This is a genomic window from Mycobacterium hackensackense, assembly GCF_025822555.1.
Classification (GTDB): Bacteria; Actinomycetota; Actinomycetes; order Mycobacteriales; family Mycobacteriaceae; genus Mycobacterium; species Mycobacterium fluoranthenivorans.
The window spans coordinates 224083-280344 of the sequence record NZ_JACKUC010000038.1 but is presented as its reverse complement, the minus strand read 5'-3'; the positions used below and the strand labels follow the sequence as shown (position 1 = coordinate 280344).

57 protein-coding genes and 2 pseudogenes (1 of these 59 only partly in view) are annotated in these 56262 nt (G+C 68.7%); 31 read left to right on the top strand and 28 right to left on the bottom strand.

What is annotated here, in order from left to right; genetic code table 11:
- Nucleotides 1–9 precede the first annotated feature (9 nt).
- Nucleotides 10–1389 carry an FAD-containing oxidoreductase gene (locus tag H7J86_RS30080; RefSeq protein WP_267295452.1) on the top strand — a complete coding sequence of 460 codons (1380 nt, stop codon included), beginning with the start codon at nt 10–12 and terminating at the stop codon, nt 1387–1389.
- Here H7J86_RS30080 and H7J86_RS30075 read toward each other — a convergent pair.
- Genes H7J86_RS30075 through H7J86_RS30050 form a run of 6 tightly spaced genes read right to left on the bottom strand, consistent with a single transcriptional unit; the run spans nt 1373 to nt 4938 of the window.
- Nucleotides 1373–1975 (bottom strand): flavodoxin family protein, encoded by a 603-nt coding sequence (locus H7J86_RS30075; protein ID WP_267295450.1) that lies wholly within the window; start codon nt 1973–1975, stop codon nt 1373–1375. The two genes, H7J86_RS30080 and H7J86_RS30075, sit on opposite strands and share 17 nt — an antisense overlap.
- 8 nt (nt 1976–1983) lie before the next feature.
- A complete protein-coding gene (locus tag H7J86_RS30070) occupies nt 1984–2475 on the bottom strand; it encodes an SRPBCC family protein (protein WP_267295448.1) in 492 nt (163 codons plus the stop codon).
- Nucleotides 2472–2783 carry an ArsR/SmtB family transcription factor gene (locus tag H7J86_RS30065; RefSeq protein WP_267295446.1) on the bottom strand — a complete coding sequence of 104 codons (312 nt, stop codon included), beginning with the start codon at nt 2781–2783 and terminating at the stop codon, nt 2472–2474. The genes H7J86_RS30070 and H7J86_RS30065 overlap by 4 nt, the downstream gene beginning before the upstream one ends.
- A 44-nt stretch (nt 2784–2827) precedes the next feature.
- Nucleotides 2828–3313 carry a hypothetical protein gene (locus H7J86_RS30060; protein ID WP_267295444.1) on the bottom strand — a complete coding sequence of 162 codons (486 nt, stop codon included), beginning with the start codon at nt 3311–3313 and terminating at the stop codon, nt 2828–2830.
- A gap of 3 nt (nt 3314–3316) precedes the next feature.
- The gene (locus tag H7J86_RS30055) at nt 3317–4114 is read right to left on the bottom strand and encodes a thioesterase family protein (RefSeq protein ID WP_090357779.1); all 798 of its coding nucleotides are present in this window, start codon (nt 4112–4114) and stop codon (nt 3317–3319) included.
- On the bottom strand, nt 4111–4938 hold the full coding sequence (locus H7J86_RS30050) for a RecB family exonuclease (protein WP_267295442.1): 828 nt from the start codon (nt 4936–4938) through the stop codon (nt 4111–4113). The genes H7J86_RS30055 and H7J86_RS30050 overlap by 4 nt, the downstream gene beginning before the upstream one ends.
- Before the next feature lie 71 nt (nt 4939–5009).
- Between H7J86_RS30050 and H7J86_RS30045 the strand changes: the two genes are divergently transcribed.
- Nucleotides 5010–5894 carry a tRNA (adenine-N1)-methyltransferase gene (locus tag H7J86_RS30045; protein WP_267295440.1) on the top strand — a complete coding sequence of 295 codons (885 nt, stop codon included), beginning with the start codon at nt 5010–5012 and terminating at the stop codon, nt 5892–5894.
- A 10-nt stretch (nt 5895–5904) separates the two neighbouring features.
- Here H7J86_RS30045 and lppK read toward each other — a convergent pair whose 3' ends face one another.
- Entirely contained in the window at nt 5905–6450 is a 546-nt protein-coding gene (gene lppK / locus H7J86_RS30040) for a lipoprotein LppK (RefSeq protein WP_504928629.1), read from the bottom strand.
- Nucleotides 6451–6463: 13 nt separating this feature from the next.
- A complete protein-coding gene (locus tag H7J86_RS30035) occupies nt 6464–6946 on the bottom strand; it encodes an MTB12 family secreted protein (protein WP_090357750.1) in 483 nt (160 codons plus the stop codon).
- 146 nt (nt 6947–7092) lie between these two features.
- On the opposite strand from H7J86_RS30035, the gene arc reads away from it, so the two are divergent.
- Together arc and H7J86_RS30025 are read left to right on the top strand one after the other, a co-directional pair.
- Nucleotides 7093–8925 carry a proteasome ATPase gene (gene arc / locus H7J86_RS30030; RefSeq protein ID WP_090357748.1) on the top strand — a complete coding sequence of 611 codons (1833 nt, stop codon included), beginning with the start codon at nt 7093–7095 and terminating at the stop codon, nt 8923–8925.
- A gap of 27 nt (nt 8926–8952) precedes the next feature.
- A pseudogene (locus H7J86_RS30025) lies at nt 8953–9541 on the top strand (hypothetical protein).
- Here the strand turns inward: H7J86_RS30025 and H7J86_RS30020 are convergent.
- The gene (locus tag H7J86_RS30020) at nt 9523–10431 is read right to left on the bottom strand and encodes a LysR family transcriptional regulator (RefSeq protein WP_267295436.1); all 909 of its coding nucleotides are present in this window, start codon (nt 10429–10431) and stop codon (nt 9523–9525) included. The pseudogene H7J86_RS30025 and the gene H7J86_RS30020 sit on opposite strands and share 19 nt — an antisense overlap.
- A 71-nt stretch (nt 10432–10502) precedes the next feature.
- Here H7J86_RS30020 and H7J86_RS33670 point away from each other — a divergent pair.
- Nucleotides 10503–11261: pseudogene (locus H7J86_RS33670) on the top strand (DMT family transporter); the annotation flags it as partial.
- On the opposite strand, the gene H7J86_RS30010 reads toward H7J86_RS33670, so the two are convergent.
- A complete protein-coding gene (locus tag H7J86_RS30010) occupies nt 11193–12503 on the bottom strand; it encodes a hypothetical protein (RefSeq protein WP_267295432.1) in 1311 nt (436 codons plus the stop codon). The pseudogene H7J86_RS33670 and the gene H7J86_RS30010 sit on opposite strands and share 69 nt — an antisense overlap.
- Nucleotides 12504–12540: 37 nt before the next feature.
- On the opposite strand from H7J86_RS30010, the gene H7J86_RS30005 reads away from it, so the two are divergent.
- Nucleotides 12541–13914, top strand: a complete 1374-nt coding sequence (locus tag H7J86_RS30005) for a sensor histidine kinase (RefSeq protein WP_267295430.1) — start codon at nt 12541–12543, stop codon at nt 13912–13914.
- Here H7J86_RS30005 and H7J86_RS30000 read toward each other — a convergent pair.
- The 6 genes from H7J86_RS30000 to H7J86_RS29975 all read right to left on the bottom strand — a co-directional run bounded on the left by H7J86_RS30000 (nt 13890) and on the right by H7J86_RS29975 (nt 18300).
- Nucleotides 13890–14564, bottom strand: coding sequence for a response regulator transcription factor (locus H7J86_RS30000; protein ID WP_267295428.1), 675 nt, complete (start codon nt 14562–14564; stop codon nt 13890–13892). The two genes, H7J86_RS30005 and H7J86_RS30000, sit on opposite strands and share 25 nt — an antisense overlap.
- 12 nt (nt 14565–14576) lie before the next feature.
- Nucleotides 14577–15731, bottom strand: coding sequence for a hypothetical protein (locus H7J86_RS29995; RefSeq protein ID WP_267295426.1), 1155 nt, complete (start codon nt 15729–15731; stop codon nt 14577–14579).
- Nucleotides 15728–16348 carry a TetR family transcriptional regulator gene (locus tag H7J86_RS29990; RefSeq protein ID WP_267295424.1) on the bottom strand — a complete coding sequence of 207 codons (621 nt, stop codon included), beginning with the start codon at nt 16346–16348 and terminating at the stop codon, nt 15728–15730. Before H7J86_RS29990 ends, H7J86_RS29995 begins: the two co-directional genes overlap by 4 nt.
- A 3-nt stretch (nt 16349–16351) precedes the next feature.
- A complete protein-coding gene (locus H7J86_RS29985; protein WP_235632874.1) occupies nt 16352–16633 on the bottom strand; it encodes a thiocyanate hydrolase in 282 nt (93 codons plus the stop codon).
- An 85-nt stretch (nt 16634–16718) separates the two neighbouring features.
- Nucleotides 16719–17429: a thiocyanate hydrolase subunit gamma gene (gene scnC, locus H7J86_RS29980; protein ID WP_267295422.1), complete on the bottom strand. Its 711-nt coding sequence runs from the start codon at nt 17427–17429 to the stop codon at nt 16719–16721.
- Between the two features lie 31 nt (nt 17430–17460).
- Nucleotides 17461–18300: an SH3-like domain-containing protein gene (locus H7J86_RS29975; RefSeq protein ID WP_090357732.1), complete on the bottom strand. Its 840-nt coding sequence runs from the start codon at nt 18298–18300 to the stop codon at nt 17461–17463.
- A gap of 180 nt (nt 18301–18480) precedes the next feature.
- Between H7J86_RS29975 and dop the strand changes: the two genes are divergently transcribed.
- The 18 genes from dop (at nt 18481) to H7J86_RS29885 (ending at nt 38764) form a co-directional block, all read left to right on the top strand.
- The gene (gene dop, locus H7J86_RS29970; protein WP_090357731.1) at nt 18481–19977 is read left to right on the top strand and encodes a depupylase/deamidase Dop; all 1497 of its coding nucleotides are present in this window, start codon (nt 18481–18483) and stop codon (nt 19975–19977) included.
- 74 nt (nt 19978–20051) lie between these two features.
- On the top strand, nt 20052–20246 hold the full coding sequence (locus H7J86_RS29965; RefSeq protein ID WP_090357729.1) for a ubiquitin-like protein Pup: 195 nt from the start codon (nt 20052–20054) through the stop codon (nt 20244–20246).
- Nucleotides 20243–21094 (top strand): proteasome subunit beta, encoded by an 852-nt coding sequence (gene prcB, locus H7J86_RS29960; protein ID WP_170847250.1) that lies wholly within the window; start codon nt 20243–20245, stop codon nt 21092–21094. Before H7J86_RS29965 ends, prcB begins: the two co-directional genes overlap by 4 nt.
- Nucleotides 21094–21804: a proteasome subunit alpha gene (gene prcA / locus H7J86_RS29955; RefSeq protein WP_090357727.1), complete on the top strand. Its 711-nt coding sequence runs from the start codon at nt 21094–21096 to the stop codon at nt 21802–21804. Before prcB ends, prcA begins: the two co-directional genes overlap by 1 nt.
- A gap of 106 nt (nt 21805–21910) precedes the next feature.
- The gene (locus H7J86_RS29950) at nt 21911–23164 is read left to right on the top strand and encodes a GlnX family signal transduction membrane protein (RefSeq protein WP_267295420.1); all 1254 of its coding nucleotides are present in this window, start codon (nt 21911–21913) and stop codon (nt 23162–23164) included.
- Between the two features lie 14 nt (nt 23165–23178).
- A complete protein-coding gene (locus H7J86_RS29945; RefSeq protein ID WP_187099375.1) occupies nt 23179–24120 on the top strand; it encodes a glutamate ABC transporter substrate-binding protein in 942 nt (313 codons plus the stop codon).
- 1 nt (nt 24121) lies between these two features.
- A complete protein-coding gene (locus tag H7J86_RS29940) occupies nt 24122–25267 on the top strand; it encodes a hypothetical protein (protein ID WP_267295418.1) in 1146 nt (381 codons plus the stop codon).
- A complete protein-coding gene (locus H7J86_RS29935) occupies nt 25264–27480 on the top strand; it encodes a serine/threonine-protein kinase (RefSeq protein ID WP_267295416.1) in 2217 nt (738 codons plus the stop codon). The genes H7J86_RS29940 and H7J86_RS29935 overlap by 4 nt, the downstream gene beginning before the upstream one ends.
- A 104-nt stretch (nt 27481–27584) precedes the next feature.
- Nucleotides 27585–28517 carry a PP2C family protein-serine/threonine phosphatase gene (locus tag H7J86_RS29930; RefSeq protein ID WP_267295413.1) on the top strand — a complete coding sequence of 311 codons (933 nt, stop codon included), beginning with the start codon at nt 27585–27587 and terminating at the stop codon, nt 28515–28517.
- A gap of 26 nt (nt 28518–28543) precedes the next feature.
- Nucleotides 28544–29809, top strand: a complete 1266-nt coding sequence (locus H7J86_RS29925; protein ID WP_267295411.1) for a vWA domain-containing protein — start codon at nt 28544–28546, stop codon at nt 29807–29809.
- Nucleotides 29809–30423 carry an FHA domain-containing protein gene (locus H7J86_RS29920; protein WP_267295409.1) on the top strand — a complete coding sequence of 205 codons (615 nt, stop codon included), beginning with the start codon at nt 29809–29811 and terminating at the stop codon, nt 30421–30423. Before H7J86_RS29925 ends, H7J86_RS29920 begins: the two co-directional genes overlap by 1 nt.
- A 101-nt stretch (nt 30424–30524) precedes the next feature.
- Entirely contained in the window at nt 30525–31883 is a 1359-nt protein-coding gene (gene pafA / locus H7J86_RS29915) for a Pup--protein ligase (RefSeq protein WP_187095477.1), read from the top strand.
- 67 nt (nt 31884–31950) lie between these two features.
- Nucleotides 31951–32937: a helix-turn-helix transcriptional regulator gene (locus tag H7J86_RS29910; protein WP_090357712.1), complete on the top strand. Its 987-nt coding sequence runs from the start codon at nt 31951–31953 to the stop codon at nt 32935–32937.
- Nucleotides 32934–33875 carry a helix-turn-helix transcriptional regulator gene (locus H7J86_RS29905; protein ID WP_090357711.1) on the top strand — a complete coding sequence of 314 codons (942 nt, stop codon included), beginning with the start codon at nt 32934–32936 and terminating at the stop codon, nt 33873–33875. The genes H7J86_RS29910 and H7J86_RS29905 overlap by 4 nt, the downstream gene beginning before the upstream one ends.
- 30 nt (nt 33876–33905) lie before the next feature.
- Complete coding sequence (gene tatA / locus H7J86_RS29900) at nt 33906–34148, top strand: Sec-independent protein translocase subunit TatA (RefSeq protein ID WP_090357709.1); 243 nt, start codon at nt 33906–33908, stop codon at nt 34146–34148.
- Nucleotides 34149–34206: 58 nt separating this feature from the next.
- On the top strand, nt 34207–35175 hold the full coding sequence (tatC, locus tag H7J86_RS29895) for a twin-arginine translocase subunit TatC (RefSeq protein ID WP_187095478.1): 969 nt from the start codon (nt 34207–34209) through the stop codon (nt 35173–35175).
- The gene (locus H7J86_RS29890; protein WP_267295407.1) at nt 35159–37897 is read left to right on the top strand and encodes a DEAD/DEAH box helicase; all 2739 of its coding nucleotides are present in this window, start codon (nt 35159–35161) and stop codon (nt 37895–37897) included. Before tatC ends, H7J86_RS29890 begins: the two co-directional genes overlap by 17 nt.
- 111 nt (nt 37898–38008) lie before the next feature.
- Entirely contained in the window at nt 38009–38764 is a 756-nt protein-coding gene (locus H7J86_RS29885) for a DUF4333 domain-containing protein (RefSeq protein WP_090357703.1), read from the top strand.
- Between the two features lie 55 nt (nt 38765–38819).
- Here the strand turns inward: H7J86_RS29885 and H7J86_RS29880 are convergent, their stop codons facing one another.
- Nucleotides 38820–39770, bottom strand: a complete 951-nt coding sequence (locus tag H7J86_RS29880; RefSeq protein WP_267295404.1) for a 5'-3' exonuclease — start codon at nt 39768–39770, stop codon at nt 38820–38822.
- Between the two features lie 80 nt (nt 39771–39850).
- Here H7J86_RS29880 and H7J86_RS29875 point away from each other — a divergent pair, with 80 nt between their 5' ends.
- A complete protein-coding gene (locus H7J86_RS29875) occupies nt 39851–40246 on the top strand; it encodes a VOC family protein (RefSeq protein ID WP_187095482.1) in 396 nt (131 codons plus the stop codon).
- Nucleotides 40247–40256: 10 nt separating this feature from the next.
- Nucleotides 40257–41375 carry a M24 family metallopeptidase gene (locus H7J86_RS29870; RefSeq protein WP_187095483.1) on the top strand — a complete coding sequence of 373 codons (1119 nt, stop codon included), beginning with the start codon at nt 40257–40259 and terminating at the stop codon, nt 41373–41375.
- A gap of 48 nt (nt 41376–41423) precedes the next feature.
- On the opposite strand, the gene H7J86_RS29865 is transcribed toward H7J86_RS29870, so the two are convergent.
- On the bottom strand, nt 41424–41852 hold the full coding sequence (locus tag H7J86_RS29865; RefSeq protein WP_267295402.1) for a F420-dependent biliverdin reductase: 429 nt from the start codon (nt 41850–41852) through the stop codon (nt 41424–41426).
- A gap of 116 nt (nt 41853–41968) precedes the next feature.
- On the opposite strand from H7J86_RS29865, the gene dprE2 reads away from it, so the two are divergent.
- From dprE2 to H7J86_RS29845, 4 genes are read left to right on the top strand one after another with little or no spacing between them, the layout of a single operon-like run.
- Nucleotides 41969–42724 carry a decaprenylphospho-beta-D-erythro-pentofuranosid-2-ulose 2-reductase gene (gene dprE2, locus H7J86_RS29860; RefSeq protein ID WP_267295778.1) on the top strand — a complete coding sequence of 252 codons (756 nt, stop codon included), beginning with the start codon at nt 41969–41971 and terminating at the stop codon, nt 42722–42724.
- On the top strand, nt 42721–43884 hold the full coding sequence (gene cbiE, locus H7J86_RS29855) for a precorrin-6y C5,15-methyltransferase (decarboxylating) subunit CbiE (protein ID WP_267295400.1): 1164 nt from the start codon (nt 42721–42723) through the stop codon (nt 43882–43884). Before dprE2 ends, cbiE begins: the two co-directional genes overlap by 4 nt.
- On the top strand, nt 43881–44636 hold the full coding sequence (cobM, locus tag H7J86_RS29850) for a precorrin-4 C(11)-methyltransferase (RefSeq protein ID WP_267295398.1): 756 nt from the start codon (nt 43881–43883) through the stop codon (nt 44634–44636). Before cbiE ends, cobM begins: the two co-directional genes overlap by 4 nt.
- Nucleotides 44636–45388 carry a cobalt-precorrin-6A reductase gene (locus H7J86_RS29845; RefSeq protein ID WP_267295396.1) on the top strand — a complete coding sequence of 251 codons (753 nt, stop codon included), beginning with the start codon at nt 44636–44638 and terminating at the stop codon, nt 45386–45388. Before cobM ends, H7J86_RS29845 begins: the two co-directional genes overlap by 1 nt.
- Here H7J86_RS29845 and H7J86_RS29840 read toward each other — a convergent pair.
- The 8 genes from H7J86_RS29840 to H7J86_RS29805 all read right to left on the bottom strand — a co-directional run bounded on the left by H7J86_RS29840 (nt 45359) and on the right by H7J86_RS29805 (nt 53109).
- Nucleotides 45359–46288 carry an ACP S-malonyltransferase gene (locus H7J86_RS29840; protein ID WP_267295394.1) on the bottom strand — a complete coding sequence of 310 codons (930 nt, stop codon included), beginning with the start codon at nt 46286–46288 and terminating at the stop codon, nt 45359–45361. The genes H7J86_RS29845 and H7J86_RS29840 overlap by 30 nt on opposite strands.
- Nucleotides 46285–46905, bottom strand: a complete 621-nt coding sequence (locus H7J86_RS29835; RefSeq protein WP_267295391.1) for a malonate decarboxylase holo-ACP synthase — start codon at nt 46903–46905, stop codon at nt 46285–46287. Before H7J86_RS29835 ends, H7J86_RS29840 begins: the two co-directional genes overlap by 4 nt.
- Entirely contained in the window at nt 46893–48611 is a 1719-nt protein-coding gene (locus H7J86_RS29830) for a biotin-independent malonate decarboxylase subunit beta (RefSeq protein ID WP_267295389.1), read from the bottom strand. The genes H7J86_RS29835 and H7J86_RS29830 overlap by 13 nt, the downstream gene beginning before the upstream one ends.
- Entirely contained in the window at nt 48608–48919 is a 312-nt protein-coding gene (gene mdcC, locus H7J86_RS29825; protein ID WP_267295387.1) for a malonate decarboxylase acyl carrier protein, read from the bottom strand. The genes H7J86_RS29830 and mdcC overlap by 4 nt, the downstream gene beginning before the upstream one ends.
- Nucleotides 48907–49770, bottom strand: coding sequence for a triphosphoribosyl-dephospho-CoA synthase (locus H7J86_RS29820; RefSeq protein WP_267295385.1), 864 nt, complete (start codon nt 49768–49770; stop codon nt 48907–48909). The genes mdcC and H7J86_RS29820 overlap by 13 nt, the downstream gene beginning before the upstream one ends.
- Complete coding sequence (gene mdcA, locus H7J86_RS29815) at nt 49767–51422, bottom strand: malonate decarboxylase subunit alpha (RefSeq protein WP_267295383.1); 1656 nt, start codon at nt 51420–51422, stop codon at nt 49767–49769. The genes H7J86_RS29820 and mdcA overlap by 4 nt, the downstream gene beginning before the upstream one ends.
- On the bottom strand, nt 51419–52249 hold the full coding sequence (locus tag H7J86_RS29810) for an alpha/beta hydrolase (protein ID WP_267295380.1): 831 nt from the start codon (nt 52247–52249) through the stop codon (nt 51419–51421). Before H7J86_RS29810 ends, mdcA begins: the two co-directional genes overlap by 4 nt.
- A gap of 152 nt (nt 52250–52401) precedes the next feature.
- A complete protein-coding gene (locus H7J86_RS29805; protein ID WP_090357681.1) occupies nt 52402–53109 on the bottom strand; it encodes an SDR family NAD(P)-dependent oxidoreductase in 708 nt (235 codons plus the stop codon).
- 134 nt (nt 53110–53243) lie between these two features.
- Between H7J86_RS29805 and H7J86_RS29800 the strand changes: the two genes are divergently transcribed.
- Nucleotides 53244–54056 (top strand): helix-turn-helix domain-containing protein, encoded by an 813-nt coding sequence (locus H7J86_RS29800; protein WP_267295378.1) that lies wholly within the window; start codon nt 53244–53246, stop codon nt 54054–54056.
- Here H7J86_RS29800 and H7J86_RS29795 read toward each other — a convergent pair.
- Entirely contained in the window at nt 54053–55093 is a 1041-nt protein-coding gene (locus tag H7J86_RS29795) for a phosphotransferase family protein (protein WP_267295375.1), read from the bottom strand. The two genes, H7J86_RS29800 and H7J86_RS29795, sit on opposite strands and share 4 nt — an antisense overlap.
- A gap of 51 nt (nt 55094–55144) precedes the next feature.
- Nucleotides 55145–56262 carry the 3' portion of a precorrin-2 C(20)-methyltransferase gene (locus tag H7J86_RS29790; protein WP_267295373.1) on the bottom strand. 376 nt of this gene lie beyond the right edge of the window, so the window shows 1118 of its 1494 coding nt (coding positions 377–1494); its start codon lies off the right edge, out of view; the stop codon is at nt 55145–55147.

Below are 56262 nucleotides of genomic sequence, written 5' to 3'. Positions count from 1 at the left end.
GACAACGAGATGCCAAGCAACACAGAGTCTTTCGATGCCATCATCATCGGCGCAGGTCAGGCCGGCCCGCCCCTGGCGGCCAGGCTGACCGACGCCGGACAGCGGGTCGCGGTGATCGAACGGAAACTGGTCGGCGGCACCTGCGTCAACAACGGGTGCATCCCCACCAAGACGCTGGTGGCCAGCGCGCACGCCGCGCACTCGGCCCGCCGTGCCGCCGAGTACGGGATCGGCACCGGTGACGTCAGCCTCGACATGGCGAAAGTGAAGGCCCGCAAGGACAAGATCATGCTCGACGACCGGGCGGGCGTCGAGAGCTGGCTGGAGGGGATGGACGGCGCCAGCCTGATCCGGGGGCACGCCCGATTCGTCGATCCGCACACCATCGACGTCGACGGACGATTGTTGCGCGCCGACCGGTTCTACCTCAACGTCGGTGGCCGCGCGTCGGTGCCAGACCTGCCCGGCCTCGACAGCATCGACTACCTGACCAATGTCTCCATCCTGGCGCTCGACACCGTGCCCGCGCACCTGGTCGTCATCGGGGGCAGCTATATCGGGCTGGAGTTCGCGCAGATGTACCGCCGCTTCGGCGCGGAGGTGACGGTCGTCGAACGCGGGCCGCGACTGGCCTCCCGGGAAGACGAGGACGTCTCGGCGGCGATCCGCGGGATCCTGGAGGCCGAGGGGATCGCGGTGCACACCGATGCCACCGATATCCGATTCGAGAAGCGGGACAACAGGATTGCGGTGAGCCCGAACGCCGGTGCCGAACCCGTCATCGGCAGCCACGTGCTGGTCGCGGTCGGGCGCCGGCCCAACACCGACGACCTCGGCCTCGAGCACGCCGGCGTCGAGACCGACTCCCGGGGCTATGTCGTCGTGGACGATCAGCTGCGCACCACCGCCGAGCACATCTGGGCGATGGGGGATTGCAACGGCAAGGGCGCGTTCACCCACACCTCGTGGAACGACTACGAGATCGTCGCCGCCAACCTGCTCGACGACGATCCGCGCCGGGTCAGCGATCGCATCACCACCTACGGCCTGTTCATCGATCCACCGCTGGGACGTGCCGGGCTGACCGTCGAGCAGGTGCGTCGTTCCGGGCGCAAGGCGCTGGTGGGTAAGCGCCCGATGACCCGGGTGGGTCGTGCCGTCGAGAAGGGCGAGACCCAGGGCTTCATGAAGGTCGTCGTCGACGCCGACACCAAGGAGATCCTGGGGGTCGCCATCCTGGGCGTGGGCGGGGACGAGGTGGTGCACCTGGTTCTCGACGTGATGACCGCGAAGCTGCCCTACACCGCGATCTCGCGCACCATGCACATCCACCCCACGGTGAGCGAACTGGTGCCGACGATGCTGCAGGAACTCACGCCGCTGCAGTAGCCGCCCGGCCGGCGAGCAGCTGCGCGGTGACCACCGTGACCCGGTGTCCGAGGTGTTCGCAGGTGCGCACATCGGCCGGGTGCACCTGATCGGCATTCGCGTCGACATCGGTCTGCGCGCCCGCGCCGAGCCAGAAACCGAGCCGGTTCAGGTCGTGTTCGCTACCACCGGCACCGTTCCATCCCGGGCTCAAACCCAAACTGACCCAATGCATATGGTGTTGGGCTGCGAACACCGACAACGAGATGAGGGCGGCAACCTTGTCACCGCTCTTGGCGCCGGAATTGGTGAACCCCGCCGCGACCTTGTCGCGCCACGTGCCTTCCATGCAGCGCCGGCCGGTCTGCTCGGCGAAGGCCTGGAATCCGGCCGAGACGTTACCCATGTAGGTGGGCGTGCCGAAGATGAGGGCGTCGGCGCCGTCGAGGGTGTCCCAGTCGGCCGGCGTCAACGCGTCGACGGGCAGGAGACTGACCCGGCCGCCGCCCCGCCGGACCCCGTCGGCAACGGCGTGGGCCAGGGTGGCGGTGTGCCCGAAGCCGGAATGGCAGGCGATCGCCACCTGCGGGACGACGTTGGCGGACATGACCTCTCCTAACTGTTGATGGTGTCGGCGACTTCGCGGTAGCGCTGCTGCCAGTCGGGCAGTGGTTGTCCGGCCAGATGAGCGGACAACCGGTCGAGAAAGGCGTGGGTGCCGGGGTGAAAACCCCTGGCGCCGGGCACCGACAGCCCGCGATGACTGAACCGCAGCAACGTGCCGGTTCCGTCGGGGCTCAACTCGTAGCGGACCACTCCGCCATGGGCACCCAGGATCGGCTGCTGCCACACGTGTTCGAAGACATGCGGCGGGTCCCAGACCAGAATCCGACCCGACACCCTGGTGCGCTCGGGTGGATACGGCGGGCCGTTGGGGGTCATCTCGATGAACCCGTCGGCGATGGTGGTGGCGCCCAGCCATTGGCCGCGCTGCACCGGATCGGTGATCGCGGCCCACACGGCCGCGACGGGGTGGGCCAGTCGGCGTTCGAAGCGCAGGGTGGCCAGCTCGCCCTGCACGGTGAGTTCGCCTTCGTGGCAGGTCATTTCGCGCGCCCTTGATCCAGGTGACGCTCAAGGGCGTCCAGATGAGCGGACCAGAACTGGCGGTACTGCTCGATCCATCGGTCCATCTCGACCAATCCGTCGGCCCGCAGCGCATAGACCCGGCGCTGGGCGTCGGCGCGGACCTCGACCAGGCCCACCTCACGCAGGACGCGCAGGTGACGCGACACCGTGGGCTGGGTCAGGTTCGGCAGGGTCGCGACGAGCTCACCCGCGGTGCGCTCACCGGCGCGCAGTGCGTCGAGCAGGGTGCGCCGACTGGGTTCGGCGACGGCTTCGAACACATCCATGATTCGAGTATTGCATTGCGTCTATATAGATGCAATGCAATACTTCATGCCGGTGGCGCGATGATCAGGCCGGCCGCCACCTGCGCCGACAGATCCTCGCGCAAGCTCTCTGCGGCACCGAACCCGTCGGCGTAGTCGGTGCGGATGTGCTTGTACTCACGTTCGATCTGGACTGGCCAGCGCGCCAGACCGGCCACGCGGGCGATCAGCATGATCGGTAACACCACCAGCTGCAGCCCGGTGTCGAGCAGCCAGATCACCAGCACCAGCACCACCGCGAGCGTGTACAAAATGAGCTTGCCCGCGCCGATCGCCAACCAGAGCACCACACCGACGGTGAGTTGCAGTACCTGCAGCACCGGGCCCGGTTCGCTCGCTTCGTCGTCCGGCGGGACATCGCCGGCGCCACCCGATGGGGCTGACGGGCTGTGCAGCATCTCCCGAAGCGAGATCGGGCGCCGCCACGGCAGCCAGCGTCGGCGCACGGTCCATGTGGCACCGTCCGGGCCCTGGATGCGATGCCGCGCCATGCCTTACCGCCGCTGCACCAGCAGCGTCTGGGCCGAAGTACCGATGAAACCGTGCCGGTCGAAGATCTCGGCGTTGGTCACCCCGATGCCGTCGGGACCGATCGATCCACGCGAGCGCAACGCGAAATCCGAACCCACCGGGGCGCGGTGCAGATGGACGGCGGTGTCGGTGTTCATGAACACGAACTCGGTCGGGTCCAGCGCGGCGCCCACCCCGTTGGCCGAGTCGACCACCATCGCCAGCCGCTGCAGATCGGTCAACGGCTCGGTATCGACGAGCGGCACGAGGGGGCTCATCCAGGACACCGCCGCCTCGCCGGGGGCGGTGCGCTGGGCGCGCCAACTGACCGTCTCCAGGTACCCCGGTGCACCGGCCCAGCCGTGCGGGCTGTCCATCGCCTCGCCCTCCACCAGCGGCGGATACCGGTCGGTCACCGCGTCTCGGGTGTCGCTGGTGGACAGCAGCCAGGCGCTGACGGTGGCCACCGCCCGATCCGTCCCGTCCGGCCGGGTGGCGAGCATCTCGGCGTCGACCTTGGCGATGCGCGCGCCCGGGCGCACCACGCGGGCGCGCACCTTGACCGGCGCCACCGGGATGGCGCCCAGGATGTCCAGCACCAGCCTGCCGACCCGCAGTTCGGGGCGATCGGCGCACAGGTCCTCGATGGCCTTGGTCATCAGCGCCAGCGGTGGTGACCCGTGCTGAATCGCCGAATCCCAGTTGCTCGCCGTACCGAGGGTGGATTCGAACACCGCGAGGTCGCCGTCCGAACCCGTCCGGCGGTAGTGGCAGTCGATCATGCAGGGGTCTCCACCGGTCCGGTGGAGGTGGGCCAACCCGGATACGGCGGGGGCGTGCCACCGAATTCCGGGCACCGCGCCTGATGGCTGCACCAGTCGCACAGCCGCGACGGCTGCGCGCGGAAATCGCCTGTCGCCCCCGCGGATTGGATGGCCCGCCAGATCGCCATCAGCGTCCGTTCGAAACCCGTCAGCTCGTCCATTTCGGGGGTGTAGTCGAGGATCTGACCGTCGGCAAGGTAGATCAGTCGTAGCCGGGCGGGCAGCACGCCACGCGAGCGCAGCAGCGCCAGCGCGTAGAACTTCATCTGGAACAGCGCCTTGGCCTCGGCGAAGGGCACCCGGCCGGTCTTGTAGTCGACCACTCGCAGCTCGCCGGTGGACGCGACGTCGATGCGATCGACGAAACCGCGCAGCAGCGTGCCGTCGCTCAGTTCCACCTCGACCCGCTGTTCGCAGCTCTGCGGGTCGAACCGAGTCGGATCCTCCAGCCGGTAGTAACCCGAGAGCAGCTTGCGGGCGTCGGCCAGCAGACCGTCGCGTAGTGCCGGATCCAGCTCGGCGAGTTCCGGCGACTCGGACAGCATCCGATCCCAGGCGGGCCCCACCAGTGCCAGCGCGGTGTCGGGGACCCGGTCGGCGGCGGGCAGTCCGTAGAGCTGTTCCAGCGCGGCGTGCACCACCGACCCCCGAACCTGGGCGACCGACATCGGCTCGGGCAGGCGGTCGATGGCGCGGAAGCGGTACAGCAACGGGCACTGCTTGAAATCCCCGGCACGCGACGGTGACAGCGCCGGGCGCCGCAACGTCAGTGGCACGCTCATGGTCTCAGCCTAGGGTCGCCCACCGACAACGGTTGGCAGCCGGGACGGCGCGTCTGGCAGTCTGATACTCCGTGTCTATTACCGGTCCGTTCGTCGTCGGCGATCGTGTTCAGCTCACCGACCCCAAGGGGCGGCATTACACGATGGTGCTCGCGCCCGGCGCGGAGTTCCACACCCACCGGGGCGCCCTCGCCCACGACGACGTGATCGGGCAGCCCGAGGGCAGCGTGGTGAAGTCCGCCAACGGTGACGCCTTCCTGGCGCTGCGTCCGCTGCTCATCGACTACGTGCTGTCGATGCCGCGCGGTGCGCAGGTGATCTATCCCAAGGACGCCGCCCAGATCGTGCACGAGGGCGATATCTTTCCCGGCGCGCGGGTGCTGGAGGCCGGCGCCGGTTCGGGCGCCCTGACCTGCTCACTGCTGCGCGCCGTCGGCCCGCAGGGCCAGGTCATCTCCTATGAGGTGCGCGACGACCACGCCGTGCACGCGATTCGCAATGTCGAGACGTTCTTCGGCGAGCGCCCCGCGAACTGGGACCTGCGGATCGCGGATCTCAACGACCACAGCCGGGTACCGGGGGCGAGCGAGGTGGATCGGGTGGTGCTGGACATGCTGGCGCCGTGGGAGGTGCTCGGCACGGTATCCGAGGCCCTGATCGCCGGTGGGGTGCTCATCGTCTATGTCGCCACGGTGACGCAGCTCTCCCGCACCGTGGAGGCGCTGCGCGAACAGCAGTGCTGGACCGAGCCCCGGTCCTGGGAGTCGCTACAGCGGGGCTGGGACGTGGTGGGCCTGGCGGTCCGACCGCAACACAACATGCGCGGGCACACCGCGTTCCTGATCAGCGCCCGAAAGCTGGCACCGGGCACCGTGACACCGACGCCGCTGCGCCGCAAACGGCAGGCGCAGGTGGCCGCGGAGGTGGAGAAGCGAGCTCAGGAAGCCGACGAATAGTCCGCGCACCTCAGCGCGGCGGGGGCGCCGGTGGGGGTGTCGGCGTCGGCAGCGGGGTTTTCGTGCCCATCTCCAGGAGCTGATTGGCCGTGTCGCGGCTCATCTGCCAGCCGTTGGGTGTCGGGGTGAACCGCATCGGGTAGACGAACGGCCGCGGCTGCGGGTTGGGTGACGCCGCCGAGCTGACGGTCATGGTGGCCACCACGTCACCCGGTGCGTCGGGCGCCCAGGCCAGATCGGTGGCGGTGAAGGTCAGCGGCAACAGCCGGTTGTCGGACAGTGCCCGACCGAAGTTGTCCAGTGCGGCAGCATCATCGGGCGTGGCGTACTGCACCAGGGCGACCTTCTGCTCGCCGGGAACCGAAGTGTCGGCGAGCCGGGAGAGGACGTCGGTGAGCGCTTCGGGGGCGGGCAGCGCCGCTTCGCCGGGTGGGGCGGCGACGGAACTGACCGTGGCCGTCGGGGCCGGTGGCACGGGATCGGCACTGCACCCGGACAGCCCGAGTGCCGCCATCGAGATGGCGGCACTCAGCACTGCTACCGGGTGGCGGTACACCGATGACTGGGGGTCAGACGGCCGACAGCAGCGCCAGGGCGGAGTCCTTGGAGATCTGCCAGCCGGTGGGGCTCGGGCCTGCGACGAACGTCACCGGCTGCGAAGCGGACGAGCCGGTCGCCGCGGTGGCGGTGACGTTCGCGGTCGCGAAGCCCTCACCCTCGTCGATGTCGGTCAGGGCGAAGGTCAGCGGGAACTGCCCCTTGGCCGCGGCGTTGCGATAGGCGCGATCGGCGGCGATCGTCTCGAAACGACCCAGGCCGCCCTGGATGTAGGCGGCTTTGCCGGAGAACGAACCGGGGCCGGCCAGACCGTTCAGCGTCTGCACCAGAGGCGCCTCCAGCTGCGGTGCCGGCGTCTGCGGCATCGGGATGTCCCACACCACCGGGGTGATGGCGGGCGCCGCTCCGGATGCAAGGGTCGTCACACCGCCCGCGGCCGCACCGGCAACGACAGCAGCGGCGGCAAGACCGGTCACGAGGGGTTTCAGGAACACAGTGGTCCTTTCGATTGGGCCAACTCGATAATGAGGTTAACAAGGGTTGCTGGTGTGTCGAATTCCTAGACCGCACACAAAGGCTGAATCGCCGGTAGCTTTGAAGTTGTTACTGCACCAACATTCGGTGCGGGAGGGAGCGCAACATGAGTGAGTCAGAGCGTTCAGAGGATTTCAGCGACGATCTGAGCACATCCATCTCCAGCGACGATGCTGCCGAACTAGAGCGCCTGCGCCGCGAAGCGGCCGCGCTGCGCGAACAGTTGGAAGACGCCGTCGGAGCGTCCAGCGGCCTGCGAACCGCCCGCGACGTGCACCAGCTGGAAGCGCGCATCGATTCCCTGGCGACCCGCAACGCCAAGCTGATGGACACCCTCAAGGAGGCCCGGCAGCAGCTGCTGGCCCTGCGTGAGGAGGTTGACCGGCTCGGACAGCCGCCCAGCGGCTACGGCGTGTTGTTGGCCACCCATGACGACGACACCGTCGACGTGTTCACCTCCGGTCGCAAGATGCGGCTCACCTGCTCGCCCAATATCGAGACCAGCACGCTCAAGCAGGGGCAGACCGTGCGCCTCAACGAGGCGCTCACCGTGGTCGAGGCCGGCGCCTTCGAGGCCGTCGGTGAGATCAGCACCCTGCGCGAGATCCTGTCCGACGGCCACCGGGCCCTTGTCGTCGGCCACGCCGACGAGGAACGCATCGTCTGGCTGGCCGAGCCGCTGGTCGCCGCGGAGTTCCTGCCCGAGGGCGTCGAGGTGCAACTCGACGAGGACGACAAGCCCCGCAAGCTGCGGCCCGGCGACTCGCTGCTGGTCGACACCAAAGCCGGCTATGCCTTCGAACGCATCCCCAAGGCCGAGGTCGAGGACCTGGTCCTGGAAGAGGTGCCCGATGTGGCCTACAGCGATATCGGCGGCCTGACCAGGCAGATCGAGCAGATCCGCGACGCCGTGGAGCTGCCCTTCCTGCACAAGGACCTCTACCGCGAGTACTCGCTGCGTCCGCCCAAGGGTGTGCTGCTGTACGGCCCGCCCGGGTGCGGCAAGACCCTCATCGCCAAGGCGGTCGCCAACTCGCTGGCCAAGAAGATGGCCGAACTGCGCGGGGAGGATTCCCGCGAGGCGAAGTCCTACTTCCTCAACATCAAGGGCCCCGAGCTGCTGAACAAGTTCGTCGGCGAGACCGAGCGGCACATCCGGCTGATCTTCCAGCGGGCCCGCGAGAAGGCCTCCGAAGGTACGCCGGTGATCGTGTTCTTCGACGAGATGGACTCCATCTTCCGCACCCGCGGCACCGGCGTGAGCTCCGATGTGGAGACCACCGTCGTCCCGCAGCTGCTCAGCGAGATCGACGGTGTCGAAGGCCTGGAAAACGTCATCGTGATCGGTGCCTCCAACCGGGAGGACATGATCGATCCGGCCATCCTGCGGCCGGGACGCCTGGATGTGAAGATCAAGATCGAGCGCCCGGATGCCGAAGCGGCACAGGACATCTTCAGCAAGTACCTGACCGAGAATCTGCCGGTGCACGCCGACGACCTCGCCGAGTTCTCCGGTGATCGTGGGCTCACCATCAAGACGATGATCGAGAAGATCGTCGACCGGATGTACGCCGAGATCGACGACAACCGGTTCCTGGAAGTCACCTATGCCAACGGTGACAAAGAAGTCATGTACTTCAAGGACTTCAACTCCGGGGCGATGATCCAGAACGTCGTGGACCGGGCGAAGAAGTACGCGATCAAGTCGGTGCTCGAGACGGGTTCTCGCGGGCTGCGGATCCAGCACCTGCTGGACTCGATCGTCGACGAGTTCGCCGAGAACGAGGACCTGCCCAACACCACCAATCCCGATGACTGGGCCAGGATCTCGGGCAAGAAGGGGGAGCGGATCGTCTACATCCGCACCCTGGTCACCGGCAAGAGCAGTAGCGCCAGCCGTGCTATTGATACCGAGTCGAACCTTGGGCAGTACCTCTAGGGGCGCGACGTGTCCGACGACGTCTCGGTGAGCGACGGGGTGTTCGGCCTGCGCTACGGCGAGGTGCTGTTGGTCCACCTGACGGAGTCCGGTCCGCAGGCGACGGTCTACAACACCTTCCCGCTCAACGACTGTCCCGGTGAGCTGTGGGATCGGCTCGACGCCACGGCGATTGCCGCGGAGGCCGGGGCGGTCGCGGCGATCCTGAACGGGCCTCGGTACTGGCTGATGAGCGGTATCGGAAAAGCCGACAGGGAATCGATGCAGCGCAAGACATTCGGTGGCCTTGAGATGAACCGTCAGGCCACGGTGCAACTCGCGTCGATGAACCCGGCGGCCTACACCGAGAACAAGGTGGACCGCAAGGCCGTCTTCACCTTCGATGCGGGCCGCCCGGTGTACCAGCTGGTCGATCCGGACGGCAGGCGGTGGATCATGCAGACCTACAGCCAGACCGTCGACCCGGCACTCGGCCTCGACGATCTCGCCGGCCTCGCCGCCCGGTTGGCGCTACGAGACACACGTGCCGGCGTCGTCGATCGCCGTGGACACCACCACGCATCCTGCGAGTGTGCTCCAGGACGACCTCGCGAACAGTTACTCGCTCATCGACTGACCGGCCACCCCGGCGGCGATCGCACGAAGCTCCTCGAGCACCAGCGCGATGGCCGGCCGGGCGTCGGCGCCCACGCGGGTCACCGCTTCGACGCGCCGGGCCAGGCGGATGTCACCGATCGGCCGGCGCACCAGGTCACGGGCCAGCGTGACGTACCGCGGCATCAGCGCGATGCCCAACCCTGCCGCCACCAATTCCTCGACCACGCGGAAGTCATTGACCCGCTGGGTGATCCGCACCGGCACGCCGGTGAGCGTGGCGATCGATTTGAACACGTCATCGACCATCAGCCCGCCCTCGACGCCGATCCAGTCGGCCGCGGCCAGATCGGACAGTTGGATCCGGTGCTGCGTGGCCAACCGATGCCCCGGGGGCAGTAGCACATCGAGCGGTTCGCGCAGCAGTGGAACGACACTGAGCCGGGGCCCCCACTCGGCGATATCGCGATCATCGCGGTGCACCACCACCACGTCGAACTCGGCGAGTTGTTGCGGCGCCCGTGCGGCCGGGGTGTCGATATCGCGACCGATCACTTCCACGCCTCGTGCCCGGGCTGCAATGATCAACGGCGCCAACAGCATCGCCGCCCCGGACGGGAAGAACGACACGCTGACCTCACCGCGCGCGGTGGTGCGGTAGGCGTCCATATCGGCCGCGGCGCGGTCCAGTGCGGCCAGTACCGTCTCGGCGTGGCCGACGAGCACGCGCCCGGCATCGGTGAGTCGCACTCGTCGCCCCGAGGGTTCGATGAGTGTCACGCCGGCTTCCCGCGCCAAGATCTTGAGCTGCTGGGATACCGCCGACGGGGTCATCGACAGCACGTCCGCGACGGCCGCCACAGTGCCGTGATCGGCCAGTTCGCGCAGCATCCGTAGCCGATGGGCATCCATGTAGGAATTCTACATGGATAGATAAGAATCATTAGATTGACTGATGTCTTGCTCGAAGCCAAGCTGGGCCCATGCGCCGCGTCGATCTCGCCCTGCTCGCGGTGGCCGTGGTGTGGGGTTCCAGCTACCTCGCCGCCAAGGAAACGGTCACCGCGGACTCCGTATTCGCCTTTCTGGCGGTGCGTTTCGGCATCGCCGTGGTGGTGCTGGCAATGCTGATCCATCGCCGGCTGCGGCGGATCGGCCCGGCCGAGGTGCGTTCTGGCGTGCTGTTCGGCGCCATCCTCACCGCTGTCCTGCTCTGCGAGACCTACGGAGTCACCATGACCTCGGCGTCCAATGCGGGACTGATCGTGGCGCTGACCATCGTCCTCACTCCGCTGTGCCAACGCGCCGCTGTGCCACCCGCCTTCTATGCGGCGGCCGGGTGCGCGGTGCTCGGTTGCGCGCTGCTGACCCAGTCGGGGGGATGGGCCGCCCCGGGCGCCGGTGATCTGCTGGTGGGGGTGGCCGCGGTGCTGCGAGCGGTCCACGTCACCGTCATCGACCGGACCACCGCGCGGCGCGAGAGTGATCCGGCGGCAACGACGTTCGTCCAGCTGGCGACGGTCACGGTGCTGTGTGCCCTGTTCGCCGCGGCGGGCGGCCAGCTCGGGTCCCTCACCCGGGTGTCCGCGAGTGGATGGATCCTTACGGTGTACCTGGCGGTCGCGTGCACGGTGTTCGCGTTCTGGGTGCAGATGTGGGCCCTGGGCCGGACCTCACCGGCTCGGGTGAGCCTGCTGCTCGGCACCGAGCCGTTGTGGGCCGTCCTCGTCGGGATCGGGCTCGCCGGTGACCGCCTGTCCGTCGTGGGGGTGCTCGGAGCTCTCCTGCTGCTCGGCGGAACCGGTTGGGGCCGTGCGGTTCTCACCCGATTCCAGCTCCAGGTAGGCGTCCCGGCCGGCGAGGCTGACCGCGACATCGGCGATCAGCGGGTCGAAGAACCGTTGCCGGTAGAGGGGGTCGACGCTGGTGCTGACGGTGAAATAGAGCCCGGACAGCACCGCGACGAACAGCGACGTGTGCACGACGGTCTGGGGTATCGGGATGTGCACGCCGAACCAGGTGCCGGCGCAGGGTGGGGTTCCGACCGGGCAGCTCTGTTCGGCCGACCACAACACGGTCACGTCATCGGGGATCGCGATGATGCCCAGCGCCAGGAAGAAGGCGAACAGTCCGGCCGTGAACAACACCACCTGAATCGCCTGTGACACCACCATGATCGCGACCACGTTGATGTTCTCGGCGCGCGACAGCGCGGTGCGTGCCGGTTGGTGCCCCGGGGCCGGTTGTAGTGGGGTCCCGGCGAGCAACCGGGCCGGATCGGTCTGCTCGGCGCGGTCGTCGCGCAGCGCCTGGACCTCGTCGCGGATCGTGGTGACGACGAAGACCAGGGCCACCAGGGCCAGGAAACCGATTGTCTGCCAAAGCCGTTGCCGGGTCATCCGGGCCGCCAGCTGCCACAGTTCGCCGGTGAAATAGACGACCACCGTCAACATCAGCAGCGGGAGCGCACGACTCATCAGCGTGCCCAGCGCGCCCAGCTGAATCCAGGCGAACCGAAACGCCCAGGACGCGATGGATCCGAACCCCAGATAGGTGAGCCAGATCGCCAGCAGCGAGATCAGCACGAAAACCGGCGCCTCGGCGGCCGCCTCGCCGGTCCACCCGCTGACCGTCAACGGCATGACGGCCACGAAGATCGCCATCACCACCCAGGCCGCCGAGCGGCGGCCGGTCTCGCCGAGTCGACTGTCCAGCCGGTGCAGGCCCGTCAGCGCGAACGGCGCGGCCAGCAGCACGGCGGCGATCACCCCGAGGCGCACCGCGTAACCGTGGTCGGGGGTCCCGTCGGTGACCTCGGCCAGCAGCATCGTCACCGCGGTCAGGGCGCCGACCGCGGAGATCATCGGGGCGGACCGCTCGACGAGCGCGCGGGACCGGACCCGCCGGGTCAGCACCAGCGGCAGGCCCCGGCGCAGAAACCAGTCGTGCACCTGTGCGTTGTCGGTTGCCACGGCGGAGGACACCGCAACATTGTCGGTGATCTGGTGCAATCTGGGGGAGATGCGACGAGAACTTGTGCGCCCCGCCACCTGGGGGATATCGGCGCGGTCCGCGTTCGTCGCGGCCAGCGTGGTGTTTGTCGCACTGGGAATCGCGGGCCTGATGCTCTCCGCGGTGCTGTACCGCTCCATGCTCAGCAGCGCGGACAACGCCGCGGCCGCACGCGTGGCGCAACTGGTGGCACAGATCGCCGCGGGCGGTCCGCAGGCGGTCGGTGACCACCTGCTGATCACCGACGGGCGTATCAACGCGGTGCAGGTCATCGACGACGCCGGAGCGGTGGTCCTGCGGTCTGCCGCGACACCCGCCACCCCGCTGATCCCGCTCGCCGACATCAGCTCCGGCGCGTCTCAACACGTGTCGCAGTACGGGCAGAGCAGATTCAGCACGCAGACCGTCGCCGATGTGCACGGCCAGCGGTACATCGTGCTCGTGGGCGAGGACAGCGCGACGGTGACGGACACGCTGGGCACGGTGGCCATCGCGTTGGCGGTCGCGGCGCCTGTCGTCATCGCGGTCTCGGCGAGCGCCACCTACCTGCTGGTGCGACGTTCACTGCGCTCGGTCGACGACATCCGCTCCCGGGTCGCCGCCATCACCACCTCCGATCTGTCCGGCCGGGTCCCGGTGCCCGACAGCAGAGACGAGATCGCCGCGCTGGCGCTCACGATGAACGAGATGCTGGCCCGGATCGAGGCCGGGCACGCGGCCCAGCAGCGGTTCGTCGGCGACGCCTCACACGAACTGCGCAGCCCCCTGGCCACCATCATCTCGGCGCTCGAGGTCGCCCAGGCGCACCCCGACCTGCTGAATTCGGAACTCGCCGACCACACGCTGCTGCCCGAGGCGCACCGGATGGCCGGCCTCATCGACGACCTGCTGCTGCTGGCGCGGGCGGACGAGCGCGGGCCGGCCGCGAGGTTCGGCGATGTCGACCTCGACGATCTGGCCATCGAGGCCGCCCGGACCCTGCGCCGCACCGCCTCGTTCGAGGTCCGTTGTGAGGTGGCGCCGACCAGGGTGACCGGCGATGCCGAGGCGCTGGCCCGGGTGCTGCGCAATCTGATCGACAATGCCGCCCGGCACGCGGCGTCGATTGTCGAGATCACCGTCGGTGCCCCGGCGAACGGCGACGGCGGTGCGGTGCTCACGGTCGGCGACGACGGTCCCGGGGTGCCCGAGCCGGATCGGCTACGCGTGTTCGACCGCTTCGTCCGGCTGGACGGGGACCGCTCGCGCAGTGCCGGCGGTTCCGGGCTCGGTCTGGCGATCGTGGCCGAAATCGTTGCCGCGCACCGCGGGCGGGTCTGGATCGAGGAACGCCCCGGCGGTGGTGCCCGGGTGAAGGTTCAGTTGCCGCCGACGACGCGGTAGCCGACACCGCGGACCGTCTCGATGGTGTTCGTGCCGAACGGTGTGTCGATCTTGCGACGCAGGTAGCCGACATACACCTCGACCACGTTGTCCGGTCCGTCGTAATGGGTGTCCCACACGTTGTGCAGCAACTCGGCCTTGGCCACGGCGACGTCCTTGTGGCGCATCAGATATTCGAGCAGGCCGTACTCCCTGGGGGTGAGCGCGATGGGCGTCTGTCCCCGTGACACCGACCGATGGATCGGGTCCAGTGTCAGATCTGCCGCGGTGATCAACGCCGGTCGCTGTGTCGCGCTGCGGCGCATCAGCGCCCGCAATCGCGCGACCAGCACGATGAACGAGAACGGCTTGGTCAGATAGTCGTCGGCACCGAGTTCGAAGGCGTCCGTCTGGTCGTAGTCACCGTCCTTGGCGGTGAGCATCAGGACGGGTGTCCACACCTCCCGGGTCCGCAGCCGGCGCAGCACCTCGTAACCACTGAGACCGGGCAGCATGATGTCCAGCACGATGACGTCGAACTGCTGTTCCGAGGCCAGCCGCAGGCCCTGTACTCCGTCGGCGGCTTCGGTCACCGTGCAGCCCTCGGCGCGCAATCCGGCACTCAGGGTGGACCGCAACCGGGCTTCGTCCTCGACGATCAGAAGTTTCATGGCACTTCATGTCTACCTGTCCTCGGGCGGACGGGTTCGCAGGCGATAGCGGTCGCGCGCATCCAGCGTGAGGGTGAGGTCGTCGATCAGGGGATCCAGGAACTGGGTGCGGTAATCGGAGTCACCGGCGGCGCGGGCCGCGATGTACATGAACGTCAGGGCGCCAAGGAACATGCTCGTCTGGATCAGCGCCTGCGGGATGGGCAGCGTCATCCCGAGGATCACGCCGTCGGCGGCGCCGTTGCGCGTCCACTCCGACAGCAGTTTCGGGGTCAGCAGGATCAGCCCGAGCACCCCGAAGACGATCACGGTGACCACCGACACCGCCAGCACCTGCAGCACCTGGGACAACACCAGGACGAACACCACATTGACCCGCTCCAGCCGCGACAGGCGGACCCGCTGATCCGGGGCGGGCAGGCCGTGGAACGGCGTGCCCAGCAGCGCGCCGTCGACCTTCGGCGGGCGGGCCGGGGACAACAGGATGGGCCGCACCCGCTCGATGGTCGCCGTGGTGATGAACGCGACCGCGATCGCGCCGAGGAACCCCAGCGCCAGCCACATCCGAGGACGCGGCACATAGGCCGCCATCAGCCACACGTAGGTGTTGAAGAACACCAGCACCGTCAACAGGATCACCGGGAGCGCCCGGGCCAGCAGACCGCCGATCTGCGCGAGGTTGCGCATCATCGCGCTCAGCGCCAGCCCGAGGATGGACCCGATCCCGGTGGCGGTCAGCGCCAGGATCACCGCGATGACGGCCGCGGTCACCAGCAGGTTGGGCACCATGTAGGGCGAGGGCCCGCCGACGATACTGCCGACCAGACATACCAGCAGCGACACCACCGCCGCGATGGTGCGCCCGCGCAGGGTGGCGATCCGCGACACCCGCCACCCGACCGTCGCGGCCACCGGCAGCACCAGGACCAGCAGCACCAGGATGAACCACTCGTTGCGGCTGGGCCGGCCGTCGATGGTGATGGTGTGCTTGTGCGTGAGCGCGACGACGGCCATCGAGTTGGCCAGGAACACCGCCAGCACCGCGACCGCCGGGGCGCTGCGCTGCCACAGGTGACGGGCCAGCACACCGGGCCGCAGCACGGTGGGCAGGCCACGTCGCAGAAACCAGGTGTGCGCCTCGACCAGGTCCAAACCCGCCTCCGTCATTCCGTCGCCCGCGCGATGCCGGCCAGATAGGTACGTACGTAGCCCTCGAACATCTCATCACCGCTGTGACCTTCCGCGGCGGCCAGCGCCGCCCGCAGGGCCGGGTAGCCGACGCCGGGGGACGGGCCGGGCCCGCTGTCGGCGTAGTCGGCGGCGTTCTCGTTGAGGATCGCCGCGCCGATGGTCAACGCGGTCACCCCGTCGACGATCCGGACGTGCAGGTGCGCGGGCACGCCCGAGTCGGCGAGGAACCGGCAGACGTGCTCGTACTCGTCGAACATGTGCTCGCGCGGCATGAATCGGGCCAGTAGCGGGGCGCAGTGCGGGTGCGTGACGATGCGGTGCCGCAACGCGACCGCCTGGGCCACCAGGTAATCCGTCCAGTCCGCGTCCGGCGGCAAGACGCCGGGGGGTTCGGGCGTGGCGACCGCCCTGGCGACGGCGGCCAGCAGGGCGTCCCGGTCGGCGAAATAGTGATAGAGCGACGGCGCGCTGACGTGGAGGGCAGCGGCCACCTTGGGCATGCTGAACGCTTCCAGGCCGCCACCGCCGATCAGCTCGATCGCCGCGTCGACGACCATCTCCTTGTTCAGCCGCGCGGATTTGGGGCGCGCCATCGCTCAGGCTTCAAGCCGGGCCCGGACAGTCGAGAGTCGTTGGCGTAGTTCGGACTCGGTGATGATTCCGCGGGCGAGCAGCGAATGCGCCAGCGCGACGAGCTGATTCTCCGGGTAGGGCAGGTCGGCGTACACCGTGGCCGACAGCGCGTCCTCCTCGTCGCGGCGTTCGCGGAAACTCGGGACCGCGGTGTCGCACGACGCCTGGTCCAAGGCGTCGCACAGGCCGTCGAGGCTGGTCTTCCACGGCGGTACCGGGTTCTCGACGCCGTATTTGGCCGCCATGGCGGGCCACACCTGATGGCCTTCGACGATGGCGTTGAGGGTGTCGCTGTGCAGGGGATCAGACGGGGTGTGCACGGTGCTCCGATCAGTTTCCGGTCGGATGCATGGCCGAGCGGGTCGCCGTGACGACGTTGGTCGTCACCCCGGGCTTGGGCAGCGCCACACCGATCAGGCAGTCGCGGGTGATGATCTCGGTCAGCTGGTCCTCGGTCCAGCCGTCGGTGCCGGCCGGGCGCATCGGCATCACCATGAAGCGATGTTTCTGGTTGGAATCCTGGACCCGCACCTCGATGTCGTCGCCCAAATAGAGGCCGAACTCGGAGAGCACCTGGCGCGGCCAGCGCACCAATCGCCGCCGGTAATTGGGGGTGCGGTACCACTCCGGTGAATTGCCGAGGATCGGCCGCGGGTAGCAGGAGCACAGGGCGCACACGATCACGTGGTGCACCGTCGGGGTGTCCTCGAGGATCTGGAACGCCGTGAAATCGCTGGGTGTACCGAAACCGGTGGGTTCCAGCCAGTCGACGCCGACCTCCTTGCTCGCCGTCATCGGCTCGCGTAGTGCCAACGCCTTGAAATCCGGGTCGAGCCAGGCCCTGGCCACCAGTCGGGCGGCCGGGGTGGGGCCGATCTGTTCGGCGAACTCGGTGAACCGGCGGTGTTCCTCGGCGGTGAAGATGCCCTTCTCGATGCACAGTTCGCGCAGGGCTATCTCGAGCACCTCGAAGTCGGTGATCTCGTCGACCATCGGCTTCACCGTGCGGTCGTGATCGTGATCATGATCGTGGTCTGTCATGTTCATCCGTTCGGTGCGAGGGGACGGGCGATCAGCCGGCGGCCTGCAGCCAGCGCTCGGGAATCTCGGTCCGCAGGCTGTCGGCGGCCGGCCCGTTGAAGTCGTCCCACAGCTCGGACATGGCGAACTTGACCACGTAGAACCATTCCGGCTTGGCATCCGGGATGTCCCAGGTCTCGTCCTCGGCGGCGGGACTCTCGTAGGCGACCGCATCGATGACACCGCGGGCGCCCCGGACGTACTCCGGCGTGCGGGTGTAGAAGAGCACCGGAAGTTCCCGCACGACGACGGGATCGCCCACCGCGAACTTCGCTTCGCCGGCCTTGCCCGCGTAGACCTGCGGATCGCCTTTGCCCTGGGCGTGCACGATATGGCTGTTGCGTGCGACGTGCGATCCGTCGCCCTCGAACCTGGGGCGGGCTTCGAGCGTCTTGCCGTCCAGCCCGCCGGCATAGCGCTGCGCCACCTCGGCCATCCGTTCGGTCAGCTCGGTCAGGCCGATGTGGTGCTTCTCGACGAGCACCCGGGCCACCGACAGCAGCCAGCGGCCGTAATAGGGGAACCCGAGATACACTGCGCGCTGCACGTCGACATTGCCGATCCGGCGGCGTTCCTCGGACAACCAGATACCCCGCCAGGCAAGCACTTCGCACATGACATACGTCATGTGCTCCCAGTACTCGTAGTCCTTGTTCTCGTATTTCATCGGGGCGTCCGGTTCGCCGCCGACATCGTGGACCGGTTTCATGTACGCCACGAAGCGGGCGTGGTCGAGCAGGTCCGGGGTCGGTGCGTCGGGCAATTCGGGATACGCCGATTTGAGGCGGGCGACAAGGGCGAGTTGGTCGGCACGTTGCGCGGCAGTGCTCATCGGTGCACCCTTCGATGGGAACGAACCCGAACTCCTTATGACCTTTAAATTATCACCGCGGCCAACCGCTCACAATGGTCGATTCGCCGGAGCGCGGGGCGCCCGCCGGTGCTGGATTCGCCGGAGCGCGGGGGCACCCCTCGGCGCGCCGCCGCGGCGGTGAGCCTAGGGTTGCACCTTATGCAACGGATCATCGGAACCGAGGTGGAATACGGCATCTCGTCGCCGTCGGACCCCACCGCGAATCCGATCCTCACGTCCACACAGGCGGTGCTCGCCTACGCCGCCGCCGCCGGTTTACAGCGGGCCAAGCGCACCCGATGGGACTACGAGGTGGAGTCCCCGCTGCGCGACGCGCGCGGCTTCGATCTGTCCCGGGCCTCGGGCCCGCCACCGATCATCGACGCCGACGAGGTGGGGGCGGCGAACATGATCCTCACCAACGGCGCCCGGCTCTACGTCGACCATGCGCATCCGGAGTACTCGGCGCCCGAGTGCACCGACCCGATGGACGCCGTGATCTGGGACAAGGCCGGCGAACGGGTGATGGAAGCCGCGGCCCGGCACGTCGCCAGCGTGCCCGGGGCCGTGAAATTGCAGCTCTACAAGAACAACATCGACAACAAGGGTGCGTCCTACGGGTCGCACGAGAACTACCTGATGAGCCGGCAGACCCCGTTCTCCGCGGTGATTACCGGACTCACACCGTTTTTCGTGTCCCGGCAGGTCGTCACCGGGTCGGGGCGCGTCGGGATCGGCCCCTCGGGTGACGAGCCGGGCTTCCAGCTGTCCCAGCGCGCCGACTACATCGAGGTCGAGGTCGGCCTGGAGACCACCCTCAAGCGCGGCATCATCAACACCCGCGACGAGCCGCACGCCGACGCCGACAAGTACCGGCGCCTGCACGTCATCATCGGCGACGCCAACCTCGCCGAGACGTCCACCTACCTGAAGGTGGGCACCACCTCGCTGGTGCTCGACCTCATCGAATCCGGTGCCGACCTCTCCGATCTGGCGCTGGCCCGCCCGGTGCACGCCGTGCACGTCGTCAGCCGGGACCCGTCGTTGCGCGCCACCATCGCGCTGGCCGACGGCCGTGAGCTGACCGCTCTTGCGCTGCAACGCATCTACCTGGACCGGGTGGCCAAGCTGCTGGAGCGCCGCGATCCCGATCCGCGCGCCGACCACGTCGTGCAGACCTGGGCCGAGGTGCTGGATCTGCTGGAACGCGATCCGATGGAATGCGCGGAGATCCTGGACTGGCCGGCCAAGCTGCGCCTGCTGGAGGGTTTCCGGCACCGGGAGAACCTGACCTGGTCGGCCCCGCGGCTGCACCTGGTCGATCTGCAGTATTCGGATGTGCGCCTGGACAAGGGTCTGTACAACCGGCTGGTGGCTCGCGGATCGATGAAACGCCTGGTCAGCGAGCAGCAGGTGCTCGATGCGGTGGACAATCCACCGACCGACACCCGGGCCTACTTCCGCGGTGAATGCCTACGCCGGTTCGGTGCCGACATCGCCGCCGCCAGCTGGGACTCGGTGATCTTCGATCTGGGTGGCGATTCGCTCGTGCGGATTCCCACCCTGGAGCCGCTGCGGGGCAGCAAGGCCCACGTGGGCGCACTGCTGGATTCGGTGGACAGTGCCGCCGAATTGGTGGAACAGCTCACGACGTAAGTACTTGCTATACCGGGCGGGACGCGTGCCGACCGGTAGTGTGAAAGAACCGATCGTGCAATCAGGAGGCGGCGATGGCTCAGGAACAGACCAAGCGTGGCGGTGGTGGTGGTGACGACGACGAAGTCACCGGTACGACGGCCGCCGGCCAGGAGCGTCGCGAGAAGCTGACCGAAGAGACTGACGACCTGCTCGACGAGATCGACGACGTGCTGGAAGAGAACGCTGAGGACTTCGTGCGTGCGTATGTCCAAAAGGGCGGCCAGTGACGGCCCGGTTCGACAGATCGTTCTCCACCGACCGTCTCGACCTCTCGTCCGCCCACCTCAACCTGTCATCGTTCAGCGAGTTCCTGAGCCGGCAGGCTCCGCAGCTGCTGCCGATGGCCGGTGACCGGGTGACGGGGCACGGCGGGGACCTGCCGCACGGCACCACGATCGTGGCGCTCAAGTACCCCGGCGGGGTGCTCATTGCGGGCGACCGGCGGGCCACCCAGGGCAACATGATCGCCAGCCGCGATGTGGAGAAGGTGCATATCGCCGACGATTACACCGCCACCGGGATCGCCGGCACCGCGGCCATCGCCGTCGAGTTCGCGCGCCTGTACGCCGTGGAGCTGGAGCACTACGAGAAACTCGAAGGCGTGCCGCTGACGTTCCGCGGCAAGGTCAACCGCCTGGCCATCATGGTGCGCGGCAATCTCGGTGCGGCACTTCAGGGTTTCGTCGCACTGCCGTTGCTGGTCGGTTTCGACGTCGACGATCCCGATCCCGTCAACGCCGGCCGGATCGTGTCCTTCGACGCGGCCGGCGGCTGGAACCTCGAGGAGGAGGGCTACCAGTCCGTGGGGTCGGGATCGCTGTTCGCCAAATCCTCGGTGAAGAAGCTGTATTCGCAAGTGACCGATGCTGATTCGGCGTTGAAGGTGGCCATCGAGGCGCTCTACGACGCCGCCGACGACGACTCCGCCACCGGCGGACCGGATCTGGTGCGCGGGATCTATCCGACCGCGGTGCTCATCGGTGCCGAGGGCGCCGAGGAGGTCACCGAGGACCGGATCGCCGCGCTGGCCCGCGAGGTCATCGCGCAGCGGACCCGCGCGGGAGGCGACGCCTGATGAGCTTTCCCTATTTCATCTCGCCCGAGCAGGCGATGCGCGAGCGTTCCGAGCTTGCGCGCAAAGGTATTTCGCGGGGCCGCAGTGTCGTGACGCTGGCCTATGACGGTGGTGTGCTCTTCGTGGCCGAGAACCCGTCGCGCTCACTGCAGAAGGTCAGCGAACTGTACGACCGCGTCGGCTTCGCCGCGGTGGGCCGATTCAACGAGTTCGACAATCTGCGCCGTGGCGGTATCCAGTTCGCCGACACCCGCGGTTATGCCTACGACCGGCGCGATGTGACCGGTCGGCAGCTGGCCAACGTGTACGCCCAAACGCTGGGCACCATCTTCACCGAGCAGGCCAAACCCTATGAGGTGGAGCTCTGCGTCGCCGAGGTCGCGCATTTCGGGGAGAACAAGGCGCCCGAGCTGTACCGCATCACCTACGACGGATCCATCGCCGACGAACCGCATTTCGTGGTGATGGGCGGGACCACCGAGCCGATCTCGGCCGCACTCAACGAGTCCTTCACGGAGAACGCCACTCTGGCCGACGCCGTGAAGATCGCCGTCGATGCACTGCACGCCGGCGGCGACGAGAAGCGGATACTCGGACCGTCGTCCCTGGAGGTGGCGATCCTGGACGCCAAACGTCCGCGCCGCGCTTTCCGGCGGATCACCGGCTCGGCGCTGGAGGCTCTGCTTCCGTCGGCAAGCACTCCCGAGTAGCTGGGGCCATATCGCCAGCAGGCAGCCGGTTTCGAGGTGATAATCACTTCACCGGCAGCGATGTGCTGACGGCCACAGTGACCTCCAAAAGGGGCCCGGCACCCAGATGACCACCTCGCGCACACAGGCTTCGGTGTCGTGGTTGCGGCGATTCGCCCGCACCACCCCGGGCGCCGTGAGCGTGATCGTCATCGTGGTGGTGGCCGGTGCCCTGATCGCCGCCGCCATCTCGGCCGCTCAGCTCAACGGGCGGATCGCCGAGCGCAACGCCATCCTGGAACGGTCGGAGCCGCTGGCGTACGCCGCGCACAATCTGTATGCGGCCCTCTCGGCCGCCGACGCCGCGGCGGTATCGGCGTTCCTGTCCAACGAGATCGGCACCGGCCCGATGCGCAAGCGCTACCAGCAGGCGCTGGCCGATGCCTCGTCGGCGCTGGCCGACGCCACCGCCGGTGCCACCGATGTGCAGGCGCGCACCGCGATGGCCGAGATATCGGCCCAGTTGTCGGCCTACACCGGGTTGGTCGAAGCCGCCCGCGCCAACGACCGGCAGGGATTTCCCGTCGGCTCCGGCTACCTGCGTGAGGCGTCGGCCATGATGCAGACCGAGCTGCTGCCCGCCGCCGAACGCATCTACAGCCGCGATGCCGCGACCGTGGACGGGGACCAGCGCGCCGTCGGGTCGCTGCCGGTGCTGGGATTGGTGCTGATGGCCCTGGGTCTGATCGCGATCGTGGTCGGGTCGGTCGTCGTGTACCGCAGGACGAACCGGATGTTCAACATCGGACTGGTCGTCGCGGCGGTCGCGGTGCTGGTGGCCGCGGGATGGTTGGTGATCGCCACCCAGCTGGCCGCGGTGGATATCGGGCAGAGCCGGTCGGCGGGCACCGAACGGTTCGCCGCACTGGCGAAGGCGCGGATCCTGGCGTTGCAGACCAGGACCGTGGAGACCCTGCAACTGGTCGCCCGCGGTGATATCGGCACCAGCAACGCCACCTTCGACAAGAACGTCGCCGACCTGAACGGCCTGCTCGACGACGGGCCTGCTGCGGCGGTCGACGGCGTCTCGAAATGGACTGCCAGCCATCGCAAACACACCGATCGCTATTCCTCGGGCGACTACGCCGGCGCGGTGGTCCAGGCCATCGGTGGCGCCCCCGATGCCTCGGCGGCGCAGTTCGAGATCGTGGACAACAGCCTGCGCACCGAATTGGCGGCCACCCGGGCCACGCTGCGCGGTGAGGTCGCCAGCGCCGGCCACCGGTTGGCCTGGAGTCCGACGGCGGTGTTGGTGCTGCTGGTGATCGCCGCCGCGGCCGCCGTCGCCGGTCTGTGGCCACGCCTCAAGGAGTTCCTGTGAGAGCGCGAATCATCATGGCGCTGGCGGTGATCGGGCTCGCCGCGGGATGTGGATCGGTCAGCGAACCGGTGTCGGTCAGCGTCGCGCCGGTCGAGGCCCGGCCGGCGGGGGTGACCGAGGTCAGTACCGCACCCGCGGCGGCCGGTGCGGACTGTGACAAGGAGGCCAGTCTGCGACCCGGGCGTGAGCCCGGTCCGGGCGCCATGCCCCCGGGTTCGACGATGGCGGCCATCGCCGCCCGCGGCCGGCTGATCGCCGGTGTGGACCAGAACCAGTACCTGTTCGGGTTCCGCAACCCGGCCACCGGAGCGCTCGAGGGTTTCGATGTCGACATCGCCCGGCAGATCGCCGGCGCCATCTTCGGTGACCCGAACCGCGTCGAGTTCCGGGTCGTCGAGGCCGGCCAACGGGAGGCCGTCTTGCAATCCGGCGAGGTCGATGTGGTGGTGCGCACCTTCTCGATCAACTGCGCGCGTAAGCAGAAGGTGGCGTTCTCCACGGTGTACTTCAACGCCGACCAGCGCATCCTGGTACGCAAGGACTCCGGTATCGACTCCGCGGCCGGGCTCGCCGGTAAGCGGGCCTGCGCGGTGTCGGGGACGACGTCGCTGGCCAAGCTCTACGGCCTGGATCCGCGCCCGGCCGTGATCGGGGCGCCCACCTGGACCGACTGTCTGGTCATGCTGCAGCAGGGACAGGTCGACGCCATCGGCACCGATGGCGTGGTACTCGCCGGCCTGGCCGCCCAAGATCCCAATGTCGAGGTGGTCGGCGCCAGCCTCGGCGTCGAGCCGTACGGCGTCGGCATCAAGAAGGAGAACGAGGATCTGGTCCGGTTCGTCAACGGCATGCTCGAGCGGATCCGGACGGACGGCACCTGGCAGCGCCTGTACGACGAGCGGCTGCAACCGCTGGGTCCGTCACCGGGCCCGCCTCCGGCGCGGTATCAGGACTGAGATGACGGCACTGACCACAGAGGCCATCGACCGCGAACTGGCCACCCGCGCAGACGAGATCGCTGCCATCTCGGCGACGATGGTCGAACTCGACAGCCATCCGGGGTTGTCACATGTGCGGCTGTACCCACCCACCGGGGTGACCGCGCTGCGCTGGGCGGCGGTGGAGAACTCGGTCGCACTGCTCTGGGAGGAGCTGGGCCGGATGACCTCCATCCTCGACTATGCGCGGCAGGTTCGGGCACGCCGGTCCAAGCCGTCCGATGCCGACCGGGCCGAACTCACCCACTGGCTGTGCGCACGGCCGCTCGAGGTGTCCCGGCACCGGATTCCCTTGGCGAAGCGGTCCCTGACCGGGGCCGGCGAGGCCGTCGAACACGCCGGCCTGGCCGACACCGCCGACCGGATGCGCGCGGCCTACCCGGCGGTGGCCGAATTCCTCGACGAGGTGGACCGGGTCAATTCGCTTGTCATGCAGCGCCTTGCCCAGGTACGGGACCGAGTCGAGGCGGTAGGAGCGCCCGAGCCCGTCGGTATCGCCGATCTGCTGGCCGTCGCGGCCACCGATCCACTGTCGCTGACGACGGACGTCATCGACGCCCGGGTGCGGGCCATCACCGCCGAGGTCGACAGCCAGCTTGCGGAATGGGCCGCTCTGGCCGAGCTGCGCACCAACTGGGCTGCCGCGGTGGACAAGACGTCTGCGGCACTGGACGGTCTGCGTGACGCGGCCGTCCGGGTCGAGCAGGTGCGCCAGCGCGCCATTGCGCATGTGTTGTCCGGCCCATTGCCCGTGCAGCCGAACCCGGAACCCGGCCTGCGCGCGGAACTGGCCGCGCTGACGGCGGCAGACCCGGCCGCGCTGCGTGCGCTGCAGCGCCGGATCACGTTGGCGCAACATGCCGTCGGGGAGCACGAGCAACTTGCGCAGGGCCTGCTGGATCGCCGTGCCGAACTGGCCGGCCGGCTCGAGGTGTACCAGACCAAAGCCGCCCGGCTCGGTCTGGGGGAGGACCGGGACCTGTTGGCGGCTGGCCGGATCGCCTCTGGTCTGCTCTCCCGGCGCCCGTGCGATCTGCGCGAGGTGACCCGGGCGATCGCCGAGTATCAACAGATGCTCGTCCAGAAGCGGGAGGCGACCAGATGAAGTGCGCCGAGCCAGGGTGCGACGGAACGATCGTCGACGGGTACTGCGATCTGTGCGGCACCGCACCCGCGGTCGCACCGGCACCGCAGGAACCGGCCGCCACCGCCGCGGCACCGCGCGGCGGTACGTCATCCGCAACCCGGGGTAGCGCGTCGGTCCGGTCGGCACGCACCGCCCGCACCGGTTCATCGCGCTCGGGCAGTTCGCGTGGCCGTCTCGGAGCTGGTGTCGTCGCCATGCCGAGGATTCCCAAAGGGGATCCGGCAGCCGCGATCATGGTCGATCCCACGGTGCCCGAGGGCAGCAGGTTCTGCGGAAACCCGGGCTGCCACAAGCCTGTCGGGCGTGGGCGGGACGGTAGCCCGGGGCGGCCGGAGGGCTTCTGCACCGCGTGTGGCTCCCGATATTCGTTCGTGCCGATGCTGTCGGCCGGCGATATCGTGGGCGGGCAGTACGAGGTCCAGGGCTGCCTGGCGCACGGCGGGCTGGGCTGGATCTACCTGGCGATCGACCGCAATGTGCACAACCGCTGGGTCGTCCTCAAGGGGCTGCTGAACTCCGGCGACAAGGACGCGATGGCCGCCGCGGCCGCCGAGGTATTGGCGCTGGCCGAGGTGGAACATCCGAGCATCGTCCGCATCTACAACTTCGTGCAGCATCCCGACCCCTCCGGGGTGCCCGTCGGATTCATCGTGATGGAGTACGTCGGCGGGACGTCACTGAAACAGATCCGCAAGGCGCGTGGGGGGCCCTTGCCGCCGGACCAGGCGGTGGCCTACATCGTCGAGATCGCACCCGCCCTGGACTTCCTGCACGGCCAGGGGCTGGCCTACTGCGATTTCAAGCCCGACAACGTGATGCAGACCGACGAGCAGCTCAAGCTCATCGACCTGGGCGCGGTCATCGCGATGGACGACCAGGAGAGTGCCATCTACGGCACGGTCGGCTACCAGGCACCCGAGATCGCGCGCACCGGGCCGACGGTGGCCAGCGACGTGTACACGGTGGGCCGGACGCTGGCTGTGCTGGTGATGGACGTGCCACAGGAGAAGGGACACTTCGTCGCCGAGCTACCTGGCCCGGACACCGTGCCGGTGCTGGCCAGGCACGAGTCCCTGCACCTGGCACTGCTGCGCGCCACCGATCCCGACCCGACCCGCCGGTTCCCGTCGATGGCCGAGCTGACCGACCAGCTCACCGGCGTACTGCACGAGATCGTCGCCGCCGACGGACTCGCCGCCCCCAGGGTCTCGCTGAACTTCAGCCAGCAGGGCGGGGCGTACGGAATCGGCAGGGCCACCCCGTCCGACCGCTCCGAAGTGATCGCGGCACTTCCGGTGCCTGCTGTCGATCCCGCCGATCCGGGTGCCGCGCTACTGGCCACCACCAGCGGCACCCCAACGGCGCAGTTGGAGCAGGCGCTGCAGCTGGCCGGTGACCGGGCCGACTCGGTGGAGATCCCGCTGCGGCTGGCCCGCGCCGAACTGGAGATGCGCTCGCCGGCGGCGGCACGAAAACGCCTGGGCAAGCTGGACGCCCTGGTCCCCGGCGACTGGCGGCTGTCCTGGTATCGCGGCCAGATCGCCGTACTGGAAGGCAACTTCGACAGCGCCGCCGCCGAGTTCGAGACGGTGTTGGCCACCCTGCCCGGTGAGTTGGCACCCAAGCTGGCGCTGGCGGCGGTCGCCGAACTGAGCGGGGCACTCGACGGCACGGCGGCCCGCTACTACGACATCGTCTGGAGTACCGATCACGGCTACGTGAGTGCGGCCTTCGGCCTGGCGCGGCGGCGGGCACGCGCCGGAGACCGGGCGGGCGCCATCGCGGTCCTCGACGAAGTCCCGCCCGCCTCAGCGTATTTCACCGCGGCGGGAGCCACGGCCATCGAGGTCCTGCTGGACGGTCGCACCGCCGCGGATCTCGACGAGCAGACTTTGGTCGACGCCGGCAGCCGGGCCTCGACCTGTGCGGTGGAATCCTCGTCCCGACGGGCACTGATCGACCTGCAGGTGCTGGGCGCGGCACTGGGCTGGCTGGAGGCCGGCCACACCCCGACCGCCGGGAGGTTGCTCGGGCATTCCTTCGACATCCCCGGAATCCGGTCGGCGATGGAGCGCTGCTACCGCGATCTGGCCCAGGGCACCCGCAGCATGTGGGAGCGCATCGACTGGGTGGAGAAGGCCAATACGATCCGGCCGAGGACGCGGGTATGAACGGACCCGGGAGCGAGCGATGGGACGGGGGACCAACTCGGTGCCCGCGGTGTGGCCAGCCCGCTCATGCCGCCGACCGGTTCTGTGAAAGCTGCGGCGCCGCCATGGCCACGCTGGCCACCGTCGCGATTCCGCGGGCCGGCCGCACCGGCGGTCCCTGTGCGGATTGCGGCGGCCCGGTGGCCGATGACGGGTACTGCACGGTATGCGGTCAGTTGCGAGCCGAACCCGACCGCGACGAGGCCACCCTCGGCGGTATCGCGGTGGTCACCGATCGCGGCATCAGTCACGCCCGCAACGAGGATGCCGCGGCTGCAGGCATTCTCACGCCCGTCCCGGACAGTCTCGACCGGCCGCCGCACGCGCTCGCCGTCGTGGTGTGCGACGGGGTGTCCAGTTCGATCAATCCGCAGGTCGCGTCCGCCGCCGCCGCGCAGGCCGGGGTGGCGTCGATCCTGGATTCGCTGTCGGGCTCCCGTGACGCCACAGCGGCCATGTTCGCCGGGCTGGCCGACGCGGCCCGGGCGGCCGCGCAGCCCGAACCGCGCACCGGTATCGCGGGATCGTGCACGTTCACCGCCGTCATCGTGATCCCTGCCGCCGGCGGCACCGCAACGGTCACCATCGGCAACGTGGGGGACAGCCGGTCGTATTGGCTGCCCGATCCGCCGGCGGTTCCGCAGCAGTTGACCGTCGACGATTCCCTGGCACAGGAACTGATCAGCGCGGGCGCGGCGGCCCAGTCCGAGGCCGTGCTGCGCGGCGCGCACACGCTGACCCGCTGGCTGGGGGCGGACTCGGAACCGACGCCGTGGGCCGAGACGAGCGTGCGGACTCTCACCGTGACCGGTCCGGGGGTGCTCGTGGTGTGCAGCGACGGATTGTGGAACTACCTACCCGAGGCCGGGGCCATCCGCGAGTTCTGCACCGATGCCGACCTGCTGGCGGTGGCCCGCGCCCTCACCGATTTCGCCTTGCAGTCCGGTGGCCAGGACAACATCACCGTCGCCGCGATCCCGATCGGAGGAACCTCATGAGTTCGGTTGAACCCCAGCCTGTTTCCGTGGAGGTCGATCACAATCACTACATCGCTGAGGGGTCGGGCAACGTGGACGCGATCGTCAGCGTCACGGTGCCCGAGGGGGTGACGGTCGGCGCCGACGCCGATCGGGTCGAGGCGATCATCATCGACTGCTCGACGTCGATGCGTTCCCCGGCCGCCAAGTTCGACGAGGCCAAACGCGCCACCGCGGCGGCGATCGGCGAACTGGTGGACGGCACCTACTTCACCATCATCGCCGGCACCGAGCGCGCCATCTACGTGTACCCGGCGGACGGCTGGCCGGTTCCGGCCTCCACCGCGACCAGAGCGGAGGCGCTGCGGGCCGTCGATGCGTTGCGGCCCAAGGGCGGCACCGCCATGGGCACCTGGCTGGCGCACGTGCGCGGTGTCGTCGCCGCGCATCCCGGCGCGATCATTCATGCGATCCTGCTCACCGACGGGAAGAACGAGCACGAGACGCCCGAGGCGCTGGGGGAGCAGATCGGACTCGCCGAAGGCGAATTCACGTGTGACTGCCGTGGTGTCGGCACCGACTGGCAGGTCGAGGAATTGCGGGCCATCTCGTCGGCGCTGTTGGGCACCGTCGACATCGTGGCCGAACCGGCGGATCTCGCCGAAGACTTCGCGTCGATGATGCGGACCTCGATGAACAAGTCCATTGCCGGCCTGACGCTGCGGTTGTGGACGCCCGCGGGTGCCAGGGTCGTCTTCGTCAAACAGGTGGCGCCCACCGTCGAGGACCTCACCCACCGCCGGGTGGAGGCCGGCGCCCAGATCGGTAAGTACCCGTTGGGATCCTGGGGCGCCGAGGAGCGCGATTACCACATCCAGGTGGAGGTCGAACCCGCCGACATCGGCCGGGAGAAGCTGGCGGCCCGGGTGAGTGTCGTTGCGGGCGAACAGATCCTGGGACAAGGACTGGTCAAGGCGGTGTGGACCGCCGATACCTCGTTGTCGGCGGTGATCAGCCGCCGGGTGGCGCACTACACCGGGCAGGCCGAACTGGCCCAGGCCGTCCAGGAGGGCTTGAGTGCCCGCAAGGACGGTGACGTCAAGACGGCCACCGCGCGGTTGCAGCGGGCGATGGATCTCGCGGTGGAGTCGGGCAACACGGGGACGGCGAAGCTGCTGCGCGGGGTGGTCGAGGTGGACCAGCGCACCGGCACCGTGGCCCTTCGCCGCGAGGTGGCAGCAGCCGATGAGATGGCGCTGGACGCACGGTCCACCAAGACCGCCCGGGTCCGTAAAGAACAGGGGAAGAGCTGATGCCGACCTGTGTGGACGGGCACACCTCCGTCGCCGAGGACTTCTGCGATGTGTGTGGGTCGCCCATCGGAGAGTCGCCGCCGTCCGCCGCAGGCGCGACGGTTCAGGCTCCCCAGCACTGTCCGGCGTGCGCGGCACCGATCAGCGGCCGGTTCTGCGAAGCCTGCGGACACGACTCGGCCCTGCCGCCACCCGCGGAGCAGGCGCCGCCGGTAGTCACGGCCTGGACCGCCGTCATCGCCGCCGACCGGGCGTTCTATCAACGGGTGCTGGCCCGCGAGGGTCCCGACACCGTCGACTTCCCGGACTACTTCCCCGAACGGCGGATCCTGCTGGACCAGGAGGTCACCCTGATCGGCCGGCGAAACCCCGACAAGGGGGTGGACCCGCAGATCGACCTCGCCCTGCACCCGGCCGACCGCGGGGTGTCCACCCAGCACGCGGTGCTGCGCCTGCGCGAGACGGGACTGACCATCACCGATATCGGGTCCACCAACGGCACCAGCCTCAACGGCAGCGACGACCGGCTGCCCGAAGGACAGGAGACACCGCTGGCCGACGGTGACCGCATCCACGTCGGGGCCTGGACCACGATCACGGTGCTGCGCAGCTGATCCCCGGAGCCCGATCGCAGGGTGAGTCCGGTGCGTTGACACGCTGCCCGCTGCGCCGCCTTGCCCACCGATACCGAGACCCAACCCGTAAGCTCGATTGTGTGCAGCGACGGATCATGGGTATCGAGACCGAATTCGGCGTGACCTGCACTTTCCACGGTCATCGTCGGCTCAGCCCGGATGAGGTTGCCCGCTATCTCTTCCGGCGGGTGGTGTCGTGGGGGCGCAGCTCCAACGTCTTTCTCCGCAACGGAGCCAGGTTGTACCTCGATGTGGGGTCACATCCCGAGTACGCCACGGCCGAGTGCGACAACCTGGCCCAGCTGGTCACTCATGACCGTGCGGGCGAGCGGGTGCTGGAGGATCTGCTGATCGACGCCGAGCAGCGGCTGGCCGACGAAGGTATCGGCGGCGACATCTACCTGTTCAAGAACAACACCGACTCCGCGGGCAACTCCTACGGCTGCCACGAGAACTACCTGATCGTGCGCGCGGGCGAGTTCTCCCGCATCTCCGATGTGCTCCTGCCCTTCCTGGTGACCCGTCAGCTGATCTGCGGCGCCGGCAAGGTGCTGCAGACACCGAAAGCCGCCACCTTCTGCCTGAGCCAGCGCGCCGAGCACATCTGGGAGGGCGTCTCGAGCGCGACGACGCGGTCCCGCCCCATCATCAACACCCGCGACGAACCCCACGCCGACGCCGAGAAGTACCGCCGCCTGCACGTCATCGTCGGCGACTCGAATATGAGCGAGACCACCACCATGCTCAAGGTGGGCACCGCGTCTCTGGTGCTGGAGATGATCGAGGCCGGGGTGGCGTTCCGGGACTTCTCGCTGGACAACCCGATCCGGGCCATCCGCGAGGTCAGCCACGATCTGACCGGGCGCAGGCCGGTGCGTCTGGCCGGTGGCCGCCAGGCCAGTGCCCTGGACATTCAGCGCGAGTACTACGGCCGTGCCGTGGAATATCTGCAGACCCGTGAGTCCAACCCGCAGATCGAGCAGGTCGTGGACCTGTGGGGCCGTCAGCTCGATGCGGTGGAGAGCCAGGATTTCGCGAAGGTCGACACCGAGATCGACTGGGTGATCAAGCGCAAGCTGTTCCAGCGCTATCAGGACCGCTACGACATGGAGCTGTCCGACCCGAAGATCGCCCAGCTGGATCTGGCGTATCACGACATCAAGCGTGGCCGGGGCGTGTTCGATCTGCTGCAGCGCAAGGGCCTGGCCACCCGGATCACCACCGATGAGGAGATCGAGGCTGCGGTGAACACACCCCCGCAGACCACCCGGGCCAAGCTGCGCGGTGAATTCATCAGTGCCGCACAGGAAGCCGGTCGGGACTTCACCGTGGACTGGGTGCACCTCAAGCTCAACGACCAGGCGCAGCGCACCGTGCTGTGCAAGGACCCGTTCCGCTCGGTCGATGAGCGGGTCAAGCGCCTGATCGCGAGCATGTGAGCCCTGCCGGTTCGCCGTGAACCTGCCGGTGCCCGGATCAGGGGTCGGCACGGCTTAGGATTCTGCGGTGGCGACATCCAAGGTCGAGCGATTGATGAATCTGGTCATCGCGCTTCTGGCCACCCGCAGCTACCTCACCGCGGAGAAGATCCGCAACTCGGTCGCCGGCTACGCCGACAGCGCCAGCGACGAAGCGTTCTCCAGGATGTTCGAGCGGGACAAGAACGAGCTGCGCGACTTGGGTATCCCGTTGGAGACCGGCCGGGTGTCCGCGTTCGATCCGACCGAGGGCTACCGCATCAACCGTGATGCCTACGCGCTGCCGCCGGTGCAGCTGACCGCCGACGAGGCCGCCGCGGTGGCGGTCGCCACCCAGCTGTGGCAATCGCCGGAGCTGGTCACCGCGACGCAGAGCGCGGTGCTCAAACTTCGGGCCGCGGGAGTGGACGTCGACGCCGACGCCGACGTGGCGATCACCTCCTCGGCCAACCTGCCCGGGTTGCGCGGATCCGAGGAAGTCCTACGGGTCCTGTTGTCCGCCATCGATTCCGGGCATGCGGTGCAGTTCGACCATCGGCCGGCGCGCAGCGAGCCGTTCCGCACCCGCACCGTCGAGCCGTGGGGGGTGGTGACGCACCGGGGTCGGTGGTATCTGGTGGGGCACGACCGCGACCGCGACGACACCCGGACCTTCCGGCTGTCCCGGATCGCCCATGTGCCCACCCAGGTCGGACCCGCGGGAGCCGTACACAAGCCGGTCGACGTCAACCTGCGCGAGGTGGTGGCCCGGGTGGTCACCGAGATCCCCACCGGCGAGCGGGCGCGCGTCTGGATCGCCGACGGCCGTGCCACGGCGCTGCGCCGCCAGGCCACCGACACCGAGCCGCACGCGTTCGGCGGCCGTCCCGGTGAGGTGATCACCGTCGACATCGGCATGTCCGATCGGCTGGCCCGGGAGATCGCCAGTTACGGCGTGGACGCGGTGGCACTGGAGCCGGCGGCGTTGCGCGAGGATGTGGTGGCCCGGCTGCGGGCTCAGGCGGGGGTCCAGTGACTCAGGTGTCCGAGCGGCTGGTCCGGCTGCTCAACATGGTCCCGTATTTCCAGGCGCATCCCCAGATCAGCCATGAGGAGGCGGCGGCCGAGCTCGGCGTCACCCGCAAGCAGCTGCTCGCCGACCTCAACCAGCTGTGGATGTGTGGGCTGCCGGGCGGCGGCCCGGGTGATCTCATCGACCTCGACTTCGATGGGGACAACATCGAGGTGATCTTCTCTGCCGGTATGGACCGGGCGCTGCGGCTCACCTCACCGGAGGCCACCGGCATCCTGGTCGCCCTGCGCGCACTGCTCGACGTGCCTGGGATGGTGGACCCCGAGGCCGCGCGCAGCGCGATCGCCAAGATCGAATCGGCGGCCGGCTCGACGCTCGCGGTCGACGACCCCACGCCGGCCGAGAGCGCGTCGGCGGCCGCGGTGCGGGCCGCGACCCGCACCGGCAAGGCACTCTCCCTGGAGTACCACTCGGCCTCCCACGATGCGGTGTCGACCCGCATCGTGGACCCGATCCGGGTGGTGCTGGTGGGCGACAACAGTTATCTGGAGGCCTGGTGCCGGGCCGCCGAGGGGGTGCGGTTGTTCCGGTTCGACCGGATCGTCAGCGCTCAGGTGCTCGACGAGCCGTCCAACCCGCCCGAACCCGCGGTGGCGGCCGAACCCGACACCTCACTGTTCGACGCCGATCCGGCCCTGCCGTCGGCGACGCTGCTCATCGACCGCTCGGCGTCCTGGATGTTCGACTACTACCCGTTGCGGGTGGTGCGGGAACTGCCCGGCGGCGCGTTCGAGGCCGCCATGACCTATGCCTCCGACGCGTGGATGTCACGGTTCGTGCTGGGCTTCGGCTCGGCGGTGCGGGTACTGGAACCGGCGGCCCTGGCGGCGCGGGTACGGGAGTCGGCCGCGGCCGCACTGCATGCTTATGAAGACGGGTAGACTCGGGTTCAATCTTTTGGAGGTGACTGAATGGGCGGTCTTCAACCCTGGCATTGGTTGATCGTCATCGCGGTGTTCGTCCTGCTGTTCGGCGCCAAGAAGCTCCCGGACGCGGCGCGTTCGCTGGGCAAGTCGATGCGGATCTTCAAGTCGGAGATCAAGGAGATGCAGGCCGAGTCGCACACCGACTCCACCGAGCCGGCCAAGCCGATCACCTCGGAGCGTGTCGATACTCCCGCGCCCGAGCAGACCTCCGATAAACGGCCGGCCTGACACCATCGCGCCCGTCTCTCGCGGCCTGATGCCGCGGTGCGCAGGCGTGTCCTGACCCATGTCCGGAATCTTCAAGAAGCTCGACCCGCGGAAGCGCCGTGCCCGGGTCAATCCCGACGGCACCATGTCGCTCGTCGACCACCTGGCCGAACTGCGCAACCGCCTGCTCATCGCGATGGCCGCCGTCGTGCTCACCACCACGGTGGGGTTCTTCTGGTACACCAACGGCTTCTTCGGTTTCCACAGCCTCGGTGAGTGGCTGCGCGGACCTTATTGCGCACTGCCACCGTCGGCACGGGCGTCCATCTCGGCCGACGGCGCCTGCCGACTGCTGGCAACGGCACCGTTCGACCAGTTCATGCTGCGACTCAAAGTCGCGCTGACCGCCGGCGTCGTAATGGCCTGCCCGGTGTGGCTGTACCAGATCTGGGCATTCATCACCCCGGGCCTGTACAAGAAGGAACGCCGCTTCGCGATGTTGTTCGTGGGGTTCGGCGCCGCGTTGTTCATCACCGGTGCGGTGCTGGCCTACATCGTGTTGGCCAAGGCGCTGAGTTTCCTGCTGACCGTGGGCAGCGACGTCCAGGTGACCGCGCTGTCCGGCGACCAGTACTTCAGCTTCCTGATCAACCTGTTGCTGGTCTTCGGTATCAGCTTCGAGTTCCCCCTGCTGATCATCATGCTGAACATGATCGGGGTGCTCACCTATGAGCGGCTCAAGGCGTGGCGGCGGGGCCTGATCTTCGGAGTGTTCGTCTTCGCGGCGTTCGCCACCCCGGGCTCCGACCCGTTCTCGATGCTGGCGCTGTCCTGCGCCCTGTCGTTGCTGCTGGAGTTCTCCATCCAGATCGCCCGCCTGCACGACAGCCGGAAGGCCAAGCGCAGCGCCCTGGAGGAGGTGCCCGAGGACCAGGCTGCACCGATCGGTACGGCCGAGCCGATCGAACCGCCGACAGCCGTGTCCTCGGGCTCGACGCAGTCGCCGACGCTTCGCTCGCCCGTGCAGGTCGATGACGACGCCACCTGAGCTGACCGTGCCACCTGAACTGAAGGCGTTCACCGCGCAGCTGCCGTTCCCGCTGGACGGTTTCCAGATCAAGGCCTGCACCGCGCTGGAAGCCGGGCACGGGGTGCTGGTGTGTGCGCCGACGGGCGCCGGCAAGACCGTGGTGGGTGAGTTCGCGGTGCACCTCGCACTCGCATCGGGCCACAAGTGCTTCTACACCACGCCGATCAAGGCGCTGAGCAATCAGAAACATGCCGATCTGGTGCATCGCTACGGGGCCGACAAGATCGGGCTGCTGACCGGAGATCAGTCGATCAACAGCGACGCACCGGTGGTGGTGATGACCACCGAAGTGCTGCGCAACATGCTCTACGCCGATTCCCCGGCACTGCGCGGACTTTCCCATGTCGTGATGGACGAGGTGCACTTCCTGGCCGACCGGATGCGCGGCGCGGTGTGGGAAGAGGTCATCCTGCATCTACCGGAAGAGGTCCGGTTGGTCAGCCTCTCGGCGACGGTGAGCAACGCCGAGGAGTTCGGCGGCTGGATCAAGACGGTGCGCGGCGACACCACCGTCGTCGTCGACGAGCATCGCCCGGTGCCCCTGTCCCAGCACATGATGGTCGGCAAGCGGTTGTTCGACCTGTTCGAGGGCACCGATCACACCCTGGTGGCACCGGAACTGCTGCGGCATATCGCACATCGCCGCGAAGCGGACCGGCAGGCCGATTGGCAGCCCCGCGGTCGTGGCCGTCAGCAGAACCGGACCAGCCTCAACCGGATGCCTACCCGACCTGAGGTGATCGGCACCCTCGACGCCGAAGGATTGCTGCCCGCAATCACTTTCGTGTTCTCCCGGGCGGGCTGTGACGCGGCGGTGAAACAGTGCCTGCGCTCGTCGCTGCGCCTGACCGATGACGAACAGCGCGCCCGCATCGCCGAGGTCATCGACCGACGTTGCGTGGATCTCGCGGAATCGGATCTGGTGGTGCTGGGCTATCACGAGTGGCGTGAGGGACTGCTGCGCGGACTGGCCGCCCACCACGCCGGCATGCTGCCGGTGTTCCGGCACACCGTGGAGGAGCTGTTCACCGCGGGTCTGGTGAAGGCGGTATTCGCCACGGAGACACTGGCTCTGGGGATCAACATGCCGGCCCGCACCGTGGTGCTGGAACGTCTGGTCAAGTACAACGGCGAACAGCACGCGCCGCTGACACCGGGGGAGTACACCCAGCTGACCGGCCGGGCGGGGCGCCGCGGGATCGATGTCGAGGGCCACGCGGTGGTGCTGTGGGATCCCCGCGACAGTGCGGCCGAACCCGCCGAGGTGGCCGGGCTGGCCTCCACCAGAACCTTCCCGTTGAAGAGCTCGTTCGCGCCGTCGTACAACATGACGATCAACCTGGTGGGCCAGCTGGGCCCGAACCAGGCCCGCAAGCTGCTGGAACGGTCCTTCGCGCAGTACCAGGCCGACCGTTCGGTGGTCGGGTTGGTACGCGGGATCAGCCGCGGCGAGAAGATGATGGAAGAGATCGCCAAGGAGCTCGGCGGTGAGGACAACCCATCCATCCTCGAGTACGCACGGTTGCGGGCGGACATCTCCGCGCGGGAGCGGGCGCAGACGCGGGCCTCGCGGCTGCAGCGCCGCCGCGCCGCCGATGAAGCGCTGGCCGACTTGCGCCGCGGTGACATCATCACCATCAGCCAGGGCCGCCGCGGCGGGCTCGCCGTGGTGCTCGAACCCGCGCGCGAGCGCGACGACCCGAGGCCGCTCGTCCTCACCGAACATCGCTGGGCCGGCCGGATCTCGTCGTCGGATTACTCGGGTGCCTCGGAGCCGCTGGGCTCGATGAGCCTGCCCAAGTTCGTCGAACACCGGCAGCCCCGGGTACGTCGGGACCTCGCGTCGGCGCTGCGTTCGGCCGCTGCCGGGTTGCGGGTGCCGTCCGGAAAGCGCACTCCTCCCGGTGAGCGTGATGTCGATCCCGAATTGGCCGGACTGCGCGACCAGCTGCGCCGCCACCCCATGCACGCGGCCCCCGACCGTGAGGAGCAGGTCCGGGTGGCCGAGCGCTATCTGCGCATCGAGCGGGACAACGACGCGCTGCGGCAGAAGGTCTCGGCCGCGACGAACTCGCTGGCCCGTACCTTCGACCGCATCCTGGTCCTGCTCACCGAGCGCGGCTTCATCAAAGGGCGGGACGAGGACACCACCGTCACCGAGGACGGCCGGCTGCTGGCCCGGATCTACAGCGAGAGCGACCTCCTGGTCGCCGAATGTCTGCGCAGCGGAACGTGGTCGGGTCTGGACGCCGCCGAACTCGCCGGCGTGCTCTCGGCGGTGCTCTTCGAATCCCGGGGTGACGGGCCGCCGTCGCACGGCGTCGACCTGCCGACGGCCGCCCTGCGCCGGGCACTGACTGCCACCCGCCGGGTGTCCTCGGACCTGCGTGCCGATGAGACCCGGCACCGCATCGCGCCCAGCCGCGAAACCGACTTCGGGTTCGTCGCCGCGATCCACCGGTGGGCCACCACCGGAAACCTGACCGCCGCACTGCTGGCCTCGGATGTGAACGGCAATGGCTCACCCTTGTCGGCAGGCGATTTCGTGCGCTGGTGCCGTCAGGTTCTCGACCTGCTCGACCAGGTGCGCAACGCGGCGCCGGATGCGGCGCTGCGCACCACCGCCAAACGTGCCATCGCCGATATCCGCCGCGGTGTGGTGGCCGTGGATTCCGCCTAGCTCCGGGCCGGCTCCGGCCAGAATCGGGTGGGCCGCGCTGGCTGCCGGTTACGCCTGCTCAGCAGCCAACAACGGTACTGTGTTGCCAACGGACCTCAACCAAGGAGAGACATGAGCGGACCGCAGGGACCTGACCCGACGCAGCCGTGGCCGGGTCAGCCGCCGCAGTCCGGCGGAGCGCAGCCGCCGAGTGAGCAGACCGCTTGGCAGCCGCCGTCCACGCCCGAACAGCCCACCACCGAGGCACCGGCCTGGCAGCCGCCGGCATATCAGACGCCGCAGTACCCTCAGTACCAGCCGCCCGCGCCGCCGCCGTACAACCCGCAGCAGTACGCGCCGCAGCCGGATCAGTACGGCCAGCAGCCCACCGCATACGCCCCGCAGGGCTACCCACAGCAGTACGGGCAACCCCAGCCGTACGACCCGTCGGCCCAGCAGTACGGTCAGCCTCAGCCCTACGGCCAGCCGGGCCAGTACGACCAGCAGTATTCGCCCTACGGCGCGCCCGGCCCGGCCGAGGAGGGCTCGAAGAAGTCGCTCGCCGTGATCGGCGGTGTCGTCGGCCTGCTCGCCGCGGTCATCGTGGCCGTGGTGCTCGTGCTCGGCTTCTGGAAGCCGGGCTGGTTCGTCACCACCAAGCTCGACGTCGGCGCGGCGCAGACCGGTGTGCAGCAGATTCTCACCGATGAGGCCAACGGTTACGGCGCCAAGAACGTCAAGGATGTCACCTGCAACGACGGCAACAGCCCGACGGTGAAAAAGGGTGACAGCTTCGAGTGCGTCGTCAGCATCGACGGCACCAAACGTCAGGTGACCGTGACCTTCCAGGACGACAAGGGCACCTACGAGGTCGGACGACCCAAGTAGCTCCGCTGTTCCGGACGGCCCCGAAAACCTCGAGTTTTTCGGGGCCGTTCTGCGTTCACAGTCGGTCGAGCGCCTTCTGGAGCCGGGCGATCGAGGACGTCACACCCAATTCCCCGGCGAGTTCGGCCACTCGGCCCGGGTCCGCGGCCACCAGCGGCAAGGTGTCGGTCGCTGTCGACAACGTCACGGCGGCATCGGTGGCGACCCGCACCACCGGCTCGGCGGCGGTGATGTACTCCGTGGCGACGAGCAGTTTCTTGCGCTGGGCACCAGGCAGTTTCGACGACGGGTCCGCCGCAGCCGCGACGATCGCTTCCAGTGAGCCGTATTGGCCCAGCAGGGTGGCCGCGGTCTTCTCGCCGATACCCGCGACGCCGGGCAGCCCGTCGGAGGCGTCACCGCGCAGCAGGGCCAGCTCGGCGTAGGCCGGTCCGGCCCGCTCGATCGGCACGCCGTACGTATCGGCCACCTCGGCGGGGCCGAACAGCGTGGCCTTGGCCAGACCCCGGCCGATATAGAAGACGCGGACGCTCGGCGGCCCGTCGCCGACGAGTTGGAGCAGATCGCGGTCACCGCTGACCACGATCACCGGGTCGCGCTGTTCCCGCGCGGCGAGCGTGCCCAGCACATCGTCGGCCTCGAAACCCGGCGCGCCCGCGGTGGCGATCCCGAAGGCGTCCATCATCGCCATGATCATGTCGACCTGCGGGGTCAGATCGTCGGGCACCTCCTCGATATCCGGCTGCCCGGCCGGTGCTTCGACCGCAACCCGGTGCGCCTTGTAGGTCGGGATGAGGTCCACCCGCCACTGCGGCCGCCAGTCCAGGTCCAGGCACACCACCAACCGTCCGGGCCGGTGGGCGGTGACCAGGGCGGCGATGTTGTCCAGGAAACCGCGCAGCGCATTGACCGGCCGTCCGTCGGGGGCCGTGATCGAGGACGGCACACCGAAGTACGACCGGAACCACATGCTGGCCCCGTCGAGGAGCAGCACCGGCTCACTCATGACGCCGCCTCGGCGTAGGTGTCGGGCTGGTCAGCCAGTTCACGGATGTCCCTCAGCATGGCCTGACAGTATCGCGAGGTATGACCTTCACCGTCGATCGCATCGACCACGTCGTGCTGAACTGCCGTGACCCCGAAACCACCATCGAGTGGTACGTCCGGGTGCTCGGGATGCGCCGGGAGGAGTTCGCTCCCGGACGGATCGCCCTCGCCTTCGGCCGACAGAAGCTCAACGTGCGTCCCACCGGTGCGCCGAACTGGGTCACCGCGGCGGCCGATGTGCCCGGGTCGCAGGATCTTTGCTTCATCGTCGACGCCGGCGCCGACGAGGTCGGCGACCACCTGCGGGCCTGCGGGATCGAGATCACCGAGGGTCCGGTGACCAAGAGCGGCGCGTTGGGTCCGATGTCCTCGCACTACTGCCGGGACCCTGAAGGAAACCTGGTCGAGGTCGCCACCTATCGGACACCCCTATAACCTGGCCACCATGACGGGCCGCTTCAGTACCGACGTATACGCACAACGGCTTCGGGTGGCCGCGGCCAGCGCCGCCGAGGCTGGGCTGGCCGGACTGGTCATCACACCGGGATACGACCTGCGCTATCTGGTGGGATCACGGGCGCAGACCTTCGAGCGGCTGACGGCGTTGGTGCTGCCGGCCGACGGGTCGGCGCCGACCGTCGTCGTGCCGCGCCTGGAGTTGGCCGCACTGAAAGAGTCCGCTGTGCCGGATCTCGGTGTGACGGTGCGTGATTGGGTGGACGGGGAGAACCCGTACCAGCTGGTGGCCGACGCGTTGACCGGAAGTGCGGTCGCCGTCACCGATGCGATGCCGGCTCTGCATCTGCTCCCGCTGGCGGATCTTCTCGGCACCGTGCCGGTGCTGGCCACCGACGTGCTGCGCCGGCTACGGATGATCAAGGACCCCGCCGAAATCGATGCGTTGCGCAAGGCCGGCGCGGCCATCGACCGGGTGCACGCACGCGTGCCGGAGTTCCTGGTGCCCGGCCGCACCGAGGCCGAGGTTTCCGCCGATATCGCCGAAGCGATTGTCGCCGAAGGACATTCCGAGGTGGCGTTCATCATCGTCGGCTCCGGGCCCAACGGTGCGGACCCCCACCACGAATGCTCGGACCGGGTGCTGCGCGCCGGGGATATCGTCGTCGTCGACATCGGTGGCCCGTACGAGCCGGGCTACAACTCCGATTCCACCCGCACCTACAGCATCGGCGAACCCCGCCCCGAGGTGGCGCGGCAGTACGCAGTGCTGCAGCAGGCCCAGGCCGACGCGGTGGCGGCGGTGCGTCCGGGAATGAGCGCGGGGGCTGTGGACGCGGTGGCGCGCGATGTGCTGGCGGCCCAGGGTCTGGCCGAGGTGTTCGTGCACCGTACCGGGCACGGGATCGGGCTGTCGGTGCACGAGGAGCCCTACATCGTCGCCGGCAACGGCTTGACGCTGGAACCGGGCATGGCCTTCTCGGTGGAGCCGGGAATTTATTTTCCGGGCCAGTGGGGGGCCCGGATCGAGGACATCGTGATCGTCACCGAGGACGGGGCCGAGTCGGTCAACAACCGTCCACACGACCTGATCGTCGTGCCGGTCTGAGCCACGACACGCCCGTCGGCCGCATCGCGCGCGAAACTGACCGAAGGTCTAGGTCGGCTCTCCGCGATCGAGCAGGCTCGAGGAACCCAGCACGCGCTGGACGCGAACCTCGATGACGACTCGGCGCGGGTTGACCCGCGGGGTGCGGTAACGCTGGGCATACCGCAGTTCAGCGTCGCGCACATCGTCGGGTTCCGAGCTGACGGTGGCGGCGCCTTCCAGTGAGAGCCAGCGTGCCCCGTCGACCTGGCTGAGCACCGCGACCCCGCGCTCGCCGGCGTTGACCGCCTTCTGCGACCCGCCGGTGGTGATCACCCGGGCGATGTGGGTCTTGGGGTCGAACGTGAAGCCGACGGCCACCACGTGCGGCGAGTTGTCGCTGCGCAGGGTGGTCAGCATGGCCAGATGCCGCTCGGTGAGGAACGCCAAGGCATCGTTGGTCAGCCGGGTGGTGGTCTTGCGACCAGGTGTAGCCATCGGGGTCCACGCTAGCGCAGGCCATAATCGCAGCCATGGAGGACACACCGGCGGGAAGGAGCGCAGCGACGGGGGGATTGATACCGGCGGGCAGGAGCGCAGCGACCGGGGGATTGATACCGGCGGGGGAGAGCAGGGCGAGCCCCGTGGTGATTTTCGGTGGGCGGAGCGAGATCGGCCTCGAATTGGCCACCCGGCTGGCACCCGGGAACACCGTGGTGCTCGCGGCCCGGCGCGCCGACGCGCTCACCGAACAGGTCGCCGCGCTGCGGGCGGCCGGTGCCGCCGACATCCACGTCCGCGAGTTCGACGCCGATGACATCGCGGCGCATCCGGCGGTGGTGGCCGCGATCGAGTCGGATGTCGGCCCCATCGGGACGGCGGTGCTGGCCTTCGGGATTCTCGGCGACCAGGAGCGCGCCGAAACCGATCCGGCGCATGCCGTGGCCGTCGTGCACACCGATTACGTGGCGCAGGTCAGCCTGCTCACGGTGCTCGCCGCGGGGATGCGGGCCCGCGGCCGCGGGCAGTTGGTGGTCTTCTCCTCGATCGCCGGGGCCCGGGTGCGTCGCGCCAACTACGTCTACGGTTCGGCCAAGGCCGGACTGGACGGTTTCGCCTGCGGGCTCTCCGATGCGTTGCACGGCACCGGGGTGCGGGTGCTGATCGTGCGGCCGGGCTTCGTCATCGGCCACATGACCGCGGGCATGCAGCCCGCACCGTTGTCCAGCACGCCCGAGCAGGTGGCCGAGGCGGCCGCCCGGGCGCTGGCCCGCGGCAAACCGGCGGTGTGGGTGCCGTGGGCGATCCGGCCGCTCATCGTCGCGACGCGGTTGGTGCCGCGGGCGATCTGGCGGAAGATGCCGCGATGATCGTGGTGGTGGGCATCGGCGCCGACGGGATGGACGGGCTGGCACCCCGCTCTGTGCATGAATTACGTTCGGCTGCCGTAATTTACGGTGCGCCGCGGCAGCTCGAGCTGCTCGACGACAGCATCACCGCGCCCCGGCGGGCGTGGCCTTCGCCGATGCTACCCGCGCTGCCGACCCTGTTCGACGGGCTCGACACCGTGCACGTGGTGGCCTCCGGGGACCCGATGCTGCACGGGATCGGCGCCACCCTGATCCGGGTGTTCGGTGCCGCCGCGGTCCGGGTGCTGCCGCATGTGTCCTCGGTGACGCTCGCGTGTGCCCGGCTGGGCTGGTCGGTTCAGGACACCGAGGTGATCAGCCTCGTGACGGCGGATCCCGGCACCGCGGTGCGCCGGGGCGGGCAGGCGGTGGTGCTCAGCCGCGACGGTGGCACGCCGGCCACGCTGGCCCGGATGCTCGTCGAAACCGGGCGCGGTGCATCGGAATTCACCGTGCTCGAACAGCTCGGCGGCCCGGGGGAGCGGGTGCACCACACGGTGGCCGAGCACTTCGACACCGTCGTCGATGACCTCAATGTGATCGGCGTGCGCTACCTGCCCGACGACCGACGGTTCCACGCGCTGCCCGATGCGGAGTTCGCGCACGACGGCCAGATCACCAAACAGGGTATCCGTGCGGTCACCCTGGCCGCCCTCGGACCGCGACCCGGAGAACTGTTGTGGGACGTGGGATCCGGGTCGGGCAGTATCGCGGTCGAATGGTGCCGCAGTGCGCCCGGCCTGCGGGCGGTGGCCTTCGAGCGGGACCCGCACCGCCGCGACCGCATCGCCGCCAACGCGCGCGCCTTCGGCGTCGCCGTCGACGTCCGCGGCGCGGCACCCGAGGATTTCGCGGGCGCACCGGCGCCGTCGGCGATCTTCGTGGGTGGCGGGATCACCACACCGGGGCTGCTCGACGGCTGTTGGGCGCACCTGGTCTCCGGCGGCCGGCTGGTGGCCAATGTGGTCACGGCAGAATCAGAAGCCGTTGTCATCCAGAGGTATTCGACGATAGGTGGGCAGTTGCACCGATTCCAGCACTACCGCGGCGAACCCGTCGGTGGATTCACCGGGTTCCGCCCGGCGTACCCGGTCACCCAGTGGTCGGTGAGCAAGCCGTGACGGTGTATTTCATCGGTGCCGGGCCGGGGGCCGCCGACCTCATCACCGTGCGGGGCCAGAATCTGCTGCAGCGCTGCCAGGTCTGCCTGTACGCGGGCTCGATCATGCCCAAAGACCTTCTCACGCTGTGTCCGCCCGAGGCGAAGATCGTCGACACCGGTCCGCTGACCCTGGCCCAGATCATCGACGAGCTCGTGGCGGCCGACCGTGCGGGGCTGGATGTCGCGCGACTGCATTCCGGGGATCCGTCGATCTACAGTGCGCTGGCCGAGCAGTGCCGGCATCTGGACGATCAGGGCGTGCACTACGAAATCGTGCCGGGGGTTCCGGCTTTCGCCGCGGCCGCGGCGGTCCTCGGGCGCGAACTGACGGTCCCGGGCGTGGCACAGACGGTCACCTTGACCCGGGTGGCCACGTTGTCGACGGCGATGCCCGAAAAGGAAACCCTGACGGCATTGTCCATGCCCGGTGCAACGCTGGTGCTGCATCTGGCCGCGGCCCAGATCGATTCGATCGTCGAGGACCTGACCGCGGGCGGCTACACGAACGAAACACCCTGCGCGGTGGTGGCTTTTGCCAGCTGGCCGACGCAGCAGGTGCTGCGCGGGACCCTCGGCGACGTGGCCGGCCAGATGAAAGAGGCGGGTATCACCAAGACCGCGGTCATCTTCGTCGGCGATGTCCTGGCGGCCGAGGGTTTCACCGACAGCTACCTGTATTCGTCGGGCCGCCGGCGCGGGAGCAGACACTAGTGCGCGTCCTGCTGCTGGGGGGTACCGGTGAGGCCCGGGCGCTGGCCGCGGCCCTGCATCCGGATGTGGAGGTGATCAGTTCACTGGCCGGACGGGTACCGGATCCGGCACTGCCGGTTGGGCAGGTGCGGATCGGCGGGTTCGGCGGGGTGGCCGGCCTGACCGGCTGGCTGCAGGAGCACCGGATAGCCGCGGTGGTCGATGCCACCCATCCGTTCGCCGCGACCATCACCGCCCACGCCGCCGCGGCCTGCGCCGAGACCGGGCTGCCGCATCTGGTGCTGGCGCGCCCCGCGTGGCCGGCCGGGCGTGCCATCGTGGTGGGCTCCGATACCGAGGCGGCCAAGACCGTTGGTGATCACGGGTTTTCGCGAATCTTCCTGACCACCGGGCGGTCCGGCACAGCAGCATTCCGCGATGTCGACGCCTGGTTCCTGATCCGTGCGGTCACCGCACCGGACCCGGGCACGCTGCCGGTCAACCACCAGCTGCTGCTGTCCCGCGGCCCCTACGAATACGGGGCCGAGCTGGCGTTGTTGCGCCAGTACCAGATCGATGCGCTGGTCACCAAGAACAGCGGCGGCGCGATGACCGAGGCCAAGATCAAGGCCGCCGAGGCCGCAGATGTACCCATTGTCATGGTGGACCGCCCGGCGTTACCGCCCGGTGTCCGCACGGTGAGCACGGTGGCGTCGGCGGTGGCGTGGTTGTCCGGGCTGTCGTCAGTCCCGCATGCGCCGCACGAGGGTTGACGTCCGTTCGAATCCGTTGTCCGACAGCGAAAGCGACAACACCGATGGCGCGTTGACGGCATTGAGCCGGGTGAGAACATGACCCGGCAGGACCTCGACTGCGCATGTCACGCCGAGTTCCGGGGCCAGCCGGGTGGCGTCGTACCACTGCACCGGACGTGCGACGGACTCCGACAGGTCGTCGAGCACGGCGTCCGCGGTGCGCACGGCCCGTCCGCCGGTGTTGGTCAGATACCGGGCCGACGGAATGCGCCGGGGCAGCCGTGACAGGTGCTCCGCCATCCGGCGTGCCGTGTCGGACTGCACCGGGCAGTGCGAGGCGACCACCACGTCGAGCATCGTGAAATCAGCCGCTCCCGCGGCCTGTGCGGCACCGGCCGCCGCGCGCAGTGCGCTGAGCGAACCGGCCAGCACCGTTTGCGTGGCGGTGTTCACGTTGGCCACCCATAACTCGGTGTGCAGCCGGTCCGCCAGCCGGCCGACCGCGCGGGTGGGCAGGCCGATCACAGCGGCCATACCCCACTCACCGTGGGCGCATGCGGCGCTCATCAGCTCCCCCCGCAGCACCACCGCCGCAAGGGCCTCGGGCAGGGTCAACACTCCGGCGCAGACGGCCGCCGCGAATGCCCCGACGGAATGCCCGGCCACCACCTGGGGTCTGAGCGCATAGTCGTCGCCGAGGGTGCGCGCGCAGGCGACGCCCGTGATCAGGAGGGCGATCTGGGTGGCCGTGGTGTCTCGGAGGACGGCCTCGTCATCGAGGTTCGCCGGAAGAGCGTGATCGTCCAGCCAGGCCCGGGCTTCGTCGAGGACGGCTTGCGCTGCAGCGCTTCCCGGGAGTTCGCCGAGCATCCCGCAACGCTGCGAGCCCTGCCCGGGGAACAGCAACGCCAGACTCACCACGTCACCGTGGACCGCTGGGCCAGTCGCGGCCCGCGGGGCGTGCGGACCAGGACCTCGTGACGGTCGGATACCAGTTCTGCCAGCGCGACGGACCCCGATCGCGTCTCCACCTGACAATCGACGCGCACGGGCAGGCTTTTCAGCTGTTCATACACATCGCGGAGCCGACCCGCTGACGCGCTGGGCTCCCCAGCGGGCCGCACCACCACATCCAGGTCGCTGGTGACCGTGGCGGCGGGAACGCCGGTGGCCAACTCGAATCCCACGCTCCCGGTCGGCCCCCACCGAAGGTCGCCGAAGATCGCCCGGACGGCAGGTAAGGCCCCAAGAGCGGGCACCTCGCGAGCGGGATTCACGGCGGCCAGGGACTGCGGCGCGACGGTTTCGACCGCGAGACCCGGCGGAATCGTCCACGCGAGGCGGTGGGATCGGTCGGCTCCGCGGATACCCACCGCAATGAGCGCGGCCGGTACCTCGGCTCGGCGCACCACCACCCAGGGCACATCGCATAGCGCCCGCGCCGCCCACGCCGGTGCGCCGGCCGGTAACCACGCTGCTGCAGCGGGATTCAGCCGGAGCAGATCGTGGGGGAGCATCGGCGTCAGCTGGTCCACTGCTCGTCCAGGATGTCGCGGACGGCGCGCGAGGCCCGGCGCGCGGTCATCGCTGCCGCCGAGTCGAGTCGATTGGCGAGATCCAGGACGCCCACTCGGGCGCGGGCGATCGCGTCGTCGACCGCTGCCGCCACTGCCGCAACATCACTGGGCGCCGGATCGTCGGCGTCGGCTACGGACAGCAGACCGTCGCAGAACCCCAGGGTGGCCCAGTCCGCGACGCGGTAGCTCAGCGGCGGGATCGTGGTGGCGAGTTCATCGAGCTCGCCGACGGTGCGCATGGTGATGCGGGCGGCGGCCTCCTTGTGCATCGCGTGGATCTCGACTGCTGGGTCGTCGAGTGCCAGGATCTGGTTGGCCTGCAACCCGTGTGTCAGAAACCCGCCCGACAACGCGGTGCCGACCACGAGTGTCACGATCGGATGACCTGCGGTGCGGGCGCGGTGATAGGCGTCGACGGCGGCGGCCATCGCCTGGTGCAGACCCGCCATCTCCTCGATCCGGCCGTACGCCTGGCTCGGCAGATCCACCACCGCGACGATGGCGCGTTTGGTGGTGTGCCCGCGGTCCTGCTCGACGATATCGCGCACCGCGTGTGCCAGCGCCGACGATTCGGTGAGTCCCACCTGTCCCTCGCGGGCGCGGTGGTAGGGATTGCCCGGGTCGGGTACCACCGCCAGGTAGCGGGCCGTCGGTGTCGTCGCCGAGAGCACCGACGGGATGACCTGTTGCGGTGCGACGCCGCCGCTCAGCGCGGCCAGCCAGGTGCGCCCTCGGGTCGCCGGGCCGGTGCGCTGCCGAGGTGCCCGGGCGTGCACCGGCACGGGCGCGTAGGTGCGGCCCCAGAGCTCGCGCAGCGCTGCCGGTTCCGGTGGGTGCACTGGGTCCAGCGTGGCCAGCCGTGAGGTCAGGACGTCGAGGCGCTCGCTGCGGTGGCTGCCGGGCGCGCCGACGCCGTCGGCGATCGCATCGACCACGTGGCGGCGGATCAGGGCGACATCGTCGGGCACCAGATCATCGGCCAGGCCGGTGCCGGCGCGCTGCTCACCACCGTCCACCGCCCAGATCAGAGCATGGTCGTGGGAATCGAATTCGTCGATACCGCCTTCCTGTTCGATGACGGCGGGGCCGTTGAGTCCGATACGGGACTGCGGTGTGACGATGAGACGGGTGCACAATCCGGCGGCGATGCTCATCCCGCCGAACGAGCCGACCGTCCCGGCGACGATCCCGATGACAGGTGCCACCGGCCGCAGATCGAGTACGGCCGAGCAGATCTCGGCGACGGCGTTGAGCCCCAGGTTGGCCTCCTGAAGCCGCACCCCGCCGGTTTCGAACAGGATGACCGCAGCGGTCGGCGTGCCCGCACGCGAGTCCGCGGCAGCGTGCAGCAGGGCCTGGGAGATCTTGGCCCCGGACACCTCGCCGATGCCGCCGCCCTGGAATCGTTGATCGATCGCCGCGACCACCGCGGGGTGACCGTCGACGCTTCCCCTGACGATGACCACACCGTCATCGGACTGGGGCGTGACACCCTGCGGTTCCAGCCACGGTGACTCGAGGCGATCGAAGGGGCCGGCCAGCACGCGCGCGGTGCCCCGGTCGAGCAGTGCGGTCGCGCGGGCCAGCGCATCGAGTTCGATGAAACTCTGCCGGGCCAGGAGCTGCTGCCAGGTCAGCCCCACCAGCATCGAGGTGTCGCTCATGACGGCGCTCCGGCTGCCTCGGCGGCCTGGCGCAGTCGCAGATTCACCACGCCAGGGGTGGCGCCGAAGTCGTTGAGCTCCCAACGCCCGCCCAGCTTCGCGCGGGCGAAGAACCGCTCCAGCACGTCGTGCCAGACGGTGTCGAAACCGTTGACGCTGGTGCGGACGCGCACCATGGCGACATCGGCGGGTTCGTCGGCGGCCGGCGGTTGCACCAGGATTTCCACGTCACCGGACGCGACCACCCCGACATGCACCGGGTGCGGCGTGACATGCGTGGCGGCAAACCGGTAGGTCAAATTCTGCATGGTGTGTCGGTCCTTTCCCGCGTGGCGTCGAGCAACAGGGCGGCGGCCAGCAGGTCTGCACTGCCTCCGGGCGAGAGCCGATGGTCCCGGCACAGCTGATCGAGTTCGGTGAAGTGTCGGCGCCCGTGCACGGTGCGGATACCACCGGCGGCCCGGACGGCGCGGGCTCCGGACTGCACCGCGTACAGGCCTTCGGCGCCGCCTCGGTGCAGGATGCAGGTGTCGTCGAGCGCGGCCATCAAGGCGAGCAGGGCCTCCAGTCGTGCGGTCTGTTCGTCGGCGCCTGCTGCCCGCGCCGCCCGCAGAACGGGCAACGCACACCGGGTCACATGCGGAAACCCGCTCTGCGCTTCGCCTTTCGCTCCCGAGGCGCCATAGCGGCGGCCGACTGCCGCGCCGTGCGAGGGTGTGGCGACGAGATCACGGTCGGGCAGCGCCGCCAGTTGCGCGGCGACGGCGACAGGGTCGCCCGGGTTCACCGCGATACCCGCGCACAGCAAGCCGAGCGCCCACAATGTCCCGCGGTGGGTGTTCACACCGCCGGTGGCGGTGAGCATCGCGGTTTCACCCGCCCGTCCGATGGCTCCGATCCGGGTACGCAGGTCGACATCGACGGGCGCAGCGCGCGCCGCCCGGGCACATGCGGTGAACGCCTCGCGCAGCGCCTCGGCGGAGGCGTGCAGCATGGCGAGGTTCATATCGGTATGGGCACCGGGTCCGCGCTGGTCGACCAGCCCCGGCTTCGGTGTCAGGTCGGCCTCGGCGCCGATCGCACCGACCGCCAGATCGGCGATCGCCTCATCGGTGAGAGTCGCTGTGCGGGTGGGTGTTTGCACGGACACGGTGGTCACCAGTCCCGGAACTGTGCGGGCGGCTCGTAGAGCCCACCGGACCAGGCGACCAGATCCTCGATGCTCCGGGCGGCCAGCAGGGACCTGTCGGCCAGGCGCGTCTCGACCCTGAGGTCCTCGGGAAAGGCCACCAGCCCGTCCCTACGTAGTTCCTCGACACGGCGCGCCTCAACGGTGCGTCCCACCGGCGTGACGCCGGCGACCGCGGCCAGAGCCGCCCGCCTGTCCTCCAGGGAGGGGGCCTTGTACAGGTAGGCCACGCCCTCCTCGGTCACCACGTGGGTGACATCGTCCCCGTAGATCATCACCGGCGGCAACGGCATTCCCGCCTGTTTCCCGACATCGATCGCGTCGAGGGTCTCGACGAACGTCGGTACGCCACCGGCGCGGAAGGTCTGCGCCATCTGCACCACCAGCTTGCGTCCGCGCCGTCCCGCGCCCTCGCCGTGGGCGAGGTCCAGCCAGGCCGCAGAGGAGTGCCGCCGGCCGTGCGGATCGTGGCCCATGTTCGGCGCGCCTCCGAAACCGGACAGCCGGCCGTCGGTCACCGTGGACGAGTTCGCGTCGCGATCGATCTGCAGAGAGGACCCGATGAACATGTCGATCGCATATTGGCCGGCGAGCTGGGCGAGTACCCGGTTGGAACGCAGCGACCCGTCGGCGCCGGTGAAGAACACATCGGGGCGGGCTGCCGCATAGCGATTCATGCCGGACTCACCCCCGAAGCTGTGGATCGAGGACACCCATCCCGATTCGATGGCCGGTATCAAGGTGGGGTGCGGGTTGAGCACCCAATGCCGGGCGATGCGGCCCTTGAGCCCGAGCCGTTCGCCGTAGGTCGGCAACAGCAACTCGATGGCGGCCGTGTCGAATCCCACGCCGTGGTTCAGCGAGATCACCTGGTGGCGCTCATATACGCCGCGGATGGCGATCATCGCCTTGAGGATCTCCACCGGTCCGATTTGGCGGGGGTCGCGGGTGAACAGCGGCTCCAGGTAGAACGGCCGGTCGGCCTGCACCACGAAGTCCACCCAGCTCCCTGGAATATCCACCCGGGGAAGGGATTCGCGGTCGACGATCTCGTCGGCCTGCACGATCACCACACCGTCGTGGAATGCGGCGGCCTCGGCGATGGTCGGGGTGTCCTCGGTGTTGGGACCGGTGTAGAGATTGCCGTCGGCGTCGGCCGCAGAGGCACACAGCAGCACGACATCGGGCGTGAGATCGACGAACATGCGGGCATAGAGCTCGACGTAGGTGTGGATCGCGCCGATGGACACCGTGCCGTCCTCGACCATCTGCGCGATGCGCACACTCTGCGGCCCGGCGTAGGCCAGGTCGAGTTTGGTGGCGATACCGCTCTCGAAGAGGTCGAGGTGCTCGGGTCGCGATACCGAAGAGATCAGCATGTGCAGGCCGTAGAGCCGGGCGGGATCGCATTGGGCAAGGGTGCGGGAGAGGAAGTCGGCCTGCTTCTGGTTGTCGCCTTCCAGCGCCACCCGGTCGTGCGGACGGATGACCTCGTGCAGGACATCCTTGAGTCGTGCCGCCCTGATCACCTTTCCCTCGGCATGTACGGCGCCCGCGCGTATCCGGGCAGCCTTGGCGGCCCGGCGGGTGTCCCACTCACCCGCGGGTGGCGTGCTGTTCATGAGGCCACCGAATCGGCCGCTGCGAGGATCACGGCTGTCACCGCATCGGGATGGGAGATCAGCGTGAGGTGCGATCCACCGTCGAATTCGGTGACGGTGGACTTGGCGCGGGCCGCCATCGCTCGTTCGGAGGTGGGGGTGATGATCTGGTCGCCGGTACTGATGAAGTACCACGACGGGATCGTCTTCCACGCGGCGTAGCGCGACGGCGTGTCGAATGCGGCGGTGGAGGCGGCACGTTGCGTTGCCCAGAGCCGGTGGGCGATATCGGTCGGCAGATCATCGCCGAAGTGCCGGCTGAAGATGTCCTCCTTCAGGTACAGGTTGACTGCCCCCGGTGGCGCACCCGGATACGCGACCTTGACGAAGAGTTCATCCGCGGGGCGCTCGTTGAGGACGGAGTCGGTTCCACTCAGTGAACCGTTGGTCTCGCCGACATCCGGTGCCGCCGCGTCGACATACACCAGTGCTTTCACCTCGGGGATCCCCTCGGCGGCATCGGTGATCACCGACCCGCCGTAGGAGTGTCCCACCAATACGACCGGCCCGTCGATCGATTTCAGGAAATCCGCGACGGATTCGGCGTCTGTGGTGAGGTTTTGGAGTGGGTTGGCGACGGCCCGGACGGGATAGCCACGTTGTCGCAATGCGGTGACCTCACCGTCCCAGCTCGAGGTATCCGCCCACGCGCCGTGCACCAGCACGATCGTCGGCTTCGGTCGGGCGGGCTCGGCGGCCGCGGGGATCGCGGGTGCCAGTGCACTCAGCAGTGCCGCGGCGGCGACGAGTGCGGCGACCCGGCGGGTGCGGCGTGCGGTTCGAAACATCGGGCGGTCTCCGATCCGGGGCGGTGTCGACGACGGGACGTGACAGTGATGGTCGCAGTCCTGGGCTGCGGTGGCATCGGGGCTGGCGGGTAAGTCGGATACCGGCTGGCCGGTAGACACGGCCGCTTGGCATCGCAAAGCTCGGCACGACCTCACCATGGGACTGGGCCGTGCGCCGAGAAGTAGCCACCGGTGGGACCGTCTGGGGAGATCTGCGCCATCTCCACGATGATCCGTGCGCCTTCTTGCACCGTCTGAGTTCCGGTGTGGCCGTTGAGGTCGGTATCGGTGTAGCCCGGCTCGACGGCGTTGATCCGCATACCGGGGTACTGCTTGGCGAACTGGGTCGTGATCATGTTCACCGCCGACTTCGATGCGGGGTAGGCGACTCCCGGGTAGAGATAAACCGGGCTGCCGGACGAGTTCGCCAAGTTCAGCGAGCCGAGGCTGCTGCTGACGTTGACCAGCACCGGCGCCGACGATCGTTCCAGCAGCGGGAGGAACGCGTGTGTCACGCGCACGACACCGAAGACGTTGGTGTCGAAGACTTCTCGCATATCGGCGGCCGTCACGTCGGGAGCACCGACGATCTCGTTGCCCGGGCCACGGCCCTCGACTCCGGCGTTGTTGACCAGGACGTCGAGGCCGCCGAGTTCCGCGACGAGCTCCGCGGCGGCACAGACCGATTCGTCGTCGGTCACGTCGAGTTGCACGAGTCGCGCGCCGAGTCGCTGGGCGGCGTCCTGGCCGCGTACCGGATCTCGGCTACCGATGTACACGGTGTGTCCCGCCTCGATGAGCTGGCGTGCCGTCTCGAATCCCAGCCCTTTGTTGGCGCCGGTGATCAGTGTGGTGGTCATGGACGGATCTACCTTTCTCGATACGCCCCGACTGTCCGGTGCGTCGTCATCGAGTCTGTGAGGTGCTGCAACGGTGCGGGTAGGCCTACCGCATCCTGGGTACCGGCAAACCCACTGTTGGCTATCCTGTGCGGATGACCGGCCAGAATGCGCTCGGCGAATACCTTCGGCTGCGCCGCGGCCGGGTCAGACCCGAAGACGTGGGACTGGTGCCGGGTCCACGGCGTCGTGTCGAAGGGCTGCGCCGTGAAGAACTCGCCGCGCTGGCCGGCATCAGCGCCGATTACTATCTGCGGATCGAGCAGGGCCGCAACGCCAACCCGTCCTCGCAGATCCTCGACGCCCTGGCCCGCGCACTGCGACTCGACGCTGCGGCCACCGCGCATCTGCACCGCCTCGCCCGCGACGATCGCCGCACCGAGACGGGCCCTGAGGTGGTCGGCGACGACGTCCTCACCTTGCTGGACCAGCTGCCGGTGCCCGCGTTCGTGGCGGGGAGGTATCTGGACTGTCTGGCGTCCAATGCACTGGCGCAACGACTTTCACCGAACTTCGCACCGGGACACAATCTGATGCGCCAGCTCTTCACCGATCCGGCCGAGCGGGAACTGCATGTCGATTGGGACGATGCCACCGCGGGGGTGGTCGGTGGGCTACGCCAAGGCGCCGGCGGCGAGGCGATCGACCTGCGGCTGCAGGCCCTCGTCGACGAGTTGTCGGCGAGCAGTGAGCGGTTTCGGGCGCTCTGGGCCCGCGCCAACATCGGCTATCGCCGGGCGGGAACGAGTCACCTGCGTCACCCCCGGGTCGGAGAACTGCACCTGCGTCGCAACAGGTTCGGCATCCCCGACTCCGGCGGTCAGCACCTGCAGACGTATCACGCCCTGCCCGGCACCGATACCGCCCGAAAGCTGGCGATGCTCGCCGGCCCCGACCTGACCGGTTAGATCAGCGCCAGCGTGTCGAGCTCGCGGATCGCTGCGCAGGAGCGCTTGGCCATGGCGAGCATCATATCGTCGCCGCGGTCGGTCGAGCTGGCGAACGCGGTGCCGAAGGCGATGATCAGCGGAGCCTGCACCATACCCAGACGATAGTCGCGCCAACAGGTTTCGCGACTGTAGCCGGTGACGCCCAGGGCCTGGAGCTGCCCGTGGTAGGTGTCGACCAGCTGGTCCTCCGCTTGCACGCGGATATCCGGATCCAGACTGGTCGCGGTGAAGTAGGACAGGTCTCGCGCAGGTAGCCCGGACCCCAGCGTCTGCCAGTCCACGATGGTGATCTCGGTGTGGCCGGGATCGAAAAGCATGTTGTCCAGCCGGTAGTCGCCATGCAGCAGCGCGAACCGGTCGGGTTCGGCCAACAGCCACGGCGTCACCACCGACAGCGCGGCCTCCATCGTGTCGCGGTCGGCCGCGGTCATCCGGGCGCCGAGCTTTTCCAGGGTGATTGCGCTGGCCATCTTGGCCACCTCACCCATCCCGAAGGCCATGTCCTCATCCGGTCGCGGCATGGCGATACCGGGGAAGTCGGTCCACTTCGGATCACACCAGCTCGGTGCGTGCAGCCCGGCCAGCGCCCGCACCGCCAGCAGGGCGTCGCCGGCCGAGCAACCGGCGATCTGGTCACCCTGCTCCGCGGGCGCCATGTCGGCGAGCAGCAGGGCGAATTCCGCACCGTCGTCTTCGATTTCGCAGTAGTAGCTGTGCGGAACGGGTATCGACACCAGGTCGGCGACGTCGCGGTAGAAGGCGTGTTCGGAGCGGTACCCGATCGCGACGCGATCCCGCACTCCGTCGTCCTGGGACGGCAGTTTGATCGCGAAGCTGGCGGGCAACCCCACCTCATCGGTGTAACCGACCGACAGTCGGTAGGTCGCCCCGGTCTGGCCGGTCCCGATCGGGTTGAGCTCGAGGGTGCGGACCTCGGTGCCGAGAACACCGCTGAGCCAGTCCGCCGTCACGTCATCGGGATTGCGCGGGATCACGAGCGGACAGTAAACCGGCTACTGACGCATGTCAACGATCTTTGACAAGCGTCAGCCCGGGTAGTAGCGGGGCGTGAACACCCGGTCTCCGTGCCACTGTGTTTGCGAGGACCCGATGATCAACATGCAGCGCATGTCCACTTCAGTGGGGTTCAGCTCGCCCAGTGTCACCACCCGCACCTCTTCGCGCGGACCGGCGACATCCCGGCCGATGATGACCGGGGTGGCCGGGTCGCGATGGGCGAGCAGCAGCTCTTTCATCGCACCGACCTGCCAGGTGCGGGTCTTGGACGCCGGGTTGTAGACCGCGATGGCCATATCGGCCGCGGCCGCCGCACTGACCCGCTTGGCGATGATGTCCCACGGCTTGAGCCGGTCGGACAGCGAGATGACGGCGTAGTCATGCCCGAGCGGGGCGCCGACCCGGCTGGCCACCGCCTGCGCCGCGGTCATTGCGGGGATCACCCGTACCGGCACGTCCGGCCACGCCTTGGCCTCTTCCAGCACGGCGGTCGCCATGGCGAAGACACCGGGGTCACCGGAGGACACCACCACCACCGTCTTGCCCTGCTGAGCCAGCTCGCAGGCCAGCCGGGCGCGGGCCGGTTCATCGGTGTTGTCGCTGGGATGCCGGGTCTGGCCGGTACGGACGCCGACCCGATCCAGATAGGGGAAATAGCCGATGAGATCGGTGGCCTGGGCCAGTTCACGGCGGGTTTGTGGAGTGATCCAGTCCAGATCGCCGGGGCCCAGCCCGACCACCGCGACGCTGCCCTTTTTCGGGGCGAGCGAAGCGACGGGGGACCGACCGTTGCGCGGATGGGCCGCCTCGCCGGGCACCATCACGATGGAGAAATAGGGGACCGATGCCTCGTCGACCTCGCCGGCGTTCAGCACGCGCTGCTGGTCGGTGCTGGCACGTTCCACATAGAAGGCGCGGTCCAACCGCTTGGTGGCCGAAAGCGCTTCGCGCACTTCGGGGTAGGACTTTCCCAGTTTCATGATGACGGCGGCGTCGGTATCGGCCAGCCGTCGGGTCAGCTCGGCGGCCGGGAGCGTGCCGGGCAGGATGGTCAGCACCTCGTCGCCCTGGACCAGTGGCGTGCCGGTGGCGGCCGACGCAGCACTCACCGAGGTGACGCCGGGCACGATGACGGCGTCGAAGCGCT

Bases quoted from the DNA above. Each gene is read 5' to 3' on its own strand.
- H7J86_RS30080 (WP_267295452.1), top strand. From the start codon at position 10: ATGCCAAGCAACACAGAGTCTTTCGATGCCATCATCATCGGCGCAGGT.
- H7J86_RS30075 (WP_267295450.1), bottom strand. From the start codon at position 1,975: ATGTCCGCCAACGTCGTCCCGCAGGTGGCGATCGCCTGCCATTCCGGC.
- H7J86_RS30070 (WP_267295448.1), bottom strand. From the start codon at position 2,475: ATGACCTGCCACGAAGGCGAACTCACCGTGCAGGGCGAGCTGGCCACC.
- H7J86_RS30065 (WP_267295446.1), bottom strand. From the start codon at position 2,783: ATGGATGTGTTCGAAGCCGTCGCCGAACCCAGTCGGCGCACCCTGCTC.
- H7J86_RS30060 (WP_267295444.1), bottom strand. From the start codon at position 3,313: ATGGCGCGGCATCGCATCCAGGGCCCGGACGGTGCCACATGGACCGTG.
- H7J86_RS30055 (WP_090357779.1), bottom strand. From the start codon at position 4,114: ATGATCGACTGCCACTACCGCCGGACGGGTTCGGACGGCGACCTCGCG.
- H7J86_RS30050 (WP_267295442.1), bottom strand. From the start codon at position 4,938: ATGAGCGTGCCACTGACGTTGCGGCGCCCGGCGCTGTCACCGTCGCGT.
- arc (WP_090357748.1), top strand. From the start codon at position 7,093: ATGAGTGAGTCAGAGCGTTCAGAGGATTTCAGCGACGATCTGAGCACA.
- H7J86_RS30020 (WP_267295436.1), bottom strand. From the start codon at position 10,431: ATGGATGCCCATCGGCTACGGATGCTGCGCGAACTGGCCGATCACGGC.
- H7J86_RS30005 (WP_267295430.1), top strand. From the start codon at position 12,541: ATGCGACGAGAACTTGTGCGCCCCGCCACCTGGGGGATATCGGCGCGG.
- H7J86_RS30000 (WP_267295428.1), bottom strand. From the start codon at position 14,564: ATGAAACTTCTGATCGTCGAGGACGAAGCCCGGTTGCGGTCCACCCTG.
- H7J86_RS29995 (WP_267295426.1), bottom strand. From the start codon at position 15,731: ATGACGGAGGCGGGTTTGGACCTGGTCGAGGCGCACACCTGGTTTCTG.
- H7J86_RS29990 (WP_267295424.1), bottom strand. From the start codon at position 16,348: ATGGCGCGCCCCAAATCCGCGCGGCTGAACAAGGAGATGGTCGTCGAC.
- H7J86_RS29985 (WP_235632874.1), bottom strand. From the start codon at position 16,633: ATGGCGGCCAAATACGGCGTCGAGAACCCGGTACCGCCGTGGAAGACC.
- scnC (WP_267295422.1), bottom strand. From the start codon at position 17,429: ATGACAGACCACGATCATGATCACGATCACGACCGCACGGTGAAGCCG.
- H7J86_RS29975 (WP_090357732.1), bottom strand. From the start codon at position 18,300: ATGAGCACTGCCGCGCAACGTGCCGACCAACTCGCCCTTGTCGCCCGC.
- dop (WP_090357731.1), top strand. From the start codon at position 18,481: ATGCAACGGATCATCGGAACCGAGGTGGAATACGGCATCTCGTCGCCG.
- H7J86_RS29965 (WP_090357729.1), top strand. From the start codon at position 20,052: ATGGCTCAGGAACAGACCAAGCGTGGCGGTGGTGGTGGTGACGACGAC.
- prcA (WP_090357727.1), top strand. From the start codon at position 21,094: ATGAGCTTTCCCTATTTCATCTCGCCCGAGCAGGCGATGCGCGAGCGT.
- H7J86_RS29950 (WP_267295420.1), top strand. From the start codon at position 21,911: ATGACCACCTCGCGCACACAGGCTTCGGTGTCGTGGTTGCGGCGATTC.
- H7J86_RS29945 (WP_187099375.1), top strand. From the start codon at position 23,179: ATGGCGCTGGCGGTGATCGGGCTCGCCGCGGGATGTGGATCGGTCAGC.
- H7J86_RS29940 (WP_267295418.1), top strand. From the start codon at position 24,122: ATGACGGCACTGACCACAGAGGCCATCGACCGCGAACTGGCCACCCGC.
- H7J86_RS29935 (WP_267295416.1), top strand. From the start codon at position 25,264: ATGAAGTGCGCCGAGCCAGGGTGCGACGGAACGATCGTCGACGGGTAC.
- H7J86_RS29930 (WP_267295413.1), top strand. From the start codon at position 27,585: ATGGCCACGCTGGCCACCGTCGCGATTCCGCGGGCCGGCCGCACCGGC.
- H7J86_RS29920 (WP_267295409.1), top strand. From the start codon at position 29,809: ATGCCGACCTGTGTGGACGGGCACACCTCCGTCGCCGAGGACTTCTGC.
- tatA (WP_090357709.1), top strand. From the start codon at position 33,906: ATGGGCGGTCTTCAACCCTGGCATTGGTTGATCGTCATCGCGGTGTTC.
- tatC (WP_187095478.1), top strand. From the start codon at position 34,207: ATGTCCGGAATCTTCAAGAAGCTCGACCCGCGGAAGCGCCGTGCCCGG.
- H7J86_RS29890 (WP_267295407.1), top strand. From the start codon at position 35,159: ATGACGACGCCACCTGAGCTGACCGTGCCACCTGAACTGAAGGCGTTC.
- H7J86_RS29885 (WP_090357703.1), top strand. From the start codon at position 38,009: ATGAGCGGACCGCAGGGACCTGACCCGACGCAGCCGTGGCCGGGTCAG.
- H7J86_RS29880 (WP_267295404.1), bottom strand. From the start codon at position 39,770: ATGAGTGAGCCGGTGCTGCTCCTCGACGGGGCCAGCATGTGGTTCCGG.
- H7J86_RS29875 (WP_187095482.1), top strand. From the start codon at position 39,851: ATGACCTTCACCGTCGATCGCATCGACCACGTCGTGCTGAACTGCCGT.
- H7J86_RS29870 (WP_187095483.1), top strand. From the start codon at position 40,257: ATGACGGGCCGCTTCAGTACCGACGTATACGCACAACGGCTTCGGGTG.
- H7J86_RS29865 (WP_267295402.1), bottom strand. From the start codon at position 41,852: ATGGCTACACCTGGTCGCAAGACCACCACCCGGCTGACCAACGATGCC.
- cbiE (WP_267295400.1), top strand. From the start codon at position 42,721: ATGATCGTGGTGGTGGGCATCGGCGCCGACGGGATGGACGGGCTGGCA.
- H7J86_RS29830 (WP_267295389.1), bottom strand. From the start codon at position 48,611: ATGAGCGACACCTCGATGCTGGTGGGGCTGACCTGGCAGCAGCTCCTG.
- mdcC (WP_267295387.1), bottom strand. From the start codon at position 48,919: ATGCAGAATTTGACCTACCGGTTTGCCGCCACGCATGTCACGCCGCAC.
- mdcA (WP_267295383.1), bottom strand. From the start codon at position 51,422: ATGAACAGCACGCCACCCGCGGGTGAGTGGGACACCCGCCGGGCCGCC.
- H7J86_RS29810 (WP_267295380.1), bottom strand. From the start codon at position 52,249: ATGTTTCGAACCGCACGCCGCACCCGCCGGGTCGCCGCACTCGTCGCC.
- H7J86_RS29805 (WP_090357681.1), bottom strand. From the start codon at position 53,109: ATGACCACCACACTGATCACCGGCGCCAACAAAGGGCTGGGATTCGAG.
- H7J86_RS29800 (WP_267295378.1), top strand. From the start codon at position 53,244: ATGACCGGCCAGAATGCGCTCGGCGAATACCTTCGGCTGCGCCGCGGC.